The organism is Streptomyces sp. NPDC035033, from assembly GCF_040636735.1.
Taxonomy (GTDB): domain Bacteria; phylum Actinomycetota; class Actinomycetes; order Streptomycetales; family Streptomycetaceae; genus Streptomyces.
Genome location: NZ_JBEZUZ010000034.1, coordinates 1 through 56,856, shown reverse-complemented (window position 1 = coordinate 56,856; position 56,856 = coordinate 1). Strand labels below are relative to the sequence as shown.

Below are 56,856 nucleotides of genomic sequence, written 5' to 3'. Positions count from 1 at the left end.
TCGAGCCGCTGACGCTGGAGGACGTGCTGGAGATCGTCCACGCCGAGTCCCTCGCGGGCCCGATCGCCGGCGTCGTCGTCCAGCTCGGCGGCCAGACCCCGCTCGGCCTCTCCCAGGCCCTCAAGGACAACGGCGTGCCGGTCGTCGGCACCTCCCCGGAGGCCATCCACGCCGCCGAGGACCGCGGCGCCTTCGGCCGCGTCCTGGAGGAGGCCGGCCTGCCGGCCCCCAAGCACGGCACCGCCACCACCTTCGCCGGCGCCAAGAAGATCGCCGACGAGATCGGCTACCCGGTCCTGGTCCGCCCCTCGTACGTGCTCGGCGGCCGCGGCATGGAGATCGTCTACGACGAGGCGCGCCTGGAGGCGTACATCGCCGAGTCCACCGAGATCAGCCCCACCCGGCCGGTCCTGGTCGACCGCTTCCTCGACGACGCCATCGAGATCGACGTCGACGCCCTCTACGACGGCACCGAGCTCTACCTCGGCGGCGTGATGGAGCACATCGAGGAGGCCGGCATCCACTCCGGCGACTCGGCCTGCGCCCTGCCCCCGATCACCCTGGGCGGCTTCGACATCAAGCGGCTGCGCGCCTCCACCGAGGCCATCGCCAAGGGCGTCGGCGTCCGCGGCCTGATCAACATCCAGTTCGCCATGGCCGGCGACATCCTCTACGTCCTGGAGGCCAACCCGCGCGCCTCCCGGACCGTGCCGTTCACCTCCAAGGCCACCGCCGTGCCGCTCGCCAAGGCCGCCGCCCGCATCTCGCTGGGCGCGACCATCGCCGAGCTGCGCGCCGAGGGCCTGCTGCCGAAGAACGGCGACGGCGGCACCCTGCCGCTCGACGCGCCGATCTCCGTCAAGGAGGCCGTGATGCCGTGGTCGCGCTTCCGCGACATCCACGGCCGCGGCGTGGACACCGTCCTCGGCCCGGAGATGCGCTCCACCGGCGAGGTCATGGGCATCGACGCCGTCTTCGGCACCGCCTACGCCAAGTCGCAGGCCGGCGCCTACGGCCCGCTGCCCACCAAGGGCCGCGCCTTCATCTCCGTCGCCAACCGCGACAAGCGCTCGATGATCTTCCCGGCGCGCGAGCTGGTCGCCCACGGCTTCGAGCTCCTCGCCACCTCCGGCACCGCCGAGGTCCTCAAGCGCAACGGCATCAACGCCACCGTCGTGCGCAAGCTCAGCGAGGGCGAGGGTCCGGACGGCGAGAAGACGATCGTCCAGCTGATCCACGACGGCCAGGTCGACCTGATCGTCAACACCCCGTACGGCACCGGCGGCCGCCTCGACGGCTACGAGATCCGTACGGCGGCGGTGGCCCGCGGCGTCCCGTGCCTCACCACGGTCCAGGCGCTCGCCGCGGCCGTCCAGGGCATCGACGCCCTCAACCACGGCGACGTCGGCGTCCGTTCCCTCCAGGAACACGCCGAACACCTGACCGCGGCCCGCGACTAGCAGCCACCGAGGGGGACACCGGAAACGGTGTCCCCCTCTTCATGAGGACTCCACCATGTACAAGCTCTTCTTCCAGCTCGTCTTCAAGCGCATGGACCCGGAGAAGGCCCACCACCTCGCCTTCCGGTGGATCCGGCTCGCCGCCCGCGTCCCGGTCCTGCGCACCTTCGTCGCCGCCGTCCTCGCTCCCCGGTACGAGGAGCTGCGCACCGAGGCCCTCGGCCTGCGGATGCACGGCCCCTTCGGCCTCGCCGCCGGCTTCGACAAGAACGCCGTCGCCATCGACGGCATGGCCATGCTCGGCTTCGACCACGTCGAGATCGGCACGGTCACCGGCGAGGCCCAGCCCGGCAACCCGAAGAAGCGGCTCTTCCGCCTCGTCCCCGACCGGGCCCTGATCAACCGCATGGGCTTCAACAACGAGGGCTCCGCCGCCGTCGCCGCCCGCCTCCACGCGCGCGTGCCCGTCTTCAGGACGGTCGTCGGCGTCAACATCGGCAAGACCAAGGTCGTCGAGGAGGCCGACGCGGCCGCCGACTACGTGAAGTCCACCGAGCGGCTCGCCGCCCACGCCGACTACCTCGTCGTCAACGTCTCCTCGCCGAACACCCCCGGCCTGCGCAACCTCCAGGCCACCGAGTCGCTGCGCCCGCTGCTCACCGCCGTCCGCGAGGCCGCCGACCGCACGGTCACCGACCGCCGCGTCCCGCTCCTGGTGAAGATCGCCCCCGACCTCGCCGACGAGGACGTGGACGCCGTCGCCGACCTCGCCGTCGAACTCGGCCTGGACGGCATCATCGCCACCAACACCACCATCGCCCGCGAGGGCCTCGGCCTGGCCTCCGCCCCGGCCCTCGTCCAGGAGACCGGCGGCCTCTCCGGCGCCCCGCTCAAGGAGCGCTCCCTGGAGGTCCTGCGCCGCCTGTACGCGCGCGTGGGCGACCGGATCGTCCTGGTGGGCGTCGGCGGCATCGAGAACGCCGAGGACGCCTGGCAGCGGATCCTCGCCGGCGCCACGCTGATCCAGGGCTACAGCGCCTTCATCTACGAGGGGCCGTTCTACGCCCGCGCGATCCACAAGGGCCTCGCCGCGCGGCTCGCGGCCTCCCCGTACGCCACCCTCGCCGAAGCCGTCGGCGCCGACCACCGAAAGGCCGCCCAGTGACCCCCTCCTTCGGCACCCGCCTGCGCTCCGCCATGGACGAGCGCGGCCCCCTCTGCGTCGGCATCGACCCGCACGCCTCCCTGCTCGGCTCCTGGGGCCTCGCCGACGACATCACGGGCCTGGAGCGCTTCACGTACACCGTCGTCGAGGCGCTGGCGGAGACGGTCGCCGTCTTCAAGCCGCAGGCGGCCTTCTTCGAGCGCTTCGGCTCGCGCGGCATCGCCGTCCTGGAGCGGGCCACCGCCGACCTGCGCGCCGCCGGCGGCCTGGTCGTCATGGACGCCAAGCGCGGCGACATCGGCTCCACCATGGCCGCCTACGCCGAGACCTTCCTGCGCAAGGACTCCCCGCTCTTCTCCGACGCCCTCACGGTCTCCCCGTACCTCGGCTACGGCTCCCTGAAGCCGGCCGTCGACCTGGCCCGCGAGTCCGGCGCCGGACTCTTCGTCCTCGCGTTGACCTCCAACCCGGAGGGCGCCGAGGTCCAGCGGGCCGTGCGGGAGGACGGGCGCACCATCGGCGCGACCATGCTCGCCCACCTCGCCGAGGAGAACGCGGGGGAGACGCCCATGGGCTCCTTCGGCGCGGTCGTCGGCGCCACCCTCGGCGACCTCTCCTCCTTCGACCTCGACATCAACGGCCCGCTGCTCGCCCCCGGCATCGGCGCCCAGGGCGCGACCCCGGCCGACCTCCCGGTCGTCTTCGGGGCCGCGGTCCGCAACGTCGTCCCGAACGTGAGCCGGGGCGTGCTGCGCGCCGGACCGGACGCGTCCGCCCTGCGGGACACGGCGACGCGCTACGCGGACGAGATCCGGGCGGCCGTCGCGGTCTGACCCGTTCCCGCCGCCGGCCCGCCATCCCCGCAGGTGGGAGCGGACGGCGGCGCCGGACGGGCCGCTCGCGGTCCACTTGACGAAAACTTGGCAGAAAACCGGGTCGTTATGCCGGAAAAGTCCTGGTCGGCAGAGGCTGACCAGGACTTTTCCGCTGTTCTCGCTGACTGGAGCGGTCTTGGCCGCTAGTCTCCGGGGCAGAGCAGGTGTCCAACGGTCACGTCGTTGGCCGTCGCTCCACTGGTGTGGGTCGACCAGGTCCTCACCGGTCCGTATCCGACAGATCGACATCCGAGGTGACGTAGGCGTGGCTCTTCCGCCCCTTACCCCTGAACAGCGCGCAGCCGCGCTCGAAAAGGCCGCCGCGGCTCGCCGGGAGCGGGCCGAGGTCAAGAATCGACTCAAGCACTCCGGCGCCTCCCTCCACGAGGTCATCAAGCAGGGCCAGGAGAACGACGTCATCGGCAAGATGAAGGTCTCCGCCCTGCTCGAGTCCCTCCCCGGCGTCGGCAAGGTCCGCGCCAAGCAGATCATGGAGCGGCTCGGCATCTCCGAGAGCCGTCGTGTCCGTGGTCTCGGCTCCAACCAGATCGCCTCCCTGGAGCGCGAGTTCGGCGGCTCCGGCGCCTGACCCGCCGCCCGGTCCGGTGTCCGGCCCGGTGCCCGATCCAGGACGAGCGTCCCGGGCACCCCGGCGGTACTGGAATAATCGCTGCATGGCAGCAGAGGCACGTCCGCGGCTGACCGTGCTCTCCGGCCCCTCCGGGGTCGGCAAGAGCACGGTCGTCGCTCATATGCGCAAGGTCCACCCCGAGGTCTGGCTCTCGGTGTCGGCGACGACCCGGAAGCCCCGCCCCGGCGAGAAGCACGGCGTCCAGTACTTCTTCGTCACGGACGACGAGTTCGACAAGCTGATCGCCAACGGTGAGCTCCTCGAATGGGCCGAGTTCGCGGGCAACCGCTACGGCACCCCCCGGGGCGCGGTCGTCGAGCGCCTGGAGGCCGGCGAGCCCGTCCTGCTGGAGATCGAGCTCCAGGGCGCGCGCCAGGTCAAGGAGTCCATGCCCGACTCCCGGCTGGTCTTCCTGGCCCCGCCGAGCTGGGAGGAGCTGGTCCGCCGACTCACCGGCCGCGGCACCGAGTCGCCCGAGGTCATCGAGCGCCGCCTGGAGGCCGCCAAGGTCGAACTCGCCGCCGAGTCGGAGTTCGACACCACGCTCGTCAACACCTCCGTCGAGGACGTGGCACGTGAGCTGCTAACGTTGATGCACGTAGTCTGATCTTTTATCCATCTTCGGAAGGTAGAGCGTGTCCTCTTCCATCACCGCGCCCGAGGGCATCATCAACCCGCCGATCGACGAGCTGCTCGAGGCCACGGACTCGAAGTACAGCCTCGTGATCTACGCGGCCAAGCGCGCGCGTCAGATCAACGCGTACTACTCGCAGCTCGGTGAGGGCCTGCTGGAGTACGTCGGTCCCCTCGTCGACACCCACGTCCACGAGAAGCCGCTCTCGATCGCCCTGCGTGAGATCAACGCGGGTCTGCTGACCTCCGAGGCCGTCGAGGGCCCCGTTCAGTAAGCGTTGCGTGTGTCACCACAGGCCCGGCGGTCCTCCCGCCGGGCCTGTGGTGTCTCATGGAGCCGACAGTGCAGCCGTAACCCATCCGAGTACGCGTACCAGCGCGGGGAGTGACAGCCGTGACCAAGCCGAAGGTCGTTCTGGGCGTGAGCGGCGGCATCGCCGCCTACAAGGCGTGCGAGCTGCTGCGCCGGCTCACCGAGTCGGGCCACGACGTCCGCGTCGTCCCCACCGACTCCGCCCTCCACTTCGTCGGCGCCGCCACCTGGTCCGCGCTCTCCGGCAACCCCGTCTCCACCGAGGTCTGGGAGACCGTCCACGAGGTGCCGCACGTCCGCATCGGCCAGGCCGCCGACCTCGTCGTCGTCGCCCCCGCCACCGCCGACATGCTCGCCAAGGCCGCCCACGGCCTCGCCGACGACCTCCTCACCAACACGCTGCTCACCGCGCGCTGTCCGGTCGTCTTCGCCCCCGCCATGCACACCGAGATGTGGGAGCACCCGGCCACCCAGGAGAACGTGGCCACCCTGCGCCGCCGCGGCGCCGTCGTCGTCGAACCCGCCGTCGGCCGGCTCACCGGCGTCGACACCGGCAAGGGCCGCCTCCCCGACCCCGGCGAGATCTTCGAGGTCTGCCGGCGGATCCTCGCCCGCGGCGTCACCGTCCCCGACCTCGCCGGCCGGCACGTCGTGGTCAGCGCCGGCGGCACCCGCGAGCCCCTCGACCCGGTCCGCTACCTGGGCAACCGCTCCTCCGGCAAGCAGGGCTACGCCCTCGCCAGGGCCGCCGCCGCCCGCGGCGCCCGGGTCACCCTCGTCGAGGCCAACACCGGACTGCCCGACCCGGCCGGCGTCGACGTCGTCCGCGCCGGCACCGCCGTCCAGCTCCGCGAGGCCGTCCTCAAGGCCGCCGCCGACGCCGACGCGGTCGTCATGGCCGCCGCCGTCGCCGACTTCCGCCCGGCCGTCTACGCCACCGGCAAGATCAAGAAGACGGACGACGGCGGGGCCCCGACCATCGAGCTGGTCCGCAACCCGGACATCCTCGCCGAGCTCTCCGCCGACCGCGCCCTGCCCGGCCAGGTCGTCGTCGGCTTCGCCGCCGAGACCGACGACGTCCTGGCCAACGGGCGCGCCAAGCTCGCCCGCAAGGGCTGCGACCTCCTCGTCGTCAACGAGGTCGGCGAGCGCAAGACCTTCGGCTCCGAGGAGAACGAGGCCGTGGTCCTCGCCGCCGACGGCACCGAGACCCCGGTCCCGTACGGCCCGAAGGAAGCCCTCGCCGAGACCGTCTGGGACCTGGTCCTGCCGCGCCTGCGGGAACGGTCCGTCTGAGCCGGGAGCGGGCCGAGGAGGCGCGAAACGCCGGGGCGCGAGTGATCTGCGCCCCATCGGCCGCCCCCCTCCGGCCCCGTGCGGGGCCGTTTCGCGCCACACACGGGCATTCGTCAGGCGAGACACCTGGTCCAAGGTCCGACCCGGCCCGATAGACTGTCCGTGGAACGTCGCGGGGCGCAGCCCCCTGCCGGTCCGCGAAGAGATAGCCAGCAGCCGCTGCAACCCCAGGGAGCGTTGTGTCCCGTCGTCTGTTCACCTCGGAGTCCGTCACCGAGGGGCACCCCGACAAGATCGCTGACCAGATCAGCGACACCATCCTCGACGCGCTGCTCCGGGAGGACCCCACCTCCCGCGTCGCCGTCGAGACGCTGATCACCACCGGCCTCGTGCACGTCGCCGGCGAGGTGACCACCAAGGCGTGGGCGGACATCCCGACCCTCGTCCGCAACAAGATCCTCGAGATCGGATACGACTCCTCGAAGAAGGGCTTCGACGGCGCCTCCTGCGGCGTGTCGGTGTCCATCGGGTCGCAGTCCCCCGACATCGCGCAGGGCGTGGACACCGCCTACGAGAAGCGCGTCGAGGGCGACGAGGACGAGCTCGACAAGCAGGGCGCCGGCGACCAGGGCCTGATGTTCGGCTACGCCTCGGACGAGACCCCCGAGCTGATGCCGCTGCCGATCCACCTCGCGCACCGGCTCTCCCGGCGCCTGACCGAGGTCCGCAAGAACGGCACCATCCCGTACCTGCGCCCCGACGGCAAGACCCAGGTCACCATCGAGTACGACGGCGACAAGGCGGTCCGCCTCGACACCGTCGTCGTCTCCTCGCAGCACGCCTCGGACATCGACCTCGACTCGCTGCTCGCGCCCGACATCCGCGAGTTCGTCGTCGAGCACGTCCTCAAGGAGCTCGTCGAGGACGGCATCAAGCTCGACACCGACGGCTACCGCCTCCTGGTCAACCCGACCGGCCGCTTCGAGATCGGCGGCCCGATGGGCGACGCCGGCCTCACCGGCCGCAAGATCATCATCGACACGTACGGCGGCATGGCCCGCCACGGCGGCGGCGCCTTCTCCGGCAAGGACCCGTCCAAGGTCGACCGCTCGGCCGCCTACGCCATGCGCTGGGTCGCCAAGAACGTCGTCGCCGCGGGCCTCGCCTCCCGCTGCGAGGTCCAGGTCGCCTACGCCATCGGCAAGGCCGAGCCCGTCGGCCTCTTCGTCGAGACCTTCGGCACCCACGCCGTCGAGACCGAGAAGATCGAGAACGCCATCGCCGAGGTCTTCGACCTCCGCCCGGCCGCGATCATCCGCGACCTCGACCTGCTCCGCCCGATCTACTCCCAGACCGCCGCCTACGGCCACTTCGGCCGCGAGCTGCCGGACTTCACCTGGGAGCGCACCGACCGCGTCGACGCCCTGAAGAAGGCCGCCGGCCTGTAAGGCGCCCCGCACCACCGCCGAAGCCCGGCACCCCGTCACGGGGTGCCGGGCTTCGGCGTCCCCCGCTGTCCGAGCGGTCTGGTAGGTATGGGGCTGTGAGCAGCGAAAAGGAGAGACCGGAGGGGCCCGAGCAGCTCGCGCTCATTCGGGAGTCCGTGCGGAAGGCGAAGGTGCCGAAGGCGAAGCCGCGGACGTGGCGGGGGGCCGCGCTCGCCAAGGAGCTGCCGGTCGCGCGGGTCGTGGTGAACAAGGGGGTGCTCCACCTCGACCAGTTCTTCGACTACGCGGTGCCCGAGGAGCTGGACGCCGACGCCCGGCCCGGAGTGCGGGTGCGGGTGCGGTTCGGGGCCGGGGCCGGGCAGGTGCGGGGCGGGCGCCGGGAGGGCGGGCGGCTGATCGACGGGTTCCTCGTCGAGCGGCGGGCCGCCTCCGACTACTCCGGGCCGCTGGCCGCGCTCGCCGACGTGGTGTCGCCCGAGCCGGTGCTCGGGCCCGAGCTGCTGGCGCTCGCGCGGGCCGTCGCCGACCGGTACGCGGGCAGCCTCGCCGACGTGCTCCAGCTCGCCGTGCCGCCGCGCAACGCGGCCGCCGAGCGGCGGGCCTCGCCCGCGCCGCTGCCGCCGCCCCCGCCGCCCGCGCCGGGCACCTGGGGGCGGTACGAGCAGGGGCCGGCGTTCCTGGAGTCGCTGGCGCGCGGCGGGTCGCCCCGGGCGGTGTGGAACGCGCTGCCGGGGCCGTACTGGGCCGAGGAGATCGCCCGCGCCGTCGCCGCCACCCTCGCCTCCGGGCGCGGCGCCCTCGTCGTCGTCCCCGACGGGCGGGTCGCCGGCCGGGTCGACGCGGCGCTCACCGCCGTCCTGGGGGAGGGGCGGCACGCGCTGCTCACCGCCGAGGCCGGGCCCGAGAAGCGGTACGGGCAGTGGCTCGCCGTCCGGCGCGGCTCCGTGCGGGCCGTCGTCGGCACCCGCGCCGCCATGTTCGCGCCGGTGCGGGACCTGGGCCTCGCCGTCATCTGGGACGACGGCGACGGCAGCCACAGCGACCCGCACGCCCCCCAGCCGCACGCCCGCGAAGTGCTGCTGCTGCGCGCCGCCCACGACCGGTGCGCCTTCCTCCTCGGCTCGACGAGCTGCACCGTGGAGGCCGCCCAGCTCGTCGAGTCCGGCTGGGCCCGGCCGATCGCCGCGAGCCGCGAGGAGGTCCGCGGGGCCGCGCCCCTCGTCCGCACCGTCGGCGATGACCAGCTCGCCCGCGACGAGGCCGCGCGGGCCGCCCGGCTGCCCTCCCTGGCCTGGGCCGCCCTCCGGGACGGGCTGCGCACCGGGCCGGTCCTGATCCAGGTGCCCCGGCGGGGATACGTGCCCCGGCTCGCCTGCCAGCAGTGCCGGACGCCCGCCCGCTGCGCGCACTGCTCCGGGCCGCTGGAGGCCCCCGAGCAGCGCGCGCTGCACTGCGGCTGGTGCGGGCGCGAGGCCCCCGACTGGCACTGCGAGGCCTGCGGCTCCACCCGGCTGCGCGCCCAGGTCGTCGGCGCCCGGCGGACCGCGGAGGAGCTGGGCCGGGCCTTTCCCGCCGTGCCGGTACGGACCTCCGGCCGCGACCACGTCCTGGACCGGGTGCCGGACCGCCCCGCGCTCGTCGTCTCCACCCCCGGGGCCGAACCCGTCGCCGACGGCGGCTACGCGGCGGCGCTGCTGCTCGACGGCTGGGCCCTGCTCGGCCGCCCCGACCTGCGGGCCGGGGAGGAGGCGCTGCGCCGCTGGATCGACGCGGCCTCGCTGGTCCGGGGACAGGCCGAGGGCGGCACGGTGGTGGTGGTCGCCGAGCCGACGCTCCGGCCCGTGCAGGCCCTCGTCCGCTGGGACCCGGTGGGCCACGCCCAGCGGGAGCTGGCCGAGCGCGCCGAGCTGGGCTTCCCGCCGGTCTCCCGGATGGCGGCGGTGAGCGGCCCGCCGGAGGCGGTGGCGACCTTCCTCGCGGCCGCCGCGCTGCCCATGGACGCGGAGATCCTCGGCCCGGTGGCGCTGCCGGTGGTCCGGCCCGGGTCCGCCCGCCGTCCCGGCGACCCGCCGCCCGGCGAGCAGTGGGACCGCGCCCTGGTCCGGGTCCCGCCCGGCAGCGGCGCGGCCCTGGCGCAGGCCCTCAAGCACGCCCGCGCGAGCCGCCAGGCCCGGGGCACCGGCGACACCGTCCGGGTCAGGGTGGACCCGCCGGACATCGGCTGAGGCCCGGCCGGGGGCCGGGGACGACGACGGCCGCCGCCCCCTTCGGCCAGGGGGTGGCGGCCGGCCGTCGGCTCCGTCGCGTCAGCCGCCCCGCGGGACGGGGAAGGCGGGGGAGCGGGGCTCCTCGCGGAGGGTGGCGCTGCCCGAGGTGGGCTGCGGCGGCATCGAGCGGGCGGCCGGCACCGCGGGGACGGGGCGGGCCACGCCCGGCTCGGCACCGCGCTCCGGCTCCACCGCCGGCTGCTGGGGCGCCCGGCGGGCGCCGTAACGGCGGTGGACGGCCTGCTTGGTGACCCCGAGCGCGGAGCCCACGGCGTCCCAGGAGAAGCCGAGGGAACGGTCGAACTCGACGGCGGCGGTCACCAGGGTCTCGACGCTGTCGCGGAGCTCCTGGGCGAGCCGTACGGTGGGGGCGGGGGCGCGTCCGTAGACGACGAAGCCCGTGGACGGGCCGGAGCGGCGAGGGCGGTAGACATTGCCCAGCTGGGCCGTGAGCGTGCGCAGTGCGTCCACCTGCCGCCGGACCCGCTCGATGTCCCGCACCAACAGGTGCAGACTTGCCCGGGCTTGGGCGTCGTGGGTTGCGTGGTCGGCCATGTGAAAGCCTCTCGAACCGGCGATGGGGAGGGCGGGCCGCAGGGGGGGACGGCGGCCCGATTCGGTCAATCTCTCTTGACCAACGCGCCACCGGGAGTTGGGTCACGCTGCGGGGGCGTACACGCATATGCGCGGGGCGCTCGTCGCCGCGTACGCCCCCTCCCGGCCGGACGCCTGGGCCGTTTCTTCCGGGCCAGGCCGGGTCAGGGAGCGGCGTCCGGTGCGTGCGCTCGCAAGGCGGAGGAGGGAGTCCATGCGGTGGGGGCACCTCCCGGCGGTAGCCGGGGGAGTCGCGAGCCCGGCATGGCCCGGAAGAGACGGCCTAGACTGGTGCGTCGCTCGCAACGCCCCCGGACAGACAGGCAGTCGCCACCCATGAAGCTGGTCTTCGCAGGCACCCCCGAGGTCGCCGTCCCCGCCCTGGACGCCCTGCTCGCCTCCGGCCGCCACGAGGTCGCCGCCGTGGTCACCCGGCCGGACGCGCCCGCGGGCCGCGGCCGCCGCCTGGTCGCCAGCCCGGTCGCCCAGCGGGCCGAGGAGGAGGGCATCGAGATCCTGCGGCCCGCCCACCCGCGCGACGAGGACTTCCTCGCCCGGCTGCGCGAGATCGCGCCGGACTGCTGCCCGGTCGTCGCCTACGGCGCGCTGCTGCCGCAGAAGGCCCTCGACGTCCCGGCGCACGGCTGGGTCAACCTGCACTTCTCCCTCCTCCCGGCCTGGCGCGGCGCGGCCCCCGTCCAGCACGCGCTGATGGCGGGCGACGAGGTGACCGGCGCCAGCACCTTCCAGATCGAGAAGGGCCTCGACTCCGGTCCGGTCTACGGCGTGATCACCGAGGAGATCCGCCCCACCGACACCAGCGGCGACCTCCTCACCCGGCTCGCCTTCGCGGGCGCCGGACTGCTCGCGGCCACCATGGACGGCATCGAGGACGGCACCCTCAAGGCCGTCCCGCAGCCCGCCGAGGGCATCAGCCTCGCCCCGAAGATCGAGGTCGAGGACGCCCACGTCGACTTCGCCGCCCCCGCCCTCCGCGTCGACCGGGTGATCCGCGGCTGCACCCCGGCCCCCGGCGCCTGGACCCTCTTCCGCGGCGAGCGCCTCAAGCTCATCCAGGCGGTCCCCGTCCCCGGCCGCGCCGACCTCGCCCCCGGCGAGCTGGCGGCCGGCAAGAACAACGTGTTCGCCGGCACCGGCTCGTACGCCGTCGAGCTGCTCTGGGTCCAGCCCCAGGGCAAGAAGCCCATGAAGGCCGCCGACTGGGCCCGCGGCGTCCGCATCGCCCCGGGGGAGCGGCTGGGCGCGTGACCCCGCCGTCCCTCCCCGAGGGGTCGTGGTGGGACTGGGAGGTGCGCCGGTTCGACGGCAGCCGGCTCACCCTGGTCGCCGGGTACGACCTGACGTATCACCACGGGCTGGAGGTGGAGCTCGCGGACGTGTCGTACGTCCGGTGCCCGACGGCCTTCACGGACCCCGTCTTCCGCGAGCCCACCGCCGGGGAGCGGGCCGAGGTCCTGCGGATCGTCGGCGAGGAGCCGCCCGTGCTCCTCGCCTTCGAGGCGGACGGGGGCGGCACCGCGCCGGTGTCCTGTCTGATCGCCGCGGGCGGCCGCGCCGTGCGGCGGGGGCGTTTTTCCCGGTAGCGGCGGGCGGACGTAGGCTGGGAGGGTTCGACCCCCCATTTCGTCACGCGGAGCACCTTTGAGCGAGCAGGCACGTCGCCGTCCCCCCAAGCCCCACCGCCGGCCCAAGAAGGATCCCGTGCGGATGCTCGCCTTCGAGGTGCTCCGGGCGGTCGACGAGCGGGACGCGTACGCCAACCTCGTGCTGCCGCCGCTGCTGCGCAAGGCGCGGGAGAAGGAGGGCTTCGAGGCGCGGGACGCGGCGCTCGCGACCGAGCTGGTCTACGGGACGCTGCGCCGGCAGGGCACGTACGACGCGATCATCGCGGCCTGCGTGGACCGGCCGCTGCGCGAGGTCGACCCGCCGGTGCTCGACGTGCTGTCGCTCGGCGCCCACCAGCTGCTCGGCACCCGGATCCCGCCGCACGCCGCCGTCTCCGCCACCGTCGAGCTGGCCCGCGCGGTGCTGGGCGAGGGCCGTGCGAAGTTCGTCAACGCCGTCCTGCGGAAGATCACGCGGCAGGACCTCGATGCCTGGCTGGCCGAGGTCGCCCCACCGTACGAGAAGGACGCCGAGGACCACCTCGCCGTCGTGCACTCCCACCCCCGCTGGGTGGTCTCCGCGCTCTGGGACGCCCTCGGCGGCGGCCGCGCCGGGATCGAGGCGCTCCTGGAGGCCGACAACGAGCGGCCCGAGGTCACCCTCGTCGCCCGCCCCGGCCGGTCCACCGTCGAGGAGCTGGCCGAGGCCGCCGAGACCGAGCCGGGCCGCTGGTCGCCGTACGCGCTGCGGCTCAGCGACGGCGGCGAGCCCGGCGCCATCGAGGCTGTCCGGGACGGGCGGGCCGGCGTCCAGGACGAGGGCAGCCAGCTCGTCGCGATCGCCCTGGCCAACGCGGAGCTGGAAGGCCCCGACACCCGCTGGCTCGACGGCTGCGCCGGCCCCGGCGGCAAGGCCGCCCTGCTCGGCGCGCTGGCCGCCGAGCGCGGCGCCGCCCTGCTCGCCTCCGAGAAGCAGCCGCACCGCGCCCGGCTGGTCGAGCGCGCGCTGGCCGGCAACCCCGGCCCGTACCAGGTCATCGCCGCCGACGGCACCCGCCCGCCGTGGCGCGAGGGCTCCTTCGACCGGGTCCTGGTCGACGTGCCCTGCTCCGGGCTCGGCGCGCTGCGCCGCCGCCCCGAGGCCCGCTGGCGCCGCCGCCCCGAGGACCTCGACGGCTTCGCGCCGCTCCAGCGCGGGCTGCTCACCGAGGCGCTGAAGGCCGTCCGCGTCGGCGGGGTCGTGGGCTACGCGACCTGTTCGCCGCACCTCGCCGAGACCCGGGTCGTCGTCGACGACGTCCTGAAGAGGCTCGGCGGCGGCGAGCTGATCGACGCCCGGCCGTACTTCCCCGGTGTCGACGGGCTCGGCGACGGTCCCGACGTCCAGCTGTGGCCGCATCTGCACGGCACGGACGCCATGTACCTGGCGCTGATCCGCCGGACGGCCTGACGTTTTCCGCTGGTCCGTACCAGTACGTCCGGTGCCGGAAGGGCCGCTCGTCGGTTCGCGGCAAAGAACTCCCCAAGAACGTGGCAGGCTTGGCTCATGGCGCAGATCAATCCCAGCATCCTCTCAGCGGACTTCGCCCGCCTCGCGGACGAGGCCGAGGCCGTCGGCGGCGCCGACTGGCTGCACGTCGACGTCATGGACAACCACTTCGTGCCCAACCTGACGCTGGGCGTGCCGATCGTCGAGTCGCTCAGCCGCGCGACCGACACCCCCCTCGACTGCCACCTGATGATCGAGGACCCGGACCGCTGGGCGCCGCAGTACGTCGAGGCGGGCGCCGGCTCCGTGACCTTCCACGTCGAGGCGGCCGCCGCGCCGGTCCGGCTCGCCCGCGAGATCCGCGCCAAGGGCGCCAGGGCCTCCATGGCGCTCAAGCCGGCCACCCCCATCGAGCCCTTCGAGGACCTGCTCCCCGAGCTCGACATGCTGCTCATCATGACCGTCGAGCCCGGCTTCGGAGGCCAGGCGTTCCTCGACATCATGCTGCCGAAGATCCGCCGCACCCGTGAGCTGATCGCCAAGCACGGCCTGGACCTGTGGCTCCAGGTCGACGGCGGCGTCTCCGAGGCGACCATCGAGCGCTGCGCCGAGGCGGGCGCCGACGTCTTCGTGGCCGGCTCGGCGGTCTACGGCGCGGCCGACCCGGCCGCCGCCGTGGCCGCGCTGCGGGCCAGGGCGGAGGCCGCCACGGCCGGTGCCGCCTGGGCATGTGGCCACTGAGCCTCCGGCCGGTGAACGCGGTCCGACGGGCCGCCGACAGGACTGATCAAGGCCCGCCGTTTCTGACAGGATGAACAGCGGGTCCAGAGTGTGAACGAACACGGATCGTGGACAGCGGTGCGTGAACAGCAGTGAGGAGATCGCGGTGGCGGGTATGTCGGCGGGACGGTCGGCCCTGCGGATGGGCCCCGCGGAGCTGGTGCAGGCGGCGGCCATGGCGCGCCGCTTCTACCTGGAGGGGAAGTCCAAGATCCAGATCGCCGAGGAGTTCGGCGTGAGCCGCTTCAAGGTGGCCCGGGTCCTGGAGACCGCTCTGGAACGGGATCTCGTGCGCATCGAGATCCGGGTACCGGCCGAGCTGGACGCCGAACGCTCCGACGCGCTGCGTGCCCGGTACGGGCTCCGGCACGCGGTCGTCGTCGAGTCCCCGGCCGAGGACGACGAGTCGCCGGACCCGGAGAACCTCGGCGAGGTCGCCGCGGACCTCCTCGGCGAGCTGGTCACCGAGGGCGACGTCCTCGGCCTGGCCTGGGGCCGCTCGACCATCCACATGGCGGCCGCCCTCGACCGGCTGCCGCCGTGCACGGTCGTCCAGCTCACCGGCGTGTACGACGCCGGGACCGCCGAGCGCGGCTCGGTCGAGGCGGTCCGGCGCGCCGCCCAGGTCTCCGGCGGCGAGGCCCACCCCATCTACGCGCCCATGCTGCTGCCCGACCCGGCGACGGCCGCCGCGCTGCGCAGCCAGACCGGCATCGCCCGGGCCTTCGAGTACTTCGACAAGGTCACCGTCGCCTGCGTCTCCATCGGCTCCTGGGAGCCGGGCATCTCCACCGTCCACGACATGCTCTCCGAGGAGGAGCGCGCCCACTACGCCTCCCTGGGCGTGGCCGCCGAGATGTCCGCGCACCTCTTCGACGCCGAGGGCCGCCGCGTCGGCCGGGACCTGGGCGAGCGGTGCATCACCGTCGAGGCCGACCGGCTGCGCCGGATCCCCGAGGTCGTCGCCATCGCGGGCGGCCAGCGCAAGGCGGCGGCGATCGGGGCGGTGCTCCGCTCCGGCCTCGTCACCAGCCTGGTCACCGACCGCTCCGCGGCCGACTACCTGCTCACCGAGTTCAGCCCGGGCCCCCGCCCGGCCCTCGACCGGACGGACCCGGACACCGGCGGCACCGGCCGCTGACGCCACCGGAAGGACGCCCGCCGCATCCACGGAGGGCGCCCTTCCGCATGCCCGGGCGCGCCCCCGGGGCGGCACCGCGCGGCGGTGACAGCATCGGGACATGATCGCTCGCTGCCTCCGGCTGGGGCTCGCCGTCCTGGCCGGGCTGTCCCTGCTGCTCACCGGCTGCTCCGCCGGCACGGCCACGCCCACCGCCACCGCCGCCCCCACCCGTACCGCCGCGACGGCGGACCCCGCGACCTCCGCCGCGTCGCGCGCCTCCGGCCTCCCCACTGTCCGCGAGGCGGAGCTGCCGCCCGAGGCGCGCCGGACCCTCGCCCTCATCCGGGCCGGCGGGCCCTTCCCGTACGCCAAGGACGGGAGCGTCTTCTCCAACTTCGAGCGGATCCTGCCGCCGAGGAAGCGCGGTTACTACCACGAGTACACCGTCCCCACCCCCGGCGAGCGCGACCGCGGGGCCCGCCGGATCGTCACCGGCGGGGAGGGGGAGCGGTACTACACCGACGACCACTACGAGAGCTTCCGGGAGGTGGTCGGCGGTGCGACTGGATGACCCCGTCGTCCTCGATCTGTCCGGCGTGACCGACAAGGCGGGCTTCATGGACCGCTGCGCCGCCGTGCTCGCCCTGCCGGACTGGTTCGGCCGCAACTGGGACGCCCTCGCCGAGTGCCTCGGCGAGCTGCCCCGGCCGGTCGCCGTCGTCGTCACCCACTGGCAGGGGTACGCGCGGCGCGCCCCGCGCGACTGGGAGACCGCGCAGGGCGTCTTCGCCGCCGCCGTCGAGGAGTCGCCCGGGCGGCTGGCCGTGCTGATCGCCCTCGGGGACGGGCGGGGAGGGGGCCCGGAGGCGGCGGAGGGGCGCGCGTCCGGGGACGGTTGAGCGGGGAGCGGGGACCGGGTGACGTACTCCCCGGGGAGTACGGGGTGCGCCGGGGGAGTACGCGCGGGTGTCGGCGGACGGGGGACGCCCGCGGGGGCGCCCGTCCCTAGCGTGGAGGGCGTCGGGCGGACACTCCGCCCGGTGCCGCTCCGGCGGCTTCCCCCCCCCCCGCGTCAGGAGACTCGCCGTGCGGACCCTCTCCCCCGCCCCCTCGTCCCCCTCCACCGCCCGGCCCGCCGGCTCCGGCGCCGCCGGCCGGCGGGCGCGGACCGGCTCCCGGGCCGTCCTGGCCGCGGCCGGGACCGCCGCCGCGGCGATCGCCGCCGCCGACCTGCTGAACCCGGGGTACAGCCCGGTCACCGAGGTGATCAGCCGGTACGTGAACGGCACCGCGGGCTGGCTGATCACCACGGCGCTCTTCCTGGTCGCCGGCGCCTCCGGGCTCCTCGTGGCCCTGCTGCGGCGGGCCGGGGCGCCCCGGGCCGGCCGGTGGGCGGCCGGCGTGTGGGCCGCGGGCGTCGCGGTGGCCGGGGTGTTCCCCGCCGACCCGCCCGGGCGCTGGGGCAGGCCCTCCACCTCGGACATCGTGCACGGCACGGCCGCCACCCCCGCCTTCCTGGCGCTGCCCGTGGCCGCGCTGGTGCTGCACCGGTGGCTGGCCCGCCGGTGGGCGCGCGGCGCCGGCGCGCTGCGCGCCGTGCTCGGCACCTCCCTCGTCTCGACGGTCCTGCTGCTGGTCTGCCTGGTGGACGTGATGGACGGGCCCTCGCTGGGGACCGGGAGCGTGCCGACCCTCGTCGGGCTCGTCGAGCGGATCGCGTTCGGCGCCGCCCTGGCCTGGGTGGCGCTGGCCTCCGTCGCCGCCTCGCGTCCGGCGGTGCGCGCATGACCGCCGTGACGCGGGCGGCGGTTGGGCACAATGGCCCGGTGACCGAAGAGCGCGCCGGGGCGGACCGGAACCGGACGGGGCCCGCGGAGGGCCCGGCCGTCACCCGGGCCGCACGGGTCGCCGCGGCGGTGGTGACGGCGGTCGCCGTCGTCACCACCGAGGCCGTCGGGGGCGACGGACCGCTGCTCACCGGCATCGTGCCGTACGCCCTCGGGCTCGCCGCCCTGGTGCCGGCCGCCGGCCGGTGGCCGCGCGCCGCCCTGCTCGTGAGCGTCCAGACGGTCATCGCCTTCCGTGCCTCCGGACTGTCGGACGTGGGCTGGATCTGGCCGGCCACCGCCGCGTACTTCCTGGTGGCGGCGGGCGGCCGGCCCGCGCGGGGCGGGGCGCGGGGCCGGTTCGGCGCCCTGGTGCGACGGCTGCCGGACGGGCCCGCCTTCGCCGTCGGCGTCGGGGTCTTCCAGGTCGCCTTCGCCACCGACTGGGAGCTGTTCGTCGCCGGGATGAGCGGCCGGGCCGTCGTCGCCGAACTGGGCGCGGAGACCCTCTGGCTCGCCCTGGTGCTCGCCGCGGCCACCGCCTGGCGCAACGGCCGCGACCTGCGCCGGGAGGAGGCGGCCGGACGGGAGCGCGCCGCGCGCGAGCGGGCGGCGGAGGCCCGGCGGCGGGCGGAGGCCGAACGGCTGCAGATCGCCCGGGAGCTCCACGACGTCGTCGCGCACACCCTGACCGTCGTGGGCGTCCAGCTGCGGGTGGCCGTCGAGGCGCTGGAGGACGAGCCGGAGGAGGCGCGGGCCGCGCTGAAGACCGCGCAGGAGGTCCGCGCGACGGCCGTCACCGACCTGCGCTCCCTCATCGGCGTCCTGCGGGAGCCCGGCCAGGACGCGGCGGCGGGCGGCGGGGGCACGGCCCTGGCCCCGGAGCGGGGCCTCGACGGGGTCGGCGAGCTGGTGGAGCGGGTCCGGGCCGCCGGTCTCGACGCGGACGTCGAGACCACGGGCGACCCCGCCGGGGTGCCGGCGCCGGTGGCGCTCGCCGTCTACCGGATCGTGCAGGAGTCGCTGACCAACGCGGTGCGCCACTCCGGCGGCACCCGGGTCGGCGTCCGGCTGCGCTACGACGCCGAGGCGGTCCGCGTGGAGGTCGCCGACGACGGTCCCGCGAGGCCCGCGGGGGGCCCGGCGCGCGCGGGCGAGGGCGGCGGCCACGGCGTCGCCGGGATGCGCGAGCGGGTCACCGTCCTGGGCGGCGAGTTCGCCGCCGGCCCGGGCGAGCACGGCGGATACACCGTGCGGGCCGTGCTTCCTGTGCCAAGCTGACGATCATGACGATCTCGGTTCTGCTCGCCGACGACCAGTCCCTCGTCCGGGCGGGCTTCCGCAGCCTGCTCCGGCGGACGCGCGACATCGAGGTGGTGGGCGAGGCGGCCACCGGCGACGAGGCGCTGCGCGCGGTCCGCGCCCTGCGGCCCGACGTCGTCCTCATGGACATCCGCATGCCGGGGACGGACGGGCTGACCGCGACCGAGACCCTCACCCGGGACCCGGAGCTCGCCGGGACGAGGGTGATCGTGCTGACGACCTTCGAGACCGACGAGTACGTCTTCGCCGCGCTGCGGGCGGGCGCCAGCGGCTTCCTCACCAAGGAGATCGAGCCCGACGACCTGCGCCAGGCGATCCGGGCGGTCGCCGGGGGCGACGCGCTGCTCTCGCCGAGCGCCACGCGCCGGGTCGTCGAGGAGTTCGCCCACCGGCCCGCCGCGGCCGCCGTGGCCCCGGACCGGCTCACCGCGCTCACCGCCCGCGAACGCGAGGTGGTGGCGCTCGTCGCGGCCGGGCTCTCCAACGACCAGGTCGCCGCCCGGCTGGTGATCTCGCCGCTCACGGCCAAGACCCACGTCACCCGGGCGATCACCAAGCTCGGCGTGCGCGACCGGGTCCAACTCGTCGTCCTCGCCTACGAGACCGGTCTGATCCGGCCCGGCCACACGGCGGGCGGCCTTCCCGCGGACGCCGTCTGAGGGACCGCCGCGCGCCGCCCTCCCCGGATCACGTGGTCCAGGAGGGGCGTTCGCCGATCCGCGGCACCACGCAGGAGACCGGGATGCCGGTGCCCAAGTGGCCCGCCTGGCGGCCGAGTTCGAGGGCGGCGCGCCAGGTGTCGAGCCCGATCGGGGCCGGCGCGGGGGAGCCCGCGTGACCGGGTCGGTGTCCTCGGCCGCGCCTCCGTCGCCGGACGGCGGGCCCCGCCCGCCCCGCGCCGGGCGGCGGAGCCGGAACCCGCCGCCGGACGGGCCGCCGGGACCCGGCGGCCGAAAGGGCTCGTGCGATCCTCCGAAGGCTCTGTCGTGAGCCTCGGAGGATTCGCCCGGGACTGGTATGCGTAGCGGCGTGGGACAATGAACTACGTGCTTTTTCCCCTGGCTGAAATGCCTAGGGGCCGATCCGAACGACTGGGATGTCAGCACGTGCGTTTCCTCAATGACGTCAAGCCGCCGTACGACCTCACGTACGACGATGTGTTCATGGTGCCGAGCCGATCGGCCGTCGGCTCCCGCCAGGCCGTGGACCTCTCCGCGCCCGACGGCACCGGTACGACGATCCCGCTGGTCGTCGCCAACATGACCGCGATCGCCGGCCGCCGCATGGCCGAGACCGTCGCCCGCCGGGGCGGCCTCGTCGTCATCCCCCAGGACATCCCGATCGAGGTCGTCACCGAGGTCATCTCCTGGGTGAAGGACCGCCACCTGGTCCTCGACACCCCCATCGTGCTGGAGCCGCACCAGACCGTCGCCGACGCCCTCGCGCTGCTGCCCAAGCGGGCGCACGAGGCCGGCGTCGTCGTCGACGAGCACCGCCGTCCCGTCGGCGTCGTCACCGACGCCGACCTCACCGGCGTCGACCGCTTCACCCAGCTCTCCGAGGTCATGTCCAAGGACCTCCTCCTGCTGGACGCGGACATCGACCCGCGCGAGGCCTTCAACACCCTCGACGGCGCCAACCGCCGCTACGCCCCCGCCGTCGACGCGGACGGCAGGCTGGCCGGCATCCTCACCCGCAAGGGCGCCCTGCGCGCCACCCTGTACACCCCGGCCGTCGACGCGAACGGCAAGCTGCGGATCGCCGCCGCCGTCGGCATCAACGGCGACGTGGCGGGCAAGGCCAAGCAGCTGCTCGACGCGGGCGTCGACACGCTCGTCATCGACACCGCCCACGGGCACCAGGAGTCGATGATCTCCGCCATCCGGACCGTCCGGGCGCTCGACCCGCAGGTCCCGATCGTCGCGGGCAACATCGTCGCCGCCGAGGGCGTCAAGGACCTCATCGAGGCCGGCGCCGACATCATCAAGGTCGGCGTGGGCCCCGGCGCCATGTGCACCACCCGCATGATGACCGGCGTCGGCCGGCCGCAGTTCTCGGCCGTCCTGGAGTGCGCCGCCGAGGCGAAGAAGTACGGCAAGCACGTCTGGGCCGACGGCGGTGTCCGCCACCCGCGCGACGTCGCCATGGCGCTCGCCGCGGGCGCGTCGAACGTGATGATCGGCTCCTGGTTCGCCGGGACGTACGAGTCCCCCGGCGACCTCCAGCACGACGCGCAGGGCCGCGCCTACAAGGAGTCCTTCGGCATGGCGTCGGCGCGCGCGGTGCGCAACCGGACCTCCGACGAGTCCGCGTACGACCGGGCCCGCAAGGCGCTGTTCGAGGAGGGCATCTCGACCTCGCGGATGTTCCTCGACCCGCAGCGTCCGGGCGTCGAGGACCTGATCGACTCGATCATCGCGGGCGTCCGCTCCTCGTGCACCTACGCCGGTGCGGGCTCGCTCGCCGAGTTCGAGGAGAAGGCCGTCGTCGGCATCCAGTCCGCGGCCGGCTACGCCGAGGGCAAGCCCCTCCACGCCAGCTGGAGCTGACCGCCCCCCGCCGCTAGCGCCGAGAGCCCCCGGGACGTCCGTCCCGGGGGCTCTCGGGCCGTAGGGCGGCGGTGACGGCGGCCGCCAGGCGGGCGTGGCCCTCGTCGTCGGGGTGGAGGCCGTCGGCCAGGTGCTCGGGGCCCAGCAGGGGGCGGCCGGGGAGGAGCAGGAGCCGGCGGTCACCGGCCGCGGCCAGGTCGCGGACCGCCCGCTCCATGGCCCGGCGCAGCTCCGTGAGGGTGGCGCCGAGCGCGTTGCGGGTGTGCTCGGCGGCGGGGCGCAGCACGGGGGAGACGAGGAGCAGGGGCGTGCGGGGGTGGCCCCGGCGGATCAGGGCCACGTAGGACCGCACCGTCGCGTGCAGCCACTCCGGCGTGGCGGGCGCCCGGTCCCAGCAGTTCGTGCCGAAGGCGAGCGTGATCACCTCGCCCGGGAGCCGGGCGAGGTGCTCGGCGAGGGGCAGCTCGCCGCGCGCCCCGCCCGCGTAGCCGAGGTTGACCGGATCGAGTCCCAGCGCGCGCCCGGCGACGGCGGGCCAGGCGTGGGCGGGCCGGGTGGACCACCAGCCCTCGGTGATCGAGTCGCCGTGCACCAGCCAGCGGGGCCGCCGGGGCGCGGGGGACAGGGCCCCGCCGACACCGCGCAGGGCGCGGACGACGGGCGCCTGGGCCTCCGGCAGGTGGACGGTGAACTCCCCGCCGCCCGGCGGGAGTCGGAGCCGTACCGTGGTCTCCTCGGCCGGCTCCGCGAACACCTCCGTGACGCACCGGGAGCCCTGCCAGAGGGCGAACGCGTGCCGCAGCGCCCGCAGCGCGTCGTCGATCGCCGGGACGGCCGCCCGGTAGCGCAGCTCCACGGCCGTCGTGCCCGGCTCCGCCCGGAACTCCACCCGCACCCCGATCGGCAGCCCGGCCCGCTCCGCAACGTCCCGCGGCAGCCGCTCCAGGTCGGCGGGGTCGGCGCGGACCGGGCGGTCGCCGTCCCGCCACGCCGTGCCCCGCAGGAAGGGGCCGGGCTCCAGCCAGCTCACACCGCACCTCCGATCGGCCGCGTGCAGGGTGGTCCACGGCGGTCCAGGAGTCAAGGCGCGCGCCGGTTCCGAGCCGCGCCCGACACCCGCCCGCGAGCCGTCCCGGACCCGTTCCCGAGCCGCTCCCGGGCCCGTCCGGCCCCCACCCGACCTGTACCCCGATGTGTCGATTCATGCGGGGGCGCGCAATGTTTCCCCGTCCGGGCCCGAAGTGCGCAATGATCATCCGCAACTACGCAACAACACTGCATTACAAGTGCGAAGCTGCGGGCTTAGGCTCATCCCTCGTACCAGGAGTGGCGGAGACCGCCTGCTCGGCGGACTCCCTGCCCCCGTGGGCTGCCCCTGCATGCCCGCACGTCCGTCGCGGTCCCCGTCGAGTCCACAGGCAGCGATAAGGAGCCTCCGCAGTGCTGGACCACGGCGCAGCCCCACCGGTCGAGTCCACGACCGTCCCCAAGACTTCCGTCCTGACCGCCCTCGCCCGCCGCAAGCCGGTGGAACGCCTGGTCGCGGAGGGTGGACAGGGTGAGGGCGGCAATCTCCGCCGCTCGCTCTCCATGTGGCAGCTGACCATGATCAGCATCGGCGCCACGCTCGGCACGGGCATCTTCGTCGTCCTCGGCGACGCCGTCCCCAAGGCCGGCCCGGCCGTCACCCTCGCCTTCGTGATCGCCGGTCTCACGGCGCTCTTCTCCGCCCTGTCGTACGCCGAGCTGGCCGGCTCCATACCGGTCGCGGGCTCCTCCTACTCGTACGCGTACGCAACGATGGGTGAACTCGTCGCCTGGGTCTGCGGCTGGTGCCTGGTCCTGGAGTACGGCGTCTCGGTCGCCGCCGTGGCCGTCGGCTGGGGCGAGTACCTCAACGAGCTGCTCGACGGGACGATCGGCGTCACCATCCCGGCGCTGCTCTCCTCGGCTCCCGGCGAGGGCGGCGTGATCAACCTGCCCGGCCTGATCGTGGTGCTCCTCGCCATGGTGTTCCTGCTCGGCGGCGCCCGCGAGTCCGCCCTCGTCAACACGATCATGGTCTTCGTGAAGATCGCCGCCCTGGTGCTCTTCTGCGCCATCGGCTTCACGGGCTTCAAGTCCGGCAACTACGCGGACTTCATGCCGCTCGGCATGGCGGGCGTCAGCGCCGCCGGCGCCAGCCTCTTCTTCTCGTACATCGGCTTCGACGCCGCCTCCACCGCCGGCGAGGAGGCCAAGGACCCCAAGCGCGACCTGCCCCGCGCGATCATGCTCTCCCTGCTGATCGTCACGGTCCTCTACGTCCTCGTCGCGGCCGTCGCCGTCGGCGCCTGGAACTGGAAGGACTTCGAGGGCTCCGAGGCCAGCCTCGCCGCGATCATGAACGACGTCAGCGGCCAGACCTTCTGGGGCACCCTGCTCGCCCTCGGCGCCGTCATCTCCATCGCCAGCGTCGTCCTGACCGTCCTCTACGGCCAGACCCGGGTGCTCTTCGCGATGTCCCGCGACGGCCTCGTGCCCAGGGTCTTCGCCAAGGTCAGCGGCAAGACCGGCACCCCGCGCGTCAACACGGTCATCGTCTCGCTCTTCTGCGGCGCCCTCGCCTCGGTGATCCCGCTCGGCAAGCTCGTCGACGCCACCAGCATCGGCACCCTCTTCGCCTTCGCCCTGGTCAACGTCGCCGTCATCGTGCTCCGCCGCACCCGCCCCGACATGCCGCGCACCTTCAAGGTGGCGCTCGGGCCGGTCTTCCCGGTGCTCGGCTTCGGCTTCTGCGTCTACAACATGTTCAGCCTGGACACCGTCACCTGGGTGGTCTTCGGTTGCTGGATGGCCGCGGGCCTCGTGTTCTACTTCCTGTACGGCATGCGCCGCTCCCGACTGGCCACCGACGCAGAGAAGTGACCCACCCGTAGTGCGACTCAACGACCTCGACGAACGCATCGTCCACGCCCTCGCGGAGGACGCCCGCCGCAGCTACGCCGACATCGGCTCGCTCGTCGGTCTCTCCGCCCCCGCCGTGAAGCGGCGCGTGGACCGGCTCCGGGCCGAGGGCGCCATCACCGGCTTCACCGTACGGGTGGACCCGGCGGCGCTCGGCTGGGAGACGGAGGGCTTCGTCGAGATCTTCTGCCGCCACAACACCTCGCCGGACGACATCCGGCGGGGTCTGGAGCGGTATCCGGAGGTGGTGTCCGCGTCGACCGTCACCGGGGACGCGGACGCCGTCGTCCAGGTCTTCGCCTCCGACATGCGCCACTTCGAGCGCGTCCTGGAGCGGATCGCGGGCGAGCCCTTCGTGGAGCGGACCAAGTCGGTGCTGGTCCTCTCGCCGCTGCTGCGGCGCTTCTCCTCCGGCTCGCCCGCCTGACCGGGGCGTCGTCAGCCCACGACACCACCTGGAAGTCCCCGCCGCCCCGCGCGACCCGTTCGCGCGGGGCGGCCGCGTCGCACGGCGGCACCCCGTCCTCCTGCGGGGCGGCCGTCGGATCGTTCCGGCCCGCCCGGGCCGGACGCGCGTCGAAGGGGAAGCGCGCCCCCGCCCGGGCGTCGCGCCGGCGGACGGTCCGGGGGTACGCCGCCGGTCGGGGAGCGCGTACGGCCCCGGTCCGATCACCGCGCAACGAATCGCCACTCAGGTCGTGCATCGCGCAACGGTTCGACGGTCGGTCCGCAACGGTCCCGTCTTGTCCGGGCCGAGCCCGGAACCGTACCGTTTTGGACGTCTCCCGCAGACGCCCCTCCCTCCCCTCCGCCCCCACGAGGACTCAGCATGCCCACGGTGCGCACCGCCCTGCTCCAGAGCTCCGGCCGGCTCGGTGACGTCGCCGCCAACCTGCGGATCCTCGACGAGGCCGCCGGCCGGGCCGCCGCCGCCGGAGCGGACCTGCTGCTCGCCCCCGAGCTCTTCCTCACCGGCTACGCCATCGGCGCCGACATCGTCCGCCTGGCCGAGCCGGCCGACGGCCCCTCCGCCCGCGCGGTCGCGGAGACCGCCGCCCGCCACGGCCTGGCCGTCGGCTACGGCTACCCGGAGCGGGACACCGAGCGGCACGGCGTGATCTACAACGCCGCCGCGCTCTTCGGCGCCGACGGCGCCCCCCTCGCGCACTACCGCAAGACCCACCTCTTCGGCGACTTCGAGCTGAAGTGGTTCACCCCGGGCGACGAGCCCCTCGTCCAGGCCCGCCTCGGCGACCTCACCGTCGGCCTGATGATCTGCTACGACGTCGAGTTCCCGGAGAACGTCCGGGCGCAGGCGCTGGCCGGCACGGACCTCCTCCTCGTGCCGACCGCGCTCATGCACCCCGCCGAGATCGTCCCCGAGTCCGTCGTCCCGGTGCGCGCCTTCGAGAACCAGCTCTACATCGCGTACGCCAACCGCGCCGGCGCCGAGGGCGACTTCGAGTTCGTCGGCCTGTCCGCGCTGGCCGGCCCCGACGGCACCGCCCGGGCCCGCGCCGGGCGCGGCGAGGAGCTGATCGTCGGCGACGTCGACCCCGCCCTCCTCGCGGCCTCCCGCGCGGAGAACCCGTACCTCCGTGACCGCCGGCCGGGCCTGTACGGCTCCCTCGTCTGAGCCGCCCCCCCGCCCCTCCCTCCCCCCGTTCTTCCCGCAAGGAGTCCGCACCCCATGACGTCCACCGTGCCCAACGCCGTCGAGCACGCCGACGAGCAGCAGCCGCCGATCACCATGTTCGGGCCGGACTTCCCGTACGCCTACGACGACTTCCTGGCCCACCCGGCCGGCCTGGGCCAGATACCCGCCACCGAGCACGGCGCCGAGGTCGCGGTCATCGGCGGCGGCCTCTCCGGCATCATCGCCGCGTACGAGCTGATGAAGATGGGCCTCAAGCCCGTCGTCTACGAGGCCGACCAGATCGGCGGCCGGCTCCGCACGGTCGGCTTCGAGGGCCCGGAGACCGAGGGCCTGACGGCGGAGATGGGCGCCATGCGCTTCCCGCCCTCCTCCACCGCCCTCCAGCACTACATCGACCTGGTGGGCCTGGAGACCCGGCCCTTCCCGAACCCGCTGGCCGAGGCCACCCCCTCGACCGTCGTCGACCTCAAGGGCGAGACGCACTACGCGGAGACCATCGACGACCTGCCGCAGGTCTACCGCGACGTCGCCGCCGCCTGGAACAAGTGCCTCGACGAGGGCGCCGACTTCTCCGACATGAACCGCGCGATGCGCGAGCGCGACGTCCCGCGCATCCGCGAGATCTGGGCGAAGCTCGTCGAGAAGCTCGACAACCAGACCTTCTACGGCTTCCTCTGCGAGTCCGAGGCCTTCAAGTCCTTCCGGCACCGCGAGATCTTCGGCCAGGTCGGCTTCGGCACCGGCGGCTGGGACACCGACTTCCCCAACTCCATCCTGGAGATCCTCCGGGTCGTCTACACCGAGGCCGACGACCACCACCGCGGCATCGTCGGCGGCTCCCAGCAGCTGCCGCTGCGCCTGTGGGAGCGCGAGCCCGAGAAGATCGTCCACTGGGCGCAGGGCACCTCGCTGGCCTCGCTGCACGAGGGCGGGCAGCCGAAGCCGGCCGTCACCCGGCTGAACCGCACCGCGGGCAACCGGATCACCGTCACCGACGCCTCCGGCGACATCCGCACCTACCAGGCGGCGATCTTCACCGCCCAGTCCTGGATGCTGCTCTCCAAGATCGCCTGCGACGACTCGCTCTTCCCGATCGACCACTGGACGGCGATCGAGCGGACCCACTACATGGAGTCCTCGAAGCTGTTCGTTCCCGTCGACCGGCCGTTCTGGCTGGACAAGGACGAGGAGACGGGTCGGGACGTCATGTCGATGACGCTGACCGACCGGATGACCCGCGGCACGTACCTCCTGGACGACGGCCCGGACAAGCCGGCCGTCATCTGCCTCTCGTACACGTGGTGCGACGACAGCCTGAAGTGGCTGCCGCTCTCCGCGAACGAGCGGATGGAGGTCATGCTGAAGTCGCTCGGCGAGATCTACCCGAAGGTCGACATCCGGAAGCACATCATCGGCAACCCGGTGACGGTCTCCTGGGAGAACGAGCCCTACTTCATGGGCGCCTTCAAGGCCAACCTGCCGGGCCACTACCGCTACCAGCGGCGCCTGTTCACCCACTTCATGCAGGACCGCCTGCCCGAGGACAAGCGCGGCATCTTCCTCGCCGGCGACGACATCTCGTGGACGGCCGGCTGGGCCGAGGGCGCGGTGCAGACGGCGCTCAACGCGGTGTGGGGCGTGATGCGCCACTTCGGCGGCGCCACCGACGCCACCAACCCGGGCCCGGGCGACGTGTACGACGAGATCGCCCCGGTCGAGCTGCCGGAGGACTGAGTCCGTACGGAGGTCAGGGCCTGGCCAGGGGCGTGAGCAGCATCCGGCCCACCAGGCCCACCGAGCGGTCGAGCCGCTCGGTGAACTCGCCCGCGAGCCCGGGCAGCGCCCGCAGCTGCCACAGCGAGCGGGCGGCGAGCCAGGCCCCGTCCCGGGCCCGGTCCAGGCTCCAGCAGCCGAGCAGGTGCGTCAGCGGGTCCGCGATCTCCAGGAGGTCCGGGCCCGGCATCAGCTCCTCGCGGATCCGCTCCTCCAGGAGGACGAGGACGTCGCCGACCCGGTCGAACTCGTCCTCCAGGTCGGCCGGCGCGCACTCCAGGGTGCGGCAGGCGTCCACCACGGCGAGCGCCAGGTCGTGGCCGATGTGCGCGTTGATCCCGGCGAGCGCGAACTGCAGCGGCGTCACGCCGGGGTGGCGGCGGTAGTGGAAGAGGGGCCGCCAGCAGGCCGGGCCCGGCACGCCGGCGGCGTGGGCGTCGACGGCGGCGAGGTAGCGCTCGGCGAAGCGCACGTCCAGGGTGGCGGCCGCCCGCCGGTCCTCGAAGGCCCCGGCCTCGATGGCCCGCCCGATCTCCTCGGTGACCGTCAGGTACACCCGGTTGAAGACGGCGACCCCGTCGGCCGGGTGCCAGGCCGCCCGCAGCGACCGCATCCGGTCCACCACGGGGTCGACCGCCACGAACTGTCCGATCCGCTCGTCCGTCCACTGGGTCTGCGCCATGGGGGCAGACTTCCAGCCGCCGGGCCCGGGAGGGAGCTTCTGGGGCCCGGCTTCGCCGGAACGGGCGAATACCTCAGCTCTTCGCCGTGTCGCCGGAGCCCTTCTCGTACGGCTCCTTCTCGTACGCGCTCGGCTCCTTCTCGTACGAGCTGGTGCCCGAGTCCAGGAGCGGCTCCTGCTCCGGGGCGGCCTTGAGGTGCGCCGGGGCGAAGGCGCGCAGCACGTGGTAGCCGGTGATCACGACGATCGTGCCGAGCGCGATGCCGCCGAGCTCGAAGGTGTCGGTGAAGGTCAGCTTCACGCCGCCGACGCCGATGATGATGCCGGCGGCGGCCGGGACCAGGTTGAGCGGGTTGCGCAGGTCGACCCCGGCGTTGATCCAGATCTGGGCGCCGAGCAGGCCGATCATGCCGTAGAGGATGACGGTGATGCCGCCGAGGACGCCGCCGGGGATGGCGGCGACGACCGCGCCGAACTTGGGGCAGAGGCCGAAGAGCAGCGCGAAGCCGGCGGCGGCCCAGTAGGCGGCCGTGGAGTAGACGCGGGTGGCGGCCATGACGCCGATGTTCTCGGAGTACGTGGTGTTCGGCGGGCCGCCCAGGGCGGTCGACAGCATGGACGCGGCGCCGTCGGCGGAGATCGCGGTGCCGAGCTTGTCGTCGAGGTCGTCGCCGGTCATCTCGCCGACGGCCTTGACGTGGCCGGCGTTCTCGGCGATCAGGGCGATGACGACGGGGAGCGCGACGAGGATCGCGGACCACTCGAAGCTCGGGCCGTGGAAGGAGGGCAGGCCGATCCAGTCGGCCTTGCCGACGCCGGAGAGGTCGAGCCGCCAGTGGTCGGTGACCTGGCCGGACGGCGCCATCGAGTGGATCTTCCCGAAGGCCAGGTCGAGGACCCAGGAGAGGGCGTAGCCGAAGACCAGGCCGAGGAAGATCGCGATCCGGGACCAGAAGCCGCGCAGGCAGACCACGGCCAGACCGGTGAAGAGCATCACCAGGAGCGCCGTCCACTGGTCCTGCGGCCAGTACGTGGAGGCGGTCACCGGCGCCAGGTTGAAGCCGATCAGCATGACGACGGCGCCGGTCACCACCGGCGGCATCGCCGCGTGGATGATCCGGGCGCCGAACCTCCGCACCGCGAGGCCGGCGAGGAAGAGCACCACGCCGACCACGAAGACGGCGCCGGTGACGGTGGCGCTGCTGCCGCCGGAGGCCCGGATCGCGGCGGCCACGCCGACGAAGGAGAGCGAGCAGCCCAGGTACGAGGGGACGGTGCCGCGCGTCGCGAGCAGGAAGATGACGGTGGCGAAACCGGACATCATGATCGCGAGGTTCGGGTCGAGGCCCATCAGCACGGGGGCGACGAAGCTCGCCCCGAACATGGCCACCACGTGCTGTGCGCCGAGTCCGGCGGTACGGGGCCAGGACAGCCGCTCGTCGGGGCGGACGACGGCCCCGGGGGCGGGCGTTCTCCCGTCCCCGTGCAGGGTCCAGCGCACGCCGAGGTTCATGAGGTCGCTCCCGTTCTCCGGTTCCGGCGGCCGTGTCGCGGCCGCGAAAGAATCAGCCACATGGTATGTGCCGGAACCGGCCGGGGGAGGGGGCGCGGGCGCGCCCCCGGCCGGGCCTCAGCCGACCGGGCCCGCGCTCTTCGCCGCGTCCGGGGCGGCGGGGGCCGCCGTCGCCGCCCGAGGGGCGGTCCGCAGCACGCCCGCGCCGAGGACCAGGCCGAAGGCGAGCGCGGTGACCAGGCCGAACGAGAACACCAGCGAGGTGACGTCGGCGATGCCGCCGATCGCGGAGGGGGCGATCAGACCGGAGGTGTACGTGATGGTGGCGACGCCCGCGATGGCCTGGCTCGGGTTCGGTCCGCTGCGCGCGGCGGCGGCGAAGGCGAGCGGGACGACGACCGCGACGCCGAGGCCCATCAGCCCGAATCCGGCCATCGCCACGGCGGCGTGCGGGGCGAGGACGACCAGGACCCCGCCGAGGGTGGCGGCCACGCCCCCGACCCGTACCGTGCGGACCGCGCCGAAGCGGTCCACGATCCGGTCGCCGGCCAGCCGGGCCACGGCCATGGTCAGCGCGAAGGCGGTGGTGGAGGCGGCGGCGAGGCCGGCCGAACCGCCCAGCTCGTCGCGGAGGTAGACGGCCGACCAGTCGAGGCTGGCGCCCTCGGCGAAGACCGCGCAGAACCCGATGGCGCCGATGAGCAGGGCGGACCTCGGGGGCAGCGCGAAGCGCGGCGGGGCCTCTTCCTCCTCGGCGGGGGCCGGGTCCAGGACGCCCTGGCAGCAGGCGAGGCCGAGCGCGGTGAGGACGAGCGCGGCGATCAGGTGGTGGAGGCGGGCGTCGCCGCCGAGGTGGGCGGCGACGGTGCCGGCCGCCGAGCCGAGCAGGGCGCCCACGCTCCACATGCCGTGCAGGCCGGACATGATCGAGCGGCCGAGCCGGTTCTCGGTCTCGACGCCGAGCGCGTTCATCGCCACGTCGGACATGCCGGCCGTGGCGCCGTAGACGAAGAGCGCCGCGCACAGGCCCCAGACGTTCGGGGCGAGCGAGGGCAGGACGAGCGAGAGCGTCCACAGCGCGAGCAGGCCGCGCAGCGCGGTGCGGGCGCCGAAGCGGTGGCTGATCCGGCCGGCCAGCGGCATCGCGAGCGAGGCGCCGAGGGCGGGGAAGGCGAGGGCGAGGCCCAGCTGGCCGGCGCTGACCCCCGCGTGCTCCTGGATCCACGGGATCCGGGTGGCGAAGCTGCCGGTCACGGCGCCGTGCACGCAGAAGACGGCCGCGACGGCGAAACGGGCCCGCCGGAGCCGTTCGGAGCTGAGGACGGTCTCCGCCGCCATGGGTCCCTCCCGGAGTCGCGTGGTGTACCCGTAAACTATCAGGAACCCTGCCTGATAAATAGTGGTCCGGAGAGAAGTCGGCGGGGAGGCGTCTGAGAGGATCCCCGCATGGCCGCATCCCCGAGCACCGCCCGGGCCCTCAACGACCGGCTCGCCCTGCGTCTGCTCCAGGACGAGGGGCCGTTGACGGCAGCCCAGCTCAAGACCCTGACCGGGCTCTCCCGGCCCACCGTCGCCGACCTCGTCGAGCGGCTCAGCGGCTCGGGCCTGGTGCACGTCGTCGGCGAGGCCGGCGCCGAACGCCGCGGCCCCAACGCCAAGTTGTACGGACTCGTCGCCGACCGCGCCCACCTCGCCGCGCTCGACGTGCGTATGCGCTCGGTCTCCGTCACCGTCACCGACCTGCTCGGCACCCCGCTCGCCGAGGCGGCGGCCCCGGTCGGCGAGGACACCGGCACCGGCCCCGCCGTCGAGAAGGCGGTCGCCCTCCTGGAGCGCACCGCCCGGGAGGCCGGCGTCCAGCGGCTGCACACCGTCGCCGTCGGCGCCCCCGGCCTCATCGACCCGGCCACCGGCGAACTCCGCGACTCCACCGGCCTGCCCGCCTGGCACCGCCGCCTCGTCGCCGTCCTCCAGGAACGGCTCCCGGCCCACGTCCTGGTCGAGAACGAGACCAACCTCGCGGCCGTCGCCGAGCTGCGCGAGGGCGCGGCCCGGGGGCGCGAGGACTTCGTGCTGCTCTGGCTCGGCCAGGGGGTGGGCGCCGCCGTCGTCCTCGGCGGCCGGGTGCGCCGCGGCGCCTCCGGCGGCGCCGGCGAGATCGGCTTCCTGCCGGTGCCCGGCACCTCGGGCCTGCCCTCGGCGCACGACTGCGCCGGCGGCTTCCACGAGCTGGTGAGCACCGTCGGCATCGAGGCCCTCGCCGCCGAGCACGGCCTCGACCCGGCCGGCGCCCTCGCCTCCGGCCACGCCCCCTTCCTCGACGCCTACGCCCGCCGGCTCGCCGTCGGCGCGGCGGCCGTCGCCTCCGTCCTCGACCCCGGCTGTGTGGTCCTCGCCGGCGAGACCGGTCACCAGGGCGGCCCGGAGCTCGCCGCCCGCGTCGAGGCCGAGCTGGCCGGGCTCTCCCCGCTGCGCACCGAGGTCCGCGCCACCACCCTCGGCGACACGGCCGTGCTGCGCGGCGCGCTGCTGCGGGCCAGGGACGCGGCCCAGGACGCCCTCTTCCCGTAGGGCGGGCCCGGGAACGCGACCGCGCCGCGCCCCGGACAGGGGGGCGCGGCGCGGAAGGGGTCCCGGCGGCGGCCAAGGGCCGTGAGACCGCCGCCGGGGGTTCTTCAGGAGGGGTGCGTCAGCAGGTGCCGAGGTCCTTCCAGACGCCCCACTCGCCGGTCGTGCCCGGCTCCTGGTTCTGGGTCCACCACTGGGCCTTCCACGTGTGGCCCTTGTGGGAGACCTCGTTGCCCGCGTTGTAGACCGTGCCGGCCACGTACGCCGGGGCGGTGCAGCCGGTGGGCGGCGTCGTCGTCGGCGGGGTGGTCGGGGTGGTGCCGGTGCCCGGCTCCACGACCGTCGTGCCGCGCGCCAGGTCGCCGGCGAGGGCGTAGGTGGTGCCGTTGATGTTCACCGTCCAGTTGGAGGGGGTGGACACCGGCAGGTAGTAGTTGAACGAGAGGTCGACCGTGGCGCCCGGGGCGAGCGACTGCCAGGCCGGGAGCTTCAGGGAGACCCGGTGGAAGTCGCCCTTCAGACCGCCCACGTTGGAGCCGGTGTGGTCGCTGCTGATGACCTTGGTGCCGAAGCCGGACTGGTCGGAGGCGTTGGCCGGGGCCGAGGTGCCGTAGTCGAACTGGAACTCCGTGCCGCCGGGCAGCGTGGTGTTCGTCCGGTTGGTGATCTTCAGCTTGGGTGTGATCGGGTAGTTCGAGTCGCCCAGCTTGAACTCGGTGAAGGCGGTCTCGATGTTCACGGCCTGGGTCGGCAGCGCCTTGTTGGACTTCTTGGCGCCGTACGGGGTGGCGGCCTTGAACTTGTCGTACATCAGCGAGGTGAGCGTGGAGCCCATCTCGTACTGGCCCTTGGCGGCGTTCCAGGCGTAGTCGCCGGCCATCTCCCAGACCATGGTGCCGCCGATGCCGCGGTCGACCACGTAGTCGGCCTTGGCGGCCACGGACTGCTCGTCCTCGGTGGAGAGGAAGACCTTCTTCTCGGCGTTCCACAGCCACGGCGCGACCAGGGTCGAGTCGTACTTGCGGGCGTAGGTGCCGGTCAGGGTGGTGTTCGCCGGGAATCCGTACTTCGTGACGTAGTCGCCGACGATCCCCTTCTCCAGGTTCTTGGCGTGCCACATCGGGTTGGAGCCGGCGGGCGACTCCTTGCCCGCGGTGTCCTTGTCGTGCCACAGGTTGTCGATGCCGGTGGCGCCGTCGCCGCACTTGGTCAGGCCGGCGCCGGCCGGGCAGGTGGCCGCGGTGGCCTTGCCCCAGAGGCCGTCGGTGCCGCCCTGCACGTTCTTGTGGCCGCGGGTGTAGTACGGCAGGCCGATGTTGATGCGGCCGGCCGGCATGGAGCCGCGGAAGTAGTGGTAGGCCCAGTCGGTGTTGAGGTAGCCGATGTTGCCGTACTGGGCGGAGCCGTAGACGTTGGCGGCGGCGAGCTCGCCGTCCTTGCCGTCGTCGAAGAGCGAGGCGTTGGGGCCGACGTACTCGTTCCAGGCGCCGTGCAGGTCGTACGACATGATGTTGACGTAGTCCAGGTACTTCTGGACCTGGAAGGTCTCCATGCCGCGCAGCAGGTAGCCGGAGGACGGGGCGGCGACGGTCAGCAGGTAGTGCCTGCCGTCGGCGGCGCCGGCCGCGTCGAGCTTCTCGCGCAGGGTCTTCATGAGGGCGGCGTAGCCCTGGACCAGGCCCGCGCGGCGCGCGTTGGCGAAGGTCCAGTCGAGCGGGTTGCCCGCGTCCTTCATGGTGGTCGGGTACTCGTAGTCGATGTCGACGCCGTTGAACCCGTACTTGCGGATGAAGTCGACCGCGGAGGTCGCGAAGGTGTCGATGCCGGCCTGGTTGACCGAGCCGTCGGCGTTGGTGGCCATCGAGTAGAAGCCGCCGGAGTTCACCCGGTCGCCGTTGTCGGCGAAGTAGCCGCCGGTCTCCGCCCAGCCGCCGACCGAGATCAGCGTCTTGACGTCCGGGTGCTGCTTCTTGAACTTGTTCAGCAGGTTGAAGTGGCCCTTGTAGGGGAGGGCCGGGTCCATCTCGGCGCCGGCCACGCCGGGCCAGGTCATGCCGGTGGCGGCGTTGTTCGGGCCGTCCGTGCCGACCGAGAGCTTGTTGTCGCCGCCGATGTGGCCGAAGGCGTAGTTGATGTGGGTGATCTTGTCCCACGGGATGTTGTTGGCCAGGTAGGCGGGCTCGCCGTTCTTGCCGGTGCGCCAGCCCGTGAAGTAGCCGATGACGCGGCGCTGGTGGTCGGCGCCCATCTTCTCGCGGCCCTCGGTGTCGTAGACCGAGCAGTAGGGGACGTCGACGCCGGGCGTCTTGTACAGGCCGTCGGGGCGACAGGACTCGTTGTCGGCGGCGTACGAGACGCCGCCGGCGAGCGAGCTGAGCAGCAGGCCAGCGACGGCGGCACCGGACGCGAGCAGCGACGCTCTCTTGGTCGTGGGGGACAGCACGATCAGGTCCTCCTCGGGGAGGGTGAAGAAACACGCAACGAACAAGGGGGTGGTACGTGTTGGGCCCGAGGCGTGCGCACACCGGCGGGCCGTTCCGCGGAGGTGACACGGACATTAAGAGGACTAGACCAGTGCGTCAATAGGTCTGGACCAACCCGGATTCCCGTGGGATCGTGTGAGTCATCGCACAGGGTTCGTGTGCATGCCCGTTGACAGGGCGTGGCACACTGGCCGTGTATCAGCAGCAGCGCACTCCGGGGTCGGTGTAATTCCGAACCGGCGGTATAGTCCGCGACCCGTCCGCAAGCCAGCGGCCGGTTGACCAGGTGAGATTCCTGGACCGACGGTGAAAGTCCGGATGGGAGGCAGTGCGCGGCGGGCGACCCCTCACCGGGGTGTGCCGGCCGTACGTCCGCTGGTCGCCGCGGTTCCCGTCGGCGCACCCGTGGACCTCCGGCCGTACCGGCACACCCCGCGCGTAGCGTCGTACCCGCTCTCTGTCGTCATCGACAGGCCCCGGAGTCCGTGCCCGAAGAGGCAGGAGGACACCGGTGGACCCGCAGGCCGACATCACCGCCATGCGACGCGCCGTGGAGCTCGCCGCCCGCGGACTCGGCGCCACCAGCCCCAACCCCGTCGTCGGCTGCGTCGTCACCGACGCCTCCGGCCACGTCGTCGGCGAGGGCTGGCACCAGCGCGCCGGCGGCCCCCACGCCGAGGTCCACGCCCTGCGCGCGGCCGGCGTCCTGGCCCGCGGCGGCACCGCCCACGTCACCCTCGAACCCTGCAACCACACGGGCCGCACCGGCCCCTGCGCCCAGGCCCTGATCGAGGCCGGGATCGCCCGCGTGGTCTACGCCGTCGCCGACCCGAACCCGCAGGCCGGCGGCGGCGCGGACACCCTCCGCGCGGCCGGCGTCCAGGTCGAGGAGGGCCTCCTGGCGGACGAGGCCGAGGCCGGCAACCTCGCCTGGCTCACCTCCGTCCGCACCGGCCGCCCCTTCGTCCGCTGGAAGTACGCCGCCACCCTCGACGGCCGGATCGCCGCCGCCGACGGCACCTCCCGCTGGATCAGCTCCGCCGCCTCCCGCGCCGACGTCCACCGGCTGCGCGCCGAGGCCGACGCCGTCGTCGTCGGCTCCGGCACCGCCCGCACCGACGACCCCCACCTCGCCGTCCGCGGCGTCGAGGGCGCCGTCCAGCCGCTCCGGGTCGTCGTCGACACCGAGGCGAGCGCCGTGAAGCCCGGAGCCCGCGTCCTCGACGACGCCGCCCCCACCCTGATCGCCGTCGCCGAGGACGCCGAGACCTCCCTCCCCGACGTCGTACGCCTCCCCAGGGCGGCCGGCGGCCTCTCCGTCCCCGCCCTCCTGGACGCCCTCCACCGGCGGGGCGTCCGCTCCGTCCTCCTCGAAGGCGGCCCCGCCCTCGCGGGCGCCTTCCTCGCCGCGGGCGCCGTCGACCAGGTCGTCGGCTACCTCGCCCCGGTCCTCCTCGGCGCGGGCCCGAACGCCCTCGCCGACGCCGGGATCACCACCCTCGTCGACGCGGCCCGGCTCGACATCACCGAGACCGTCCGCATCGGCACCGACCTCCGCATCACCGCCACCATCCAGGGAGCCTGACCGTGTTCACCGGAATCGTCGAAGAGCTGGGCGAGGTCGTCGCCGTCGAGCAGCTGCCGGACGCCTCCCGCTTCCGCCTCCGCGGCCCCGTCGTCACCGAGGGCGCCCGCCACGGCGACTCCATCGCCGTCAACGGCGTCTGTCTGACGGTGGTCGAGACCGGTGACGGCGAGTTCACCGCCGACGTCATGGCCGAGACGCTCCTGCGCTCCTCCCTCGGCGCCCTGGAGCCCGGCTCCCGGGTCAACCTGGAGCGCCCCATGGCGGTCGGCGGCCGGCTCGGCGGCCACATCGTCCAGGGCCACGTGGACGGCACCGGCACGATCCTGGAGCGGACCCCCTCCGAACACTGGGAGCTCGTCAAGGTCGGCCTCCCCGCCCCGCTCGCCCGCTACGTCGTCGAGAAGGGCTCCATCACCGTCGACGGCGTCAGCCTCACCGTCGTCGGGGTCGGCGACGACTGGTTCACCATCAGCCTCATCCCCACCACCCTCGCGCTGACCACGCTCGGCCTCAAGCAGCCCGGCGCCCCGGTCAACCTCGAAGTGGACGTCATCGCCAAGTACGTCGAGCGGCTGCTCGGCCCGAACGGACAGGAGAACGTCAAGTGAACTGGCTCAACTCCGAGGCGTTCACCGTCCTCGACCAGCACATCATGTGGTCCGACATGATCGGCAACACCATCGGCCTCGTGGCCCTGGCCCTCGGCTGGCGCCGCTCCATCCTCACCTGGCCCGCCCAGCTCCTCTCCGGCCTGATCCTCGTCGGCGCCTACGCCTCCGCGAACCTCGCCGGCGGCGTCGGCAAGCAGCTCCTCGTCATCGGCGTCGCCGCCTGGGGCTGGTGGCAGTGGAACCGCGGGAGGCGGCAGGCCCAGGACGGCTCCATCGCCGTCCGCTTCGCCACCTGGAAGGAGCGCGGCCTCCTCGCCGGCGGCGCCGTCCTCGGCACCCTCGCCGTCGGCGGCCTCTTCACCCTCTACCCGTCGCTCTCCTGGAGCCCGTGGGCCGACGCGTACATCTTCGTCGGCACCCTCGTCGCGATGGTCGCCCAGGCCCGCGGCCTGGTCGAGTTCTGGTTCGCCTGGCTCCTCGTCGACCTCGTCGGCGTCCCCCTCGCCTTCAGCAGCGGCCTGGCCTTCTCCGGCCTCGTCTACGTCGTCTACTTCGCCCTCGTCCTGTGGGGCATGCGCGACTGGTGGCTCCGGTCCCGCACCCCCGCCCTGGAAGGAGCCCCCGCATGAGCGTCTGGGACATCGACGAGAACCTCGCCCTCGACCCCGTCGAGCAGGCCATCCGCGACATCGCCGCCGGCCGTCCCGTCGTCGTCGTCGACGACGAGGACCGGGAGAACGAGGGCGACCTCGTCATGGCCGCCGAGAAGGCCACCCCCGAGGTCGTCGCCTTCATGATGAGCGAGTGCCGCGGCCTGATCTGCGCCCCGATGGAGCACGACGAGCTGGAGCGGCTCCACCTCCCGCAGATGGTCGAGCACAACACCGAGTCGATGCGGACCGCCTTCGCCGTCTCCGTCGACGCGAGCGCCGAGCACGGCGTCACCACCGGCATCTCCGCCGCCGACCGCGCCACCACCCTCCGCATGCTCGCGAGCGGGCACCACGAGCCGTCCGACTTCGTCCGCCCCGGCCACATCTTCCCGCTGCGCGCCCGCGAGGGCGGCGTCCTCGCCCGCCCCGGCCACACCGAGGCCGCCGTCGACCTCGCCCGCCTCGCGGGCCTCCGCCCGGCCGGCGCGATCGTCGAGATCGCCGGCGAGGACGGCGTGATGCTCCGGCTGCCCGAGCTGGTCCCCTTCGCCCGCAAGCACGGCCTGACGATCATCTCCATCGAGGACCTGATCGCCTACCGCCGCTCCGCCGAGCCCACCGTCCGCCGCGAGGCCGAGGTCCACCTCCCCACCGCCCACGGCGACTTCACCGCCTACGGCTACCGCTCCACCGTCGACGGCGTCGAGCACGTCGCCCTCGTCCACGGCGAGATCGGCGACGGCACCGACGTCCTCGTCCGGGTCCACTCCGAATGCCTCACCGGCGACGTCTTCCACTCGCTGCGCTGCGACTGCGGCCCCCAGCTCCAGGCGTCCATGGACCGCATCCAGGAGGCCGGCCGCGGCGTCGTCGTCTACCTCCGCGGCCACGAGGGGCGCGGCATCGGCCTGCTCTCCAAGCTGCGCGCGTACGAGCTCCAGGAACGCGGCCGCGACACCCTCGACGCCAACCTCGAACTCGGCCTGCCCGCCGACGCCCGCGACTACGCGGCCGGCGCGCGGATCCTCGCCGACCTCGGCGTCCGCAGCCTCCGCCTGATGACCAACAACCCCGACAAGATCGACGCCCTCGCCCGGCACGGCCTCGCCGTCGAGGGCCGCGAGCCGATGCCCGTCTCGGCCGGCGAGCACAACCTCCGCTACCTGCGCACCAAGCGGGACCGGATGGGCCACGACCTCCCCTGGCTGGACGGCTCCCCGGCCCCCACCTGCGGCAACCAGTAACCACCCCCGTACGACCGGCAAGGAGAATCATGAGCGGCAAGGGCGCACCCGTCCTCAGCGTGAAGAACTGCGGCGACCTGCGGGTCGCGGTGGTCGCGGCCCAGTGGCACGAGAAGATCATGGACGGCCTCGTCGACGGCGCCCTGCGCGCCCTGTCCGAACTGGGCATCGACGAGCCCACCCTGCTCCGCGTCCCCGGCAGCTTCGAACTCCCCGTCGTGGCCAAGGTCCTCGCGGAGCGCGGCTACGACGCGATCGTCGCTCTCGGCGTGGTCATCCGCGGCGGCACCCCCCACTTCGACTACGTGTGCCAGGGCGTCACCCAGGGCCTGGTGCAGGTCTCGATCGACACCGGGGTGCCCGTCGGCTTCGGCGTGCTGACCTGCGACAACGAGGAGCAGGCACTGGACCGCGCCGGCCTGGAGGGGTCGAACGAGGACAAGGGCCACGAAGCGGTCACCGCCGCCGTCGCCACCGCCACCACCCTCCGGACGGTCAGCGAGCCCTGGCGGAAGTCCACGGAGTGAACCCCGGCGGCGGGGGCTCCGGATGAACCCGTACCCTAAGGACATCATGGCGAACGAAACCCGGAAGAACTTCGAAGAGCTCTTCGCCGAGCTCAAGCTCAAGGCCGAGACCGGTGACCCCACCACCTCCCGCACCGCGGAGCTGGTCGGCAAGGGCGTCCACGCCATCGGCAAGAAGGTCGTCGAGGAGGCCGCCGAGGTCTGGATGGCCGCCGAGTACGAGGGCAAGGAAGCCGCCGCCGAGGAGATCTCGCAGCTGCTGTACCACGTCCAGGTGATGATGGTCGCCCGCGGGATCTCCCTCGACGACGTCTACGCCCACCTCTGAGCACCCGCCCCCCGTCTCCCCACCACTCCCAGGCAAAGGAAGCCCATCCCATGCTGCGCATCGCCGTCCCCAACAAGGGTTCCCTCTCCGGACCTGCGTCGGCCATGCTCCATGAGGCCGGCTACCGCCAGCGCAAGGAGTCCAAGGAACTGGTGGTCATCGACCCCGACAACGAGGTCGAGTTCTTCTACCTGCGGCCCAAGGACATCGCCATCTACGTGGCCTCCGGGAAGCTGGACATCGGCATCACCGGCCGTGACCTGCTCCTCGACTCCGGCGCCAGCGCCGAGGAGATCCTGGCGCTGAACTTCGGCCGCTCCACCTTCCGCTACGCCACCCGCCCCGGCACCGCCAAGGGCCCCGAGGACTTCGGCGGCATGACGATCGCCACCTCCTACGAGGGCATCGTCGCCAAGCACCTCGCCGACCAGGGGATCGACGCCTCCGTCGTCCACCTGGACGGCGCCGTCGAGACCGCGATCCAGCTGGGCGTCGCCCAGGTCATCGCCGACGTCGTCGAGACCGGCACCAGCCTGCGCAACGCGGGCCTGGAGGTCATCGGCGAGCCGATCCTCACCTCCGAGGCGGTCGTGATCCGCCGCCACGGCGCCGAGACCGACCACCCGCAGGTCCAGCAGTTCCTGCGCCGCCTCCAGGGCGTCCTGGTCGCCCGCAGCTACGTGATGATGGACTACGACTGCCGCGCCGAGCACCTGGAGCAGGCCGTCGCCCTCACCCCGGGCCTGGAGTCGCCGACCATCTCCCCGCTGCACAACGAGGGCTGGGTCGCCGTCCGCGCCATGGTCCCCGCCAAGGACGCGCAGCGGATCATGGACGACCTGTACGAGCTGGGCGCCCGCGCGATCCTCACCACCGCCATCCACGCCTGCCGTCTCTGAGCCCCGCCGCACCACTCCTGGCACCGAGGAACCCCGATGTCCGACCCGACCACGCCCGCCCTCCCGGTCACCTTCCGGCCGGGCCGCACCCGCGCCGTCCTGCTGACCGTGGGCGTCGCCATGTTCGCGGCGATCACCGCCGTGGCGCTGATGCTGGAGCGGCTCGGGCCGGGGGAGCGCGCCAGCTTCGTCTTCACCGCCGCACTCTTCCTCGGCGTGCTGGTGATGCTCAGCCGCCCCAAGGTCGTCGCCGACGACGAGGGCGTCACGGTCGTCAACATCACCCGCACCCGGCGCCTCGCCTGGGCGGAGATCCTCCGCGTCAACCTGCGTCCCGGCGACCCGTGGGTCTTCCTCGACCTCAGCGACGGCACCAGCCTGCCCGTCCTCGGCATCCAGCCGGGCATCGCCAAGGCGTCCGCGATCAGGGACGCCCGCGCCCTGCGGGCCCTCGCGGACAGCCGGGGCACCGGCGCCGAGACGGCCTGAACCCCGGGGGAGGGCGTCAGGGCCGGACCCCGGCCCGTCCCCCATCCGGGGCGTCCCCCCTGCCACGCGGGGCGTCCGCGTGACTACTCTTGAGGCGGTGGTGCCGGGCGCACCACCGCCTCGCGCATGCGCAGGGCCGCCGCCGGCGGCCCGCGAGGCCACCCTTCGACCCGAGGAGTGACTCCCTCCGGCAATGGACGGATCGTCCGGTAGTACCCGCGCCGCCCCCTCTTCCGAGGCGGCGGCATGATCGTCTCCCTGCTGCTCCTCCTGGCAGCCTTCCTCCTGATCCTCGCCAACGGCTTCTTCGTCGCCGCCGAGTTCGGTCTCGTGACCGTCGAGCGCGCGGAGGCCGAGCGGGCCGCGGCCGCCGGTGACCGGCGCGCCCGCACCGTCGTCTCGGCGCTGCGCGAGCTGTCCTTCCAGCTCTCCGGCACCCAGCTCGGCATCACCCTCACCTCGCTCGTCGTCGGCATGCTCGCCGAGCCCGCGCTCGCCGGCCTGCTCAGCGCCCCGCTGACCGCCACCGGGCTGCCCCCGGGCGCCGTCCCCGGGGTCGCCGTGGTGATCGGCATGCTGCTCGCCTCGGCGGTGCAGATGGTCGTCGGCGAGCTCGTCCCCAAGAACTGGGCGGTCTCCCGGCCGCTCCAGGTCGCCCGCTTCGTCGCCGCCCCGCAGCGCCGCTTCTCCGCCGCCTTCCGGCCGGTGATCGCCCTGCTCAACCGGGTGGCGAACGGCCTCGTCCGCGCGCTCGGCGTCGAGCCCACCGAGGAGCTGGACTCCGTCCGCACCCCCGGCGAGCTGGAATCCCTCGCCCGGCACTCGGCCCGGGCCGGCGCCCTCGAACAGGACACCGCCGACCTCTTCGTACGGACCCTGTCCCTCGGCGGGCTCACCGCCGAGCAGGTCATGACCCCGCGCGTGAAGGTCAGCGCCCTCCAGTGGGACGCCACCGCGGCCGACGTCCTCAACCTCACCCGCGCCACCGGCCTCTCGCGCTTCCCCGTCTACCGGGACCGCATCGACGAGGTCGTCGGCATGGTCCACCTCAAGGACGCGCTCGCCGTCGCCCCCGGCGCCCGGCCGCGCACCTCCGTCGGGCGGATCGCCGTCCCGCCGCTGCTCGTCCCCGAGACGCTGCCCGTCCAGACCCTCCTGGAGCGGCTGCGCCGCGAGCAGCCGATCGCCGTCGTCGTCGACGAGTACGGCGGCACGGCCGGCGTGGTCACCCTGGAGGACATCGTCGAGGAGCTCGTCGGCGAGGTCCGCGACGAGCACGACACCGCCGCCGACGCCCGCCCCGAGCTGGCCGCCGCGCCCGCCGAGGACGGCCGGCCCGCCTGGGAGGCCGACGGCTCCTGCCGGGTCCACACCCTGCGCCGGATAGGCCTCGACGTGCCGGACGGCCCGTACGAGACCGTCGCCGGGCTCGTCGCCGACCTGCTCGGCCGGATCCCGGCCCCGGGCGACCGGGCCGAACTGCCCGGCTGGCGGCTCTCGGTGCGCCGGGTGGACCGCTTCCGGGCCGAACGGGTCCGGATCGTGCGCACCGCCCCGGTGCCGGTGGCGGCGGAGGCGGTCCGATGAGCACCCTGCAACTCCTCCTCGCCCTGCTCCTCGTCCTGGCCAACGGCTTCTTCGTCGGCGCCGAGTTCGCGCTCGTCTCCGTCCGCCGCAGCCAGATCGAGCCGCTCGGCGGGGCCCGCGCCAAGCGGGTCCTGTACGGCCTGGAGAACCTGCCGCGGATGATGGCCGCCGCCCAGTTCGGCATCACCGTCTGCTCGCTCACGCTCGGCGCGGTCGCCGAACCGACCGTCGCCCACCTGCTCGAACCGGCCTTCCACGCCGTCGGCGTGCCGGCCGGGCTCATCCACCCGCTCGGCTACGTGATCGCCCTCGCCGTGGTCGTCTTCCTCCACCTCGTCATCGGCGAGATGGTCCCGAAGAACCTCGCGATGGCGGCGCCCGAACGGACCGCGCTCTGGCTCGCCCCCGCCCTGGTCGGCTTCGCCCGGCTCTGCCGGCCGGTGACGACCGCCCTGGGAGCCTGCTCCCGGCTGGTCCTGCGGGCCTTCGGGGTGGAGGCGAAGGACGAGGTCGAGGCCGTCTTCACCTCCGCCCAGCTCGGGCGCCTGGTGGAGGACGCCGGGCAGGCCGGACTCCTCGACCCGGCCGCGCAGGAGCGCCTGGAGGACGCCCTGGAGCTGGGCAGCCGCCCGGTCATCGACGTCCTCATCCCGGCCGCCGCCCTCGTCACCGTCCCGCCGTCGGTCACCCCGGAGGAGGTCGAGCGGCTGACCGTACGGACCGGCTACTCGCGCTTCCCGGTCCGCGCCGAGGGCCACCGCCAGGGCGTCTTCCCGGGCTTCGTGCACGTGAAGGACGTCCTGGACCTGGAGGAGCGGGAGCGGGCGGTGCCGCAGCAGCTGTGGCGCCCGATGGCGACGCTCCGCGCCGAGCTGCCGCTCGACGACGCCCTCACCGTGATGCGAAGGGCCGCGACCCACCTCGCGCAGGTCGCCGACGGCTCCGGCCGGGTCCTCGGCCTGGTCGCCCTGGAGGACGTCCTGGAGATGCTGGTGGGCGAGGTCCGCGACCCCGCGCACCGGCTGGCCCCCGCCCCGGCGCCCGTGGCCTAGGCCGGCCCTTCCGGCACGATCCGGAAGGGACGGCCCGGCGGCTCAGAACGGGGGGTCCTGCTGGGGGCCGCGGTCCGCCGGACCGCGGCCCGACAGGACCTCCCCGTACGCCTGCATCAGGTCCGCGAGCCGCAGCGTCGCCAGGTCGTCGCGGGTGAGCGTGCCCGGGTAGCCGGAGAGCCGCAGGTCCCGGTAGGCGCAGGACTTCTCGTACAGGGTGCGCAGGAAGCGCCCGTTGCCCAGCTCGTCGATCCAGCCCTGCTCGACGACGTGGGCGTTGATCGACCGCAGCTCCTCCAGGGCCTCCTCGTCCCAGCCGTCGCCGTTGGCGGCGGCCAGCACCTCGCCGATCGCGGTCAGTTCGAGCGGCCGGTACGAGGGGAAGTCGACCCGGGTGGTGAACCGGGAGGAGAGCCCGGGGTTGGCCGCGAGCAGCCGGTCCATGCCCTCCGGGTAGCCCGCCAGGATGACGACGAGGTGGTCCCGGTTGTCCTCGGCCCGCTTCAGCAGCACCTGGAGGGCTTCGTCGCCGTAGGCGTCGCCCTTGCTGTAGCCGGAGTTGGAGAGCGCGTACGCCTCGTCGACGAAGAGCACCCCGCCGACCGCCGAGTCGATCAGCTCGTTCGCCTTCACCGCCGTCTGGCCCAGGAACTCGCCGACGAGATCGGCCCGTTGCGCCTCCACCAGATGGTCGCCGCCGAGCAGGCCGAGCGCGTAGAAGACCCGGCCGAGGATCCGCGCCACGGTCGTCTTGCCGGTGCCGGACGGCCCGGAGAAGACGAAGTGCCGCTTCGGCGGCTGCACCGGAAGCCCCTGGCCGGCCCGCAGCCGGGCCATCTCCAGCTGCGCCGACAACGCCTTGACCTGCCGCTTCACCGGTTCGAGCCCGACCATGCCCTCCAGCTCGGCCAGCGCCTCGGCGAGCAGCACCGGATCGGTCGGCCCGGCCGGGAAGCGCGGCGGCCCGGGCTGCGGGGGCACCGGCGAGCTGTGCCGTACGACCTCCGGGGGCGCGGCCGGCGGGCCGGGCGGCACCGGGTCCGGGGAGCGGCGCGGCCCGTCGCCGCCGAGGGCGCCGGGCTCCGCCTCGGGGCCGGGGACGGTGTCCGTGCCGTCCTGGCCGGGGGCGCCGCCGGCCGCGCCGAGGGCGATCGTGGCGAGCCCGGCCTGCTCGTCCATGCCGTCGAGCCCGTCGAAGCCGTCGTACTCGGCGATGGCGGCGAGCCGGGCCGCGGTGTCCATGAAGGCCGGGTCGACCCGGTGCACCGCGCGGTAGAGGGGGAGGGCGGCGGCGCTGCGGCCGGTGCCCTCGTGGGCGCGGGCCAGCCAGTAGCGCAGCTCCTTGCGCTGCGGCTGTTCGCTGCGGCAGCGCATCAGGGCCGCCGAGAGCAGCGGCTCGGCCTGCCCGTACATCTCCAGGCGCACCCGGGCCATGCCGCCGAAGAGCCCGGCCTCGATGCCGAGCAGCGGGTCGTCCACGAGCGGTTCGGTGTGCCGGACCAGCTGCTCCCAGTCCTTGACCAGGTAGGCACGGCAGGCGTGCAGGAAGCGGACCTGCGGGTCGGTGTCGACCGGCGGCAGCTCGGCGAGCGCCCGGTCGAGCTCCGGCACGTGCCGCCCGTCGAGCCAGTGGGAGGCGTGCGCGAGCAGCAGGTCGCGCGGGCTCTCCAGCACCGGCTGCACCCACCAGCCCAGCCAGTACCAGGAGTTGAGGGTGCGGCGGTGCCGGGCGCGCTGTTCGCCGAAGCGCTCGCGGCTGCGGTACATGCGCAGCAGCGCGGTCGTCGTGTCCACCCGGAGCGCGTGCAGCCCCAGCCAGGCGTCCGCCATGCCGGGATCGCTCCGCACCGCGGCCCGGAACTCCTCCTCGGCCTGCGGATAGGCGCCCATCGTGTAGGCGTCCACTCCGCGCAGCCAGGCGAGCTCGGCGGGGGCCTGCGGGCCCTGCGTGCCGATGTCCATCGGGTCCCCCACAACCGTCGGCGTATGGACGGGATTTGACCGCACCTGCGGGCATCGTACCTGCGCAGGGCCGGTGCCCTTAAGGAGAAGCGAAAGATCCGGAAGCGGTGACCCTCGGTGATCACACAGGGTCGGAAGGGGCTCCGTGAGGGCCGTGGAGGGCAGAACGAAGCCCCCGGTCACGGGGGAACAACCGGGGGCTTCGTGTCCGCGGCGGCTGTCGAAAAGCCGCACATTCAGAACGTAAGACCTGTACGCCCCCGGGGTCAAGCGGAGTTGAGGCACTTGCGGAAGCGGAATTCCGGGGACTCAGTCCACTGCCATCAGGCCGTCACGGTGGGTGATGATCTGGTCCGTGCCCACCGTCACAGCGGGCCCGGGAAGCCAGTCGTACCCCTCGCCCCGCTCCCGTACCAGCGTGTCGGCGAAGGGCCGCGACGGGTCCCCGGAGAAATGGCGAGTCTCCGCCACCACCCAGCCGTCCCAGAACTCCGCCTGCTCCGGTCCGTCCCGGCGCCGGCCCCGCTCCCAGGACGCCCCGGCCGGCAGCTCCATCCACAGCAGCCACGCCAGGTGCGGGCGCAGCTCCCGCCGCCCGGCCCCCACCCCCTCCACGAGCACCACCGGCGCGGGGGGCAGTGCGCGGGCGGGGCCGAAGCGCCGCAGGACCCAGTCGTACGGGTGGTAGCGCGCGGTCGCGCCGCGCCCCAGCGGCTCCAGGACCTGCTCGCGCAGCCGGCCGGTCCAGGAGAACAACTCCTCGTGGGTGGCGAGGTCGTCGAGCCGGAGGACGGGCGCCCCGCCGAGGGCGGCGGCGAGCCGGCCGGCGAGGGTGGACTTGCCGGAGCCGGCGTGGCCGTCGACCGCGACGAGCCGCACCGGCCCCAGCGAGGGCGGCAGCCGGAGCAGCGCGCGGGCCGCGCGGTCGAGGTCGTCCATGCGGCCCAGGGTAGGCCAGGGGGTGCCGTCGCAGGTCAGCGTGGTACCGCCGTCAGTGGTCCACACCCATGACGGTGGCGGCGACGCGGGCCGAAGTGCTGGCGCCGGGCCCCGCCGAGCCGGGATAGTGGGCCCGCGCAACCCCGTCCGATCGCCGTACCGTCCCAGACTGGGGGTCCTCGCCATGCCCGGATCAGCGTCCCGCCGGACCGTCCTCGCCGCGGCGCTCGCGGCCGCCACGGCCCCCGTCGCGGCCGGAGCCGCACCGGCCGCGGCGACCGTGCCCGTTTCCGCGCCCGGCGGGGAGACCGGCCCCCGGGCGCCCGGGACCGTCGCCAACCGCTTCTGGTCCGCCTACCCCGACTGGCGGTCCGGGACGGCCGAGGGCACCCGGGCCGTCGCCGGGCGCCGCCCCGGCCTGGTCCTGGAGACCCCCCTGGGCCGCACCGACCACACCGACCCGCACACCGGGCTCACCTCCACCTGGGAGTACGCCCGCTGGACCTCGCCCGCGCACGCCCCGGCGGTGCCCGCCACCGAGGTGGTCGCCTCCTGGAACGCGCGGACCCCGGCCGGCACCTGGCTCCAGGTCGAGCTGTCCGGCACGTACTCCGACGGGACGGACACCCCGTGGTACGTGATGGGCCGGTGGGCCTCCGGCGACACCGACATCCGGCGCACCTCGGTGGACGACCAGACCGACGGCCGGAGCAGCGTCTGGACCGACACCTTCGCGGTCGACGACCCGGCGAGCGGCCTCCGGCTCGCCGCGTACCGGCTGAGGCTCACGCTGTACCGCCGCCCCGGCACCGCGCTCACCCCCACCGTCTGGCGGCTCGGCGCGATGGCCTCGGACGTCCCGGACCGGTTCACCGTCCCGGCCTCCGCGCCCGGCCCCGCCCGCGAGCTGGCCGTCCCCCGCTACTCGCAGAACACCCACATCGGCCAGTACCCCGAGTACGACAACGGCGGCGAGGCCTGGTGCAGCCCGACCTCCTCCCAGATGGTCGTCGAGTACTGGGGGCGCGGCCCCTCCGCCGAGGACCTGGCCTGGGTGAACCCCGCCTTCGCCGACCCGCAGGTCTGTCACGCGGCCCGCTTCACCTACGACTTCCAGTACGCGGGCTGCGGCAACTGGTCCTTCAACACCGCCTACGCCGCCACCTACCCCGACCTGAACGCGGTCGTGACCCGGCTCCGCTCGCTCACCGAGCTGGAGACCCTGATCCGCGCCGGGATCCCGGTCATCACGTCCCAGTCCTTCCACAAGGAGGAGCTGACCGGCGCCGGGTACGGCACCTCCGGCCACCTCATGACCGTGGTCGGCTTCACCCCCGACGGCGACGTGGTCGCCAACGACCCCGCCTCCCCGGACAACGAGGCCGTCCGCCGCGTCTACCGGCGGCGCGAGTGGGAGAACATCTGGCTGCGCACCAAGCGCTACGACGCGAACGGCAGGGTCAGAAGCGGTACGGGCGGGGTCTGCTACGTCTTCTGGCCGGTCGGCCCGACGCCGGCCCAGCACCGTGCCCTGCGCTCGCTCGGCCTGCTGTGAGCGGGGGCGGCCCCCGCCGCCCACACCTCCACGGCTTCGGGGCGCTCCGGCGCGGCGGCCTCGCGCCGCCGGCCCGCCGCCTCGCCGGCGCGGCGCACCTCGCGTCCGCCCCGCCCCGCCCCTCCGGCCCGACGGACCGGTGCGGCCCCCGCGGCCGCGCCGAGCGGTACGGGCGAGCGGGGAGGCGGCGCGCGGGAAAGTGGTGTGCGGCACAGGAGGGGCCGCTGCCCGCGTCTTCCCGGGCGGCCGATTCCCGTGCGGGGCGGGGCGCTTCGGGGCGCCGGGGGCCTCCGGGGGCGCGGAGGGGCGGGCCCGGGTGTGAGCGACGTCTCTGGTCCGGGGCCGCCCCGGTGCCTCATGGTGGTGGCCATGAGCACCACCACCTTCGCCGGCCGTCTGCTGTCGCGCACCCGTACGGGCGGGCCCGACGACGACCGGGGCCCCGAGATCCTGGAGCACGTCCTCGGCTGGACCCTCGTCGTCCTCCTCGCCGTCCTGGTCACCCGCGCGGGTCTCATGTGACCCGGCGGGCGATCACCGCGCGGCGGGCGGGACCAGGACCCCGCTGACCCGGACGGTCCGGTCGGCCCAGACCGGGCCGGCGGCGAGCCGTGTCCACTCGGCGTCCCGGCGCCCCGGGAGGGTGCGTCCCTGGCTGGCCCAGAGCGCGTACAGGGCCTGGTAGATCGGCGGGTCCGGGTGGACCTGCACGGGCACCGGCGCGGGCAGCGCGGCCGGGAGGAGGGCGGACGCGGGCGCCCTTTCCGGGGCCGCCTGGGCGGGGACCGGGGCCGGCGCGGCTCCGGCGGAGGCGGGGCCGGACGGTTCCGGCGCCTCCGGAATCCTGTGAGGAACCGATTCTTCACCGTGCGGCTCGGCCTGCCGGTGCCGACCGACTCCGCTGGGTGTGGAGTGCAGCGTGGTCATGCCCGGACCAACGCGCCCCGGGCCGTCGGGTCACCGCCGGACGGATTCGAGCGGCAGTTCGCCTCTTACCCGCGCCTTCCCCGACGGGCGGCCCGGTGCCCCGCGCCCGCGCGCGCCCCCGGCTTCCCGCGCCCGCGCGGATCCGCCGCGCCTCCCGCTTCCCGGTCCGGCGCCCGCGTACGCCTCCGGCCGCCCCGCACCCGCGTACGCCCCTCCCGCGCACTCCGTGCTCGCGCATGCCCCCCGCGTACCCCGTGCCCGCGTACGCCTCCTTACCCGCGTACCTCGGTGCTCCGGGCCTTCGCGCGCTCCGGCTCGTACGCCACCGGCCGCCCGCGCCTCCGTACGCCCTCCCCGCCCTCCCCGCGCTCCGGTTCCTCGCGTCCCTCGGGGCCCCGGGGCCGCCCGCGGCCGTGCACGCCTCTGGTCGCGGCCGCGCGTGCTGACGTACCGTCAGATCTCCTTCGAGGACCAGGAGGTCAGCCGTGGACGACGACCGGCCCGTCGCGCTCGACGAATACCCCGTGCACCAGGCCCCGCTGTCGATGAAGCACCACGTCAGCGGCGACCGGAACGTCTACGACCGCTGCATCTTCCACGTCTTCGACCACCGCGGCCGCGCCCTGCTGATCGCCGGACTCGGCGTCTACCCCAACGCCGGGGTCGTCGACGCCTACGCCACCCTGCGCACCGGCGACCGGCTGCACGCCGTCCGCGCCTCCGACGCGCTCGGCGACGACCGGCTGCGGCTGGAGGTCGGCCCGCTGCGGATCACCGTCGACGAACCGCTCCGGCGCTTCACCCTGAGCTGCGCCGCCGACCCGGCCGACCCCGACGGACTCTCCTTCGACCTCACCTGGACCGGCGACTTCCCGGCCGTCTGGGAGCCGCACCACCTCCAGCGCACCGGCGGCCGGCTCACCCTGGAGGGCCGCCGCTTCGTCCAGGCCGGCCGCTGCACGGGCACCGTACGGGCCGGCGGCGAGCGGTTCGACGTCACGGCGGGGGAGTGGACCGGCACCCGCGACCGCAGCTGGGGCGTCCGCCCGATCCCGGGCGAGGAGCCGGGCCGGGCCGCCGAGCTCCGCCCCGAGGGCTTCCACTGGCTCTGGATGCCCATGCGCTTCGACGACCGCTTCGTGATGGTCGTCGCGCAGGAGGACGCCGACGGCCACCGCACCCTCAACCAGGCCCTCCTCGTCCGCGACGGGCACCGGGACGTCCAGCTCGGCTGGCCCCGCACCGAGATCTCCTACCGGTCCGGCACCCGCCACCCCGAGAGCGCCGTCGTCCACCTCGCCGACCCCACCGGCAAGCCCCTGGAGATCGGCGTCGAGGTCCTCGCCTCCTCCCCGCTCGCCGTCGGCGCGGGCTACCCGCCCGCCGACGACTGGCAGCACGGCACCTGGCGGGGGCGCGACTGGACCGACCGGCGCGTCTACGACCTCTCGGACCCGGCCGCCCACCCGCTCGCCGCCTACGGCGTCACCGACCACTCCGCCCGCTTCACCCTCGACGGCCGCACCGGCCACGGCATCTTCGAGCACGGCTCCTTCGGCCGTCACGACCCCAGCGGCTTCGCGGACTTCGCCTCCACCGCCCCCTGAGCCCGGCGCGCAGCGCCCGGAGGCCCACCGAGCCCCGAGAGAAGGAGCCCCGCATGGCCACGGCACCCCGACCCCGCACCACCACCCGCGACCCCGAGGAGCTGGCCGCCCGGCTCACCGCCTGGCTCGACCGCCGGCTGCCCGGCGCCACGGTCTCCGGCCCCGCCGTCCCCGGGTCCAACGGCATGTCCAGCGAGACCCTGCTCTTCGACCTGGAGCACCCGGACGCGCCCGTGCGCGGCTGTGCCCTCCGGCTGGCCGCCGATCCCGCCGCGTACACCGTCTTCCCCGTCTACGACATGGCCCGCCAGCACCGCGTGATGGCGCTCGTCGCCGAGCACACCGACGTGCCCGTGCCGCGGGTGCTCTGGCTGGAGGAGGACCCGGAACCGCTCGGCGCCCCCTTCTTCGTGATGGCCCGCGCCGAGGGCCGCGTCCCGCCGGACGTCATGCCCTACACGTACGAGGGGAACTGGCTGCACTCCGCCACCGACGCCCAGCGGGCCGCGCTGGAGGCGGAGTCGGTCGGGGTCCTCGCCCGGCTGCACGACCAGTTCCCGGCCAAGGAGGCCGAGTTCCTGCTCCCGGACGGCACGGGCAGCCCGCTGCGCCGCCACGTCGACGCCCAACGCGCCTACTACGCCTGGGTGGTGGACGGCCTCGCGCCCTCACCGCTCATCGAGGCCGCCTTCGCGCGCCTGGAGGAGCTGTGGCCGGACGACGAGGGGCCGGCGGTGCTCTGCTGGGGCGACGCCCGGATCGGGAACATCGTCTACGACGGCTTCGCCCCGGCCGCCGTCCTCGACTGGGAGATGGCGGCCTGCGCGCCCCGCGAGGTGGACCTCGGCTGGACCGTCTACCTGCACCGCTTCTTCCAGGACCTGACCGTGGGCTTCGGTCAGCCTGGCCTGCCCGGCCTCCTGCGCCGCGGGGCGGTCGAGCGGCGGTACGCCGAACTCACCGGGCACGCGCCGCGCGCGATGGAGTTCCACACGCTGTACGCGGCGCTGCGGCACGCGATCGTGATGCTGAGGATCGCGTACCGCCAGGCGTACTTCGGCGAGGTCGAGGTCCCCGCGGACCCCGACCGCCTGATCCTGCACCACGCCGCCCTCGCGGCGATGGTGCGCGGAGACTACTGGACCGACGAGGACTGACGGGGCCCTACGCCGCGCGGCGCAGCTGCGTCGCGCGGATCGGGCGCGAGCCCGGCCCGCCGATGTGCGAGAAGGGCTGCGTCCGCCAGTCGAGTCCCTGGGGGAGCGTCAGCAGCAGCGCGGTGTCCTGCTCCTGGACGCCCAGGCCGTCGTCGGCCGGGCGGGCCTCGGCGGCGGCCCGGCCGGTGCCCGGGCAGACCGTCAGGGTGAAGGGGTTCCACGGCGACGGGCACAGCGCGTGCTCGGGCAGCGCGTCCTCGTCCGCCAGCAGGGCGATCGGCTGATCGCACGCCGGGCAGATCACCCGGAACATCTCGAACGTGTCGTACGCGTCGAACTCGTCGGACGTGTCGACGGAATCAACGGGCTCCTGCATGGAGAATCTCCCCCTCGGACAGGTCGGCCGATGCTGTACGGCCGGGACCACAGCAAGCCCTTCCCATGCGGAACTCCGCATAACCGTGAGCGGCCCTCCGATGCCCGGGCCAAACCTGTGGCGTTCGTCACATGCCCGGCGCAGGTGCCCCGTGGCGGCCGATAGCGGTGCATACGGCCCGCTCCCGGCTGGGCCCGGGACCCTTCGGCGCAATAGGGTCGGCGCATGGAGGAGCTGGATCGTCAGATCGTGGAGTTGCTCGTCAAGGACGGGCGCATGAGCTACACCGACCTGGGCAAGGCCACCGGCCTGTCCACGTCGGCCGTGCATCAGCGCGTCCGCCGCCTGGAGCAGCGCGGTGTCATCCGCGGCTATGCCGCCGTCGTCGACCCCGAGGCGGTGGGGCTCCCGCTGACCGCCTTCATCTCGGTCAAACCCTTCGACCCCAGCGCCCCCGACGACACCCCCGACCGGCTCGCCGACATCCCCGAGATCGAGGCCTGCCACAGCGTCGCCGGCGACGAGAACTACATCCTCAAGGTCCGCGTCGCCACCCCCCTGGAGCTGGAGCACCTGCTCAGCCGCATCCGCTCCCAGGCGCACGTCTCCAGCCGCACCACCGTCGTCCTGTCCACCCCGTACGAAGCCAGGCCGCCGCGCATCTAGGGCCTGGCCGGCGGGCCACGACCGGGGCCGCGGCCCACCGGACGCGGCCCACCGGCCAGGCCCTAGCCTGGTCGCATGAGCGAGACCCTGAATTCCGGCGAACACCGCACCGTGCTGCTGCGCGGTGGAGAAGTCCACAGCCCCGCCGACCCCTTCGCCACCGCCATGGTGGTGGAGCGCGGTCACGTCGCCTGGGTGGGCGAGGAGGGCGCCGCCGACGCCTTCGCCTCCGGCGTGGACGAGGTGATCGACCTGGAGGGCGCGCTCGTCACCCCGGCCTTCGTGGACGCCCACGTCCACACCACGGCCACCGGCTTCGCGCTCACCGGCCTCGACCTGTCCTCCGCCGCCTCGCTCGCCGAGGCGGCGGAGCTGATCCGCGCCCACGCCGCCGCCCGCCCCGAGGACCGCATCCTCATCGGGCACGGCTGGGACGCCTCCCGCTGGCCCGAGCGGCGCGCGCTCACGCGCGAGGAACTCGACGGCCTCACCGGCGGCCGCCCGCTCTACCTCACCCGGATCGACGTCCACTCGGCCGTCGTCACCACCGCGCTGCTCGACCTCGTCCCCGGCGTGCGGGACCTGGACGGCTTCCACGGCGGCCGCGCCCCGCTGACCGGCGACGCCCACCACGCGGTCCGCGCCGCCGCCTTCGCCGCCGTCTCCCCGCGCCAGCGCACCGAGGCCCAGCGCGCCGCCCGCGCCCACGCCGCCTCCCTCGGCATCGGCACCCTCCACGAGTGCGGCGGGCCGCGGATCTCCTCCGAGGACGACTTCACCGGCCTGATGGACCTCGCCCGCAGCGAACCCGGCCCCCGCGTGGTCGGCTACTGGGCCGACCTCGACATCGAGCGGGCCCGCGGGCTCGGCGCCCTCGGCGCGGCCGGCGACCTCTTCGCCGACGGCTCCCTCGGCTCGCACACCGCCTGCCTCCACGAGCCGTACGCGGACTCCGCCGGCCACACCGGCTCCGCCCACCTGGACGCCGCCACCGTCGCCGCCCACGTCGTCGCCTGCACCGAGGCGGGCCTCCAGGCCGGCTTCCACGCCATCGGCGACGCCGCCGTCACCGCCGTCGTCGACGGCGTCCGGGCCGCCTCCGAGAAGCTCGGCCTCGCCCGGATCCGGGCCGCCCGGCACCGCGTCGAGCACGCCGAGATGCTCACCCCCGAGACGATCGCCGCCTTCGCCGAGCTCGGCCTCACCGCCTCCGTCCAGCCGGCCTTCGACGCGCTCTGGGGCGGCGAGGAGGGCATGTACGCCGAGCGCCTCGGCGCCGAGCGGGCCCGCACCCTCAACCCGTACGCGGCCCTGCTCCGGGCCGGCGTGCCGCTCGCCTTCGGCTCCGACAGCCCGGTCACCCCGCTCGACCCGTGGGGGACCGTCCGGGCCGCCGCCTTCCACCGCACCCCCGAGCACCGCGTCTCGGTCCGGGCCGCCTTCACCGCCCACACGCGCGGCGGCTGGCGCGCGGTCGGCCGGGACGACGCCGGCACGCTCGTCCCCGGCGCCCCCGCCGACTACGCGATCTGGCGGACCGGCGACCTGATCGTCCAGGCGCCCGACGACCGGGTGGCCCGCTGGTCCACCGATCCCCGCTCCGGCACGCCCGGTCTGCCCGATCTGTCCCCGGGGGTCGATCTCCCCGTCTGCCTGCGGACCGTGGTGCACGGACAGACGGTTTTCGTACGTCCGAACGAGTGATGGGGGGCCGGCGGTCACCCGGACGCACGTGCCACGGGTTCCTTCCCGACCTGCGGATCTTCCCGTCCGGCCTGCGGCTTCTCGGGAACTCCGCAGGTCAAGCAGGTGTTGACAGGCGACCGCCAGGGCCGGGTAGGTTCTCCCGCGTCCACCACAGGACGTCCGACCGGACCACGCCTCCTCGCCCGCGCGACCGCCGCCCGCGCCTCGGCGGCGAGGGAAGGCCCCGCCGGCGGAAGGTGCGACCCGGGTGGGGCCCGGGCGTTCAGTAGACAACGGCCTCGTGCCGATCCGCAGCCGGCGGGTCCCCGGGTCGGCCCGAAGGACGCCGGGCCCCGCACCGCACCCCCCGCTTCCGCGTCGCACGTCTCACACCACCCGGCCCACAGGGATACTCCAGAGACCTCGCTAAGGTGGGGGTCCATGTCAGTATCCAAAGGGGCAGTAGTGAACGACGGTGGCCAGAGGCGTTACGGCCCGCTCGGCAAGGCCTTGGTGATCATTCCGACCTACAACGAGGCGGACAACATCAGGCCGATCGTCGCGCGCGTGCGGGAGGCCGTGCCGGAGGCGCACGTGCTCGTCGCCGACGACAACAGCCCCGACGGCACGGGCAAGTTCGCCGACGAGATCGCGGCGGAGGACGACCAGGTCCACGTCCTGCACCGCAAGGGCAAGGAGGGGCTGGGCGCCGCCTACCTGGCCGGCTTCCGCTGGGGCATGGAGCACGGCTTCGACGTCCTCGTCGAGATGGACGCCGACGGCTCCCACCAGCCCGAGGAGCTGCCCCGGCTGCTCACCGCCCTCAAGGGCGCCGACCTCGTCCTCGGCTCCCGCTGGGTGCCGGGCGGCCGGATCGTGAACTGGCCCAAGTCCCGCGAGTTCATCTCCCGCGGCGGCAGCCTCTACTCCCGCGTGATGCTCGACGTGCCGATCCGCGACGTCACCGGCGGCTACCGGGCCTTCCGCAAGGAGACCCTGGAGGGCCTGGGCCTGGAGGACGTGGCCTCCGCGGGCTACTGCTTCCAGGTCGACCTCGCCCGCCGGGCCGTCGCCGCCGGCTTCCACGTCGTCGAGGTCCCCATCACCTTCGTCGAGCGCGAGGTCGGCGACTCCAAGATGAGCCGCGACATCCTCGTCGAGGCCCTCTGGCGCGTCACCGGCTGGGGCCTCACCGCCCGCGCCGAGAAGGTCGGCAAGCTCATCGGCCGCAAGCGCGGCTGAGCCCGGCCCCCGGCCCGGACCGCCCCGCGCGGCCCGGGCCGATCTTTTCCTTACGGCGTTCCTGCGCCGTGCCGGGCACACTGGACGGCATGACGACCGGCGCACCGCCCCCTTCCGCCCCCCGGCGCTCCCGCGCGCGCACCTTCCTCCCGCTGGGCCTCGCCGCCTGGCTGGTCCTGGAGATCTGGCTGCTCACCGTCGTGGCGAACGCGGCGGGCGGGCTCACCGTGCTGTTGCTCCTCGTCGGCGGCGCCGTCCTCGGCGCCACCGTCGTCAAGCGGGCCGGCCGGCGGGCCTTCGCCAACCTCGCCTCCACCTTCCAGCAGGCCCAGGACGCCGCGCGGAGCGGCACGGTCCCGGACGCGGCCGACCGGAAGAGCGCCGAGGACCGCAACGGCTTCCTGATGCTGGGCGGCCTGCTCCTGATGCTCCCCGGCCTGATCTCCGACGCCGCCGGCCTGCTGCTGCTCGTGCCCCAGGTCCGGGCCGCCCTCGGGCGCGCCGCGGAGAAGGCCCTGGAGCGCCGGATGGCCGCCGCGCCTCCCGGCAGCCTCCAGGACGCCTTCCAGCAGGCCCGTATCCACCGCCCGGACGGGAAGGTGGTCCAGGGCGAGGTCGTCCGCGAGGACGCGCCCCGGGGGCCGTACGGCCCCGCCGACGGGCAGCGCCCGCCGCTGACCCCCTGACCCCCGCCCGTACGGGGGCCCGAGCGGCCCCCGAACGGGCGGGCCCCCGGGCCCCC

Annotated in this window: 53 protein-coding genes and 1 riboswitch (1 of these 54 only partly in view); of the genes, 43 read left to right on the top strand and 10 right to left on the bottom strand. The window is 74.2% G+C overall.

What is annotated here, in order from left to right; genetic code table 11:
* The 9 genes from carB to AB0E83_RS16365 all read left to right on the top strand — a co-directional run.
* A protein-coding gene (gene carB / locus AB0E83_RS16405; protein WP_362111238.1) for a carbamoyl-phosphate synthase large subunit crosses the window boundary here: on the top strand, positions 1–1,460 show its end. The gene continues 1,849 nt to the left of window position 1, outside the view; the window shows 1,460 of its 3,309 coding nt (coding positions 1,850–3,309); the start codon falls outside the window, past its left edge; its stop codon occupies positions 1,458–1,460.
* A gap of 55 nt (positions 1,461–1,515) precedes the next feature.
* The gene (locus AB0E83_RS16400) at positions 1,516–2,625 is read left to right on the top strand and encodes a quinone-dependent dihydroorotate dehydrogenase (RefSeq protein ID WP_362111235.1); all 1,110 of its coding nucleotides are present in this window, start codon (positions 1,516–1,518) and stop codon (positions 2,623–2,625) included.
* Entirely contained in the window at positions 2,622–3,458 is an 837-nt protein-coding gene (pyrF, locus tag AB0E83_RS16395; protein WP_362111232.1) for an orotidine-5'-phosphate decarboxylase, read from the top strand. The genes AB0E83_RS16400 and pyrF overlap by 4 nt, the downstream gene beginning before the upstream one ends.
* Positions 3,459–3,765: 307 nt before the next feature.
* Complete coding sequence (locus tag AB0E83_RS16390; RefSeq protein ID WP_016638838.1) at positions 3,766–4,089, top strand: integration host factor; 324 nt, start codon at positions 3,766–3,768, stop codon at positions 4,087–4,089.
* 85 nt (positions 4,090–4,174) lie between these two features.
* A complete protein-coding gene (gene gmk / locus AB0E83_RS16385; protein WP_030745533.1) occupies positions 4,175–4,738 on the top strand; it encodes a guanylate kinase in 564 nt (187 codons plus the stop codon).
* 28 nt (positions 4,739–4,766) lie between these two features.
* Positions 4,767–5,039: a DNA-directed RNA polymerase subunit omega gene (gene rpoZ / locus AB0E83_RS16380; protein ID WP_030493615.1), complete on the top strand. Its 273-nt coding sequence runs from the start codon at positions 4,767–4,769 to the stop codon at positions 5,037–5,039.
* 119 nt (positions 5,040–5,158) lie between these two features.
* Positions 5,159–6,373 (top strand): bifunctional phosphopantothenoylcysteine decarboxylase/phosphopantothenate--cysteine ligase CoaBC, encoded by a 1,215-nt coding sequence (gene coaBC / locus AB0E83_RS16375; RefSeq protein WP_362111228.1) that lies wholly within the window; start codon positions 5,159–5,161, stop codon positions 6,371–6,373.
* Positions 6,374–6,612: 239 nt separating this feature from the next.
* The gene (metK, locus tag AB0E83_RS16370) at positions 6,613–7,821 is read left to right on the top strand and encodes a methionine adenosyltransferase (RefSeq protein WP_362111225.1); all 1,209 of its coding nucleotides are present in this window, start codon (positions 6,613–6,615) and stop codon (positions 7,819–7,821) included.
* Positions 7,822–7,916: 95 nt separating this feature from the next.
* Complete coding sequence (locus AB0E83_RS16365; RefSeq protein WP_362111222.1) at positions 7,917–10,046, top strand: primosomal protein N'; 2,130 nt, start codon at positions 7,917–7,919, stop codon at positions 10,044–10,046.
* Between the two features lie 81 nt (positions 10,047–10,127).
* Here the strand turns inward: AB0E83_RS16365 and AB0E83_RS16360 are convergent, their stop codons facing one another.
* The gene (locus AB0E83_RS16360) at positions 10,128–10,643 is read right to left on the bottom strand and encodes a hypothetical protein (RefSeq protein WP_362111219.1); all 516 of its coding nucleotides are present in this window, start codon (positions 10,641–10,643) and stop codon (positions 10,128–10,130) included.
* 375 nt (positions 10,644–11,018) lie between these two features.
* Between AB0E83_RS16360 and fmt the strand changes: the two genes are divergently transcribed.
* The 11 genes from fmt to AB0E83_RS16305 all read left to right on the top strand — a co-directional run bounded on the left by fmt (position 11,019) and on the right by AB0E83_RS16305 (position 21,397).
* Positions 11,019–11,951 carry a methionyl-tRNA formyltransferase gene (fmt, locus tag AB0E83_RS16355; protein ID WP_362111216.1) on the top strand — a complete coding sequence of 311 codons (933 nt, stop codon included), beginning with the start codon at positions 11,019–11,021 and terminating at the stop codon, positions 11,949–11,951.
* The gene (locus AB0E83_RS16350; RefSeq protein WP_362111213.1) at positions 11,948–12,286 is read left to right on the top strand and encodes a hypothetical protein; all 339 of its coding nucleotides are present in this window, start codon (positions 11,948–11,950) and stop codon (positions 12,284–12,286) included. Before fmt ends, AB0E83_RS16350 begins: the two co-directional genes overlap by 4 nt.
* Positions 12,287–12,344: 58 nt before the next feature.
* Positions 12,345–13,757: a transcription antitermination factor NusB gene (locus AB0E83_RS16345; protein ID WP_362111210.1), complete on the top strand. Its 1,413-nt coding sequence runs from the start codon at positions 12,345–12,347 to the stop codon at positions 13,755–13,757.
* A 96-nt stretch (positions 13,758–13,853) separates the two neighbouring features.
* Positions 13,854–14,537 carry a ribulose-phosphate 3-epimerase gene (rpe, locus tag AB0E83_RS16340; protein WP_362111207.1) on the top strand — a complete coding sequence of 228 codons (684 nt, stop codon included), beginning with the start codon at positions 13,854–13,856 and terminating at the stop codon, positions 14,535–14,537.
* A 121-nt stretch (positions 14,538–14,658) separates the two neighbouring features.
* Positions 14,659–15,717, top strand: coding sequence for a sugar-binding domain-containing protein (locus AB0E83_RS16335; RefSeq protein ID WP_362111204.1), 1,059 nt, complete (start codon positions 14,659–14,661; stop codon positions 15,715–15,717).
* 100 nt (positions 15,718–15,817) lie between these two features.
* Entirely contained in the window at positions 15,818–16,270 is a 453-nt protein-coding gene (locus tag AB0E83_RS16330; protein ID WP_362111201.1) for a ribonuclease domain-containing protein, read from the top strand.
* On the top strand, positions 16,257–16,598 hold the full coding sequence (locus AB0E83_RS16325) for a barstar family protein (protein WP_362111198.1): 342 nt from the start codon (positions 16,257–16,259) through the stop codon (positions 16,596–16,598). Before AB0E83_RS16330 ends, AB0E83_RS16325 begins: the two co-directional genes overlap by 14 nt.
* A 187-nt stretch (positions 16,599–16,785) precedes the next feature.
* On the top strand, positions 16,786–17,487 hold the full coding sequence (locus tag AB0E83_RS16320) for a DUF998 domain-containing protein (protein WP_362111195.1): 702 nt from the start codon (positions 16,786–16,788) through the stop codon (positions 17,485–17,487).
* A gap of 38 nt (positions 17,488–17,525) precedes the next feature.
* Positions 17,526–18,806 carry a histidine kinase gene (locus tag AB0E83_RS16315; protein ID WP_362111192.1) on the top strand — a complete coding sequence of 427 codons (1,281 nt, stop codon included), beginning with the start codon at positions 17,526–17,528 and terminating at the stop codon, positions 18,804–18,806.
* Between the two features lie 5 nt (positions 18,807–18,811).
* Positions 18,812–19,507: a response regulator transcription factor gene (locus AB0E83_RS16310; RefSeq protein WP_362111189.1), complete on the top strand. Its 696-nt coding sequence runs from the start codon at positions 18,812–18,814 to the stop codon at positions 19,505–19,507.
* A 447-nt stretch (positions 19,508–19,954) separates the two neighbouring features.
* On the top strand, positions 19,955–21,397 hold the full coding sequence (locus AB0E83_RS16305) for a GuaB1 family IMP dehydrogenase-related protein (protein WP_362111186.1): 1,443 nt from the start codon (positions 19,955–19,957) through the stop codon (positions 21,395–21,397).
* A gap of 13 nt (positions 21,398–21,410) precedes the next feature.
* Here the strand turns inward: AB0E83_RS16305 and AB0E83_RS16300 are convergent, their stop codons facing one another.
* Entirely contained in the window at positions 21,411–22,427 is a 1,017-nt protein-coding gene (locus tag AB0E83_RS16300; RefSeq protein WP_362111183.1) for a GDSL-type esterase/lipase family protein, read from the bottom strand.
* A 410-nt stretch (positions 22,428–22,837) separates the two neighbouring features.
* Here AB0E83_RS16300 and AB0E83_RS16295 point away from each other — a divergent pair, with 410 nt between their 5' ends.
* The 4 genes from AB0E83_RS16295 to AB0E83_RS16280 all read left to right on the top strand — a co-directional run bounded on the left by AB0E83_RS16295 (position 22,838) and on the right by AB0E83_RS16280 (position 27,734).
* Positions 22,838–24,304 carry an amino acid permease gene (locus AB0E83_RS16295; protein ID WP_362111180.1) on the top strand — a complete coding sequence of 489 codons (1,467 nt, stop codon included), beginning with the start codon at positions 22,838–22,840 and terminating at the stop codon, positions 24,302–24,304.
* A gap of 10 nt (positions 24,305–24,314) precedes the next feature.
* A complete protein-coding gene (locus AB0E83_RS16290) occupies positions 24,315–24,770 on the top strand; it encodes an Lrp/AsnC family transcriptional regulator (protein WP_043223665.1) in 456 nt (151 codons plus the stop codon).
* Between the two features lie 402 nt (positions 24,771–25,172).
* A complete protein-coding gene (locus tag AB0E83_RS16285) occupies positions 25,173–25,979 on the top strand; it encodes a carbon-nitrogen hydrolase family protein (RefSeq protein ID WP_362111177.1) in 807 nt (268 codons plus the stop codon).
* Positions 25,980–26,033: 54 nt separating this feature from the next.
* Complete coding sequence (locus tag AB0E83_RS16280) at positions 26,034–27,734, top strand: NAD(P)/FAD-dependent oxidoreductase (RefSeq protein WP_362111175.1); 1,701 nt, start codon at positions 26,034–26,036, stop codon at positions 27,732–27,734.
* A gap of 13 nt (positions 27,735–27,747) precedes the next feature.
* Here AB0E83_RS16280 and AB0E83_RS16275 read toward each other — a convergent pair whose 3' ends face one another.
* The 3 genes from AB0E83_RS16275 to AB0E83_RS16265 form a co-directional block, all read right to left on the bottom strand.
* Positions 27,748–28,455 (bottom strand): DUF5995 family protein, encoded by a 708-nt coding sequence (locus AB0E83_RS16275; RefSeq protein WP_362111172.1) that lies wholly within the window; start codon positions 28,453–28,455, stop codon positions 27,748–27,750.
* Between the two features lie 73 nt (positions 28,456–28,528).
* Positions 28,529–29,968: a solute carrier family 23 protein gene (locus AB0E83_RS16270; RefSeq protein WP_362111169.1), complete on the bottom strand. Its 1,440-nt coding sequence runs from the start codon at positions 29,966–29,968 to the stop codon at positions 28,529–28,531.
* A gap of 117 nt (positions 29,969–30,085) precedes the next feature.
* A complete protein-coding gene (locus tag AB0E83_RS16265; protein WP_362111166.1) occupies positions 30,086–31,306 on the bottom strand; it encodes an MFS transporter in 1,221 nt (406 codons plus the stop codon).
* 108 nt (positions 31,307–31,414) lie between these two features.
* Here AB0E83_RS16265 and AB0E83_RS16260 point away from each other — a divergent pair, with 108 nt between their 5' ends.
* Complete coding sequence (locus AB0E83_RS16260) at positions 31,415–32,539, top strand: ROK family transcriptional regulator (protein WP_362111164.1); 1,125 nt, start codon at positions 31,415–31,417, stop codon at positions 32,537–32,539.
* A gap of 118 nt (positions 32,540–32,657) precedes the next feature.
* On the opposite strand, the gene AB0E83_RS16255 is transcribed toward AB0E83_RS16260, so the two are convergent.
* Positions 32,658–34,979: a chitinase C-terminal domain-containing protein gene (locus tag AB0E83_RS16255; protein ID WP_362111270.1), complete on the bottom strand. Its 2,322-nt coding sequence runs from the start codon at positions 34,977–34,979 to the stop codon at positions 32,658–32,660.
* 245 nt (positions 34,980–35,224) lie between these two features.
* A riboswitch (FMN riboswitch) is annotated at positions 35,225–35,355 on the top strand.
* A 175-nt stretch (positions 35,356–35,530) separates the two neighbouring features.
* On the opposite strand from AB0E83_RS16255, the gene ribD reads away from it, so the two are divergent.
* From ribD to AB0E83_RS16205, 10 genes are all read left to right on the top strand, one after another.
* The gene (gene ribD / locus AB0E83_RS16250; protein ID WP_362111161.1) at positions 35,531–36,604 is read left to right on the top strand and encodes a bifunctional diaminohydroxyphosphoribosylaminopyrimidine deaminase/5-amino-6-(5-phosphoribosylamino)uracil reductase RibD; all 1,074 of its coding nucleotides are present in this window, start codon (positions 35,531–35,533) and stop codon (positions 36,602–36,604) included.
* 2 nt (positions 36,605–36,606) lie between these two features.
* Positions 36,607–37,215, top strand: coding sequence for a riboflavin synthase (locus tag AB0E83_RS16245; protein ID WP_362111158.1), 609 nt, complete (start codon positions 36,607–36,609; stop codon positions 37,213–37,215).
* 44 nt (positions 37,216–37,259) lie between these two features.
* Positions 37,260–37,847, top strand: a complete 588-nt coding sequence (locus tag AB0E83_RS16240) for a nicotinamide mononucleotide transporter family protein (protein WP_362111267.1) — start codon at positions 37,260–37,262, stop codon at positions 37,845–37,847.
* The gene (locus AB0E83_RS16235) at positions 37,844–39,115 is read left to right on the top strand and encodes a bifunctional 3,4-dihydroxy-2-butanone-4-phosphate synthase/GTP cyclohydrolase II (RefSeq protein WP_362111155.1); all 1,272 of its coding nucleotides are present in this window, start codon (positions 37,844–37,846) and stop codon (positions 39,113–39,115) included. The genes AB0E83_RS16240 and AB0E83_RS16235 overlap by 4 nt, the downstream gene beginning before the upstream one ends.
* A gap of 29 nt (positions 39,116–39,144) precedes the next feature.
* Positions 39,145–39,642 carry a 6,7-dimethyl-8-ribityllumazine synthase gene (gene ribH, locus AB0E83_RS16230; RefSeq protein WP_362111152.1) on the top strand — a complete coding sequence of 166 codons (498 nt, stop codon included), beginning with the start codon at positions 39,145–39,147 and terminating at the stop codon, positions 39,640–39,642.
* 46 nt (positions 39,643–39,688) lie between these two features.
* A complete protein-coding gene (locus AB0E83_RS16225) occupies positions 39,689–39,970 on the top strand; it encodes a phosphoribosyl-ATP diphosphatase (protein ID WP_362111149.1) in 282 nt (93 codons plus the stop codon).
* Positions 39,971–40,020: 50 nt separating this feature from the next.
* Complete coding sequence (hisG, locus tag AB0E83_RS16220) at positions 40,021–40,869, top strand: ATP phosphoribosyltransferase (protein WP_362111146.1); 849 nt, start codon at positions 40,021–40,023, stop codon at positions 40,867–40,869.
* 36 nt (positions 40,870–40,905) lie between these two features.
* Positions 40,906–41,358 (top strand): PH domain-containing protein, encoded by a 453-nt coding sequence (locus AB0E83_RS16215; RefSeq protein WP_362111143.1) that lies wholly within the window; start codon positions 40,906–40,908, stop codon positions 41,356–41,358.
* A gap of 246 nt (positions 41,359–41,604) precedes the next feature.
* Positions 41,605–42,945: a hemolysin family protein gene (locus tag AB0E83_RS16210; protein WP_362111140.1), complete on the top strand. Its 1,341-nt coding sequence runs from the start codon at positions 41,605–41,607 to the stop codon at positions 42,943–42,945.
* Positions 42,942–43,997, top strand: coding sequence for a hemolysin family protein (locus AB0E83_RS16205; RefSeq protein ID WP_362111139.1), 1,056 nt, complete (start codon positions 42,942–42,944; stop codon positions 43,995–43,997). The genes AB0E83_RS16210 and AB0E83_RS16205 overlap by 4 nt, the downstream gene beginning before the upstream one ends.
* A 42-nt stretch (positions 43,998–44,039) precedes the next feature.
* Here the strand turns inward: AB0E83_RS16205 and AB0E83_RS16200 are convergent, their stop codons facing one another.
* Together AB0E83_RS16200 and AB0E83_RS16195 are read right to left on the bottom strand one after the other, a co-directional pair.
* The gene (locus AB0E83_RS16200; protein WP_362111136.1) at positions 44,040–45,959 is read right to left on the bottom strand and encodes an AAA family ATPase; all 1,920 of its coding nucleotides are present in this window, start codon (positions 45,957–45,959) and stop codon (positions 44,040–44,042) included.
* Positions 45,960–46,268: 309 nt separating this feature from the next.
* On the bottom strand, positions 46,269–46,898 hold the full coding sequence (locus AB0E83_RS16195; protein WP_362111133.1) for a hypothetical protein: 630 nt from the start codon (positions 46,896–46,898) through the stop codon (positions 46,269–46,271).
* Positions 46,899–47,082: 184 nt separating this feature from the next.
* On the opposite strand from AB0E83_RS16195, the gene AB0E83_RS16190 reads away from it, so the two are divergent.
* Together AB0E83_RS16190 and AB0E83_RS16185 are read left to right on the top strand one after the other, a co-directional pair.
* Positions 47,083–48,453: a peptidase C39 family protein gene (locus AB0E83_RS16190; RefSeq protein WP_362111130.1), complete on the top strand. Its 1,371-nt coding sequence runs from the start codon at positions 47,083–47,085 to the stop codon at positions 48,451–48,453.
* 369 nt (positions 48,454–48,822) lie between these two features.
* A complete protein-coding gene (locus tag AB0E83_RS16185; RefSeq protein WP_362111127.1) occupies positions 48,823–48,975 on the top strand; it encodes an SCO1431 family membrane protein in 153 nt (50 codons plus the stop codon).
* A 12-nt stretch (positions 48,976–48,987) separates the two neighbouring features.
* Here AB0E83_RS16185 and AB0E83_RS16180 read toward each other — a convergent pair whose 3' ends face one another.
* On the bottom strand, positions 48,988–49,170 hold the full coding sequence (locus tag AB0E83_RS16180; RefSeq protein ID WP_362111124.1) for a hypothetical protein: 183 nt from the start codon (positions 49,168–49,170) through the stop codon (positions 48,988–48,990).
* A gap of 755 nt (positions 49,171–49,925) precedes the next feature.
* Here AB0E83_RS16180 and AB0E83_RS16175 point away from each other — a divergent pair.
* Positions 49,926–50,987, top strand: coding sequence for a hypothetical protein (locus AB0E83_RS16175; RefSeq protein ID WP_362111264.1), 1,062 nt, complete (start codon positions 49,926–49,928; stop codon positions 50,985–50,987).
* A gap of 53 nt (positions 50,988–51,040) precedes the next feature.
* Positions 51,041–52,144, top strand: coding sequence for a phosphotransferase family protein (locus AB0E83_RS16170; protein WP_362111121.1), 1,104 nt, complete (start codon positions 51,041–51,043; stop codon positions 52,142–52,144).
* 7 nt (positions 52,145–52,151) lie between these two features.
* Here AB0E83_RS16170 and AB0E83_RS16165 read toward each other — a convergent pair whose 3' ends face one another.
* Complete coding sequence (locus AB0E83_RS16165; protein WP_362111118.1) at positions 52,152–52,520, bottom strand: hypothetical protein; 369 nt, start codon at positions 52,518–52,520, stop codon at positions 52,152–52,154.
* Between the two features lie 225 nt (positions 52,521–52,745).
* Between AB0E83_RS16165 and AB0E83_RS16160 the strand changes: the two genes are divergently transcribed.
* The 4 genes from AB0E83_RS16160 to fxsA all read left to right on the top strand — a co-directional run bounded on the left by AB0E83_RS16160 (position 52,746) and on the right by fxsA (position 56,800).
* On the top strand, positions 52,746–53,186 hold the full coding sequence (locus tag AB0E83_RS16160) for an Lrp/AsnC family transcriptional regulator (RefSeq protein ID WP_030493658.1): 441 nt from the start codon (positions 52,746–52,748) through the stop codon (positions 53,184–53,186).
* A 75-nt stretch (positions 53,187–53,261) separates the two neighbouring features.
* Complete coding sequence (locus AB0E83_RS16155) at positions 53,262–54,890, top strand: amidohydrolase (protein WP_362111115.1); 1,629 nt, start codon at positions 53,262–53,264, stop codon at positions 54,888–54,890.
* Between the two features lie 423 nt (positions 54,891–55,313).
* The gene (locus AB0E83_RS16150; protein ID WP_362111112.1) at positions 55,314–56,114 is read left to right on the top strand and encodes a polyprenol monophosphomannose synthase; all 801 of its coding nucleotides are present in this window, start codon (positions 55,314–55,316) and stop codon (positions 56,112–56,114) included.
* Positions 56,115–56,203: 89 nt separating this feature from the next.
* Positions 56,204–56,800, top strand: a complete 597-nt coding sequence (fxsA, locus tag AB0E83_RS16145; RefSeq protein WP_362111109.1) for an FxsA family membrane protein — start codon at positions 56,204–56,206, stop codon at positions 56,798–56,800.
* Positions 56,801–56,856: the final 56 nt, after the last annotated feature.

Coding starts and splice junctions, on each gene's coding strand:
- AB0E83_RS16275 (WP_362111172.1), bottom strand. CDS start 28,455: ATGGCGCAGACCCAGTGGACGGACGAGCGGATCGGACAGTTCGTGGCG.
- AB0E83_RS16195 (WP_362111133.1), bottom strand. CDS start 46,898: ATGGACGACCTCGACCGCGCGGCCCGCGCGCTGCTCCGGCTGCCGCCC.
- AB0E83_RS16210 (WP_362111140.1), top strand. CDS start 41,605: ATGATCGTCTCCCTGCTGCTCCTCCTGGCAGCCTTCCTCCTGATCCTC.
- AB0E83_RS16285 (WP_362111177.1), top strand. CDS start 25,173: ATGCCCACGGTGCGCACCGCCCTGCTCCAGAGCTCCGGCCGGCTCGGT.
- AB0E83_RS16235 (WP_362111155.1), top strand. CDS start 37,844: ATGAGCGTCTGGGACATCGACGAGAACCTCGCCCTCGACCCCGTCGAG.
- gmk (WP_030745533.1), top strand. CDS start 4,175: ATGGCAGCAGAGGCACGTCCGCGGCTGACCGTGCTCTCCGGCCCCTCC.
- AB0E83_RS16260 (WP_362111164.1), top strand. CDS start 31,415: ATGGCCGCATCCCCGAGCACCGCCCGGGCCCTCAACGACCGGCTCGCC.
- AB0E83_RS16175 (WP_362111264.1), top strand. CDS start 49,926: ATGAAGCACCACGTCAGCGGCGACCGGAACGTCTACGACCGCTGCATC.
- AB0E83_RS16155 (WP_362111115.1), top strand. CDS start 53,262: ATGAGCGAGACCCTGAATTCCGGCGAACACCGCACCGTGCTGCTGCGC.
- ribH (WP_362111152.1), top strand. CDS start 39,145: ATGAGCGGCAAGGGCGCACCCGTCCTCAGCGTGAAGAACTGCGGCGAC.
- AB0E83_RS16190 (WP_362111130.1), top strand. CDS start 47,083: ATGCCCGGATCAGCGTCCCGCCGGACCGTCCTCGCCGCGGCGCTCGCG.
- rpe (WP_362111207.1), top strand. CDS start 13,854: ATGGCGCAGATCAATCCCAGCATCCTCTCAGCGGACTTCGCCCGCCTC.
- AB0E83_RS16270 (WP_362111169.1), bottom strand. CDS start 29,968: ATGAACCTCGGCGTGCGCTGGACCCTGCACGGGGACGGGAGAACGCCC.
- AB0E83_RS16225 (WP_362111149.1), top strand. CDS start 39,689: ATGGCGAACGAAACCCGGAAGAACTTCGAAGAGCTCTTCGCCGAGCTC.
- AB0E83_RS16150 (WP_362111112.1), top strand. CDS start 55,314: ATGTCAGTATCCAAAGGGGCAGTAGTGAACGACGGTGGCCAGAGGCGT.
- fxsA (WP_362111109.1), top strand. CDS start 56,204: ATGACGACCGGCGCACCGCCCCCTTCCGCCCCCCGGCGCTCCCGCGCG.
- AB0E83_RS16310 (WP_362111189.1), top strand. CDS start 18,812: ATGACGATCTCGGTTCTGCTCGCCGACGACCAGTCCCTCGTCCGGGCG.
- AB0E83_RS16360 (WP_362111219.1), bottom strand. CDS start 10,643: ATGGCCGACCACGCAACCCACGACGCCCAAGCCCGGGCAAGTCTGCAC.
- AB0E83_RS16165 (WP_362111118.1), bottom strand. CDS start 52,520: ATGCAGGAGCCCGTTGATTCCGTCGACACGTCCGACGAGTTCGACGCG.
- AB0E83_RS16215 (WP_362111143.1), top strand. CDS start 40,906: ATGTCCGACCCGACCACGCCCGCCCTCCCGGTCACCTTCCGGCCGGGC.
- hisG (WP_362111146.1), top strand. CDS start 40,021: ATGCTGCGCATCGCCGTCCCCAACAAGGGTTCCCTCTCCGGACCTGCG.
- AB0E83_RS16330 (WP_362111201.1), top strand. CDS start 15,818: ATGATCGCTCGCTGCCTCCGGCTGGGGCTCGCCGTCCTGGCCGGGCTG.
- AB0E83_RS16170 (WP_362111121.1), top strand. CDS start 51,041: ATGGCCACGGCACCCCGACCCCGCACCACCACCCGCGACCCCGAGGAG.
- AB0E83_RS16205 (WP_362111139.1), top strand. CDS start 42,942: ATGAGCACCCTGCAACTCCTCCTCGCCCTGCTCCTCGTCCTGGCCAAC.
- AB0E83_RS16185 (WP_362111127.1), top strand. CDS start 48,823: ATGAGCACCACCACCTTCGCCGGCCGTCTGCTGTCGCGCACCCGTACG.
- AB0E83_RS16160 (WP_030493658.1), top strand. CDS start 52,746: ATGGAGGAGCTGGATCGTCAGATCGTGGAGTTGCTCGTCAAGGACGGG.
- AB0E83_RS16265 (WP_362111166.1), bottom strand. CDS start 31,306: ATGGCGGCGGAGACCGTCCTCAGCTCCGAACGGCTCCGGCGGGCCCGT.
- fmt (WP_362111216.1), top strand. CDS start 11,019: ATGAAGCTGGTCTTCGCAGGCACCCCCGAGGTCGCCGTCCCCGCCCTG.
- AB0E83_RS16200 (WP_362111136.1), bottom strand. CDS start 45,959: ATGGACATCGGCACGCAGGGCCCGCAGGCCCCCGCCGAGCTCGCCTGG.
- AB0E83_RS16400 (WP_362111235.1), top strand. CDS start 1,516: ATGTACAAGCTCTTCTTCCAGCTCGTCTTCAAGCGCATGGACCCGGAG.
- AB0E83_RS16280 (WP_362111175.1), top strand. CDS start 26,034: ATGACGTCCACCGTGCCCAACGCCGTCGAGCACGCCGACGAGCAGCAG.
- AB0E83_RS16240 (WP_362111267.1), top strand. CDS start 37,260: ATGTGGTCCGACATGATCGGCAACACCATCGGCCTCGTGGCCCTGGCC.